This window comes from Aliishimia ponticola (genome assembly GCF_004803475.1).
GTDB classification, from domain to species: domain Bacteria; phylum Pseudomonadota; class Alphaproteobacteria; order Rhodobacterales; family Rhodobacteraceae; genus Aliishimia; species Aliishimia ponticola.
The window spans coordinates 1,245,861-1,303,531 of sequence record NZ_SRKY01000001.1 but is presented as its reverse complement, the minus strand read 5'-3'; the positions used below and the strand labels follow the sequence as shown (position 1 = coordinate 1,303,531).

Sequence of the window (57,671 nt, the reverse complement as noted above, 5' to 3'; positions counted from 1 at the left end):
CTCGAAGCTGACATCATGCAGCACGGCATATTGACCGATATCGGTCTTCATGTTGCGTACGCTCAGCAGGCTCATGCCGCGCCCTCCGTCGCGGTGCCCAGATAGACATCGCGGACGATGCGGCTGGACATGACCTCTGCCGGGTCGCCATCGGCGAGCAATTCGCCATTGTGCAGCACGATGATCCGGTCGGCGAGGGCGCGCACAACGTCCATCTTGTGTTCGACCAGCAGCACCGTCTTGGTCGGGTCGGCCTTGATTTTGGCGATCAGGTCCAGCACGTCCGGCGCGTGATCCAGGCTCATGCCTGCGGTGGGTTCATCGAACATGTAGATATCTGGCTCCATCGCCATCAGCAGGGCGACTTCCAGCTTGCGCTGGTCGCCATGCGGCAGGTTCGCCGCGGTCTGATGGGCGACGCCCGACAGGCGCGTGGCCTCCAGGTAATGCTCTGCCTTTTGGGTCAGCGCGCGCATCCGCGCGACGGGGCGAAACATGCGCCAGCCATCGCCGGAGCGGGCCTGCACAGCAAGGCGGATATTCTCCAGCACAGTCAGTTGCGGGAAAAGGTTTGTCAGTTGGAAGGCGCGTCCCAACCCGTGATGGGCACGGGCAGAGGGCGACATGCGCGTGATGTCGGTGCCGTCCTTGAGAACGCTGCCGGATGACGCGGTAAGCTGGCCTGAGATCAGGTTGAAATAGGTCGTCTTGCCCGCACCATTGGGGCCGACGATGACAGTCAACTCGCCCGGATGGAACGCGCAAGAGACGTTGTTGACCGCGACATGGCCGCCGAAGCGGATCGTCAGGTCCTTGGTCACGAGAGAAGGGGATGGCATCGGGGGAATCCGGTGGTCAGGGAAATTCTTGGCACGCGCGGCATCAGGGACCGGGCAGGGGCGCAGCGCAGGTGGCGCCGATCTTTTGGACCCTCTCCCACCGGGGCGGGAGAGGGGGGATCGCGATACGGGATCAGCCCTGATTGTCGCGGCCGATGGGGATGTTCATCTCTTCGGCGGGAATGATGCGCACCTTTTCCGGGATCGCCCAGTCGACGGCATCATCGACCTTGATCTTGAAGTGCAGCATATCCTGCAGCGCCTGATGATCTTCGGGGCGGAAGGTCATCTTGCCCTTGGGGGTGTCCCAGGACATCCCTTCCATCGTCTCGATCAGGGTGTCGGTCTCGTAGTCCGGGGCCTCTTTCAGCGCCTTGACCACGGCCAGCGCGGCGGACATGCCCCCGGCGGTGAAGAAGTCGGGCGGGCTGTCAAAGCGCTTGGTATGCTCTTCCACCAGCCACGCGTTCACCTCGTTGTCGAAGGCCTCGAAGTAGTAATAGACCGCGCCCTCCATGCCGGGGAAGCGCTTGTAGGTCGGCAATACGGGCAGGATATGCCCCCCCATGGAGATTTCGATGCCATAGCGGGACGGCTCCATCGCCTGAATTTTGCCGGGCGCATCGCCGCCGCCCGCGATATAGATCAGGATGACCTTGCGGCCTTCCTTGTCCTTGAGCGCGTTGAACATGCGTTCGGCATAGGCCGTGAAATCGGTGGTGCCTTGGGGCACGTATTCTTCGGTCACGATCTTCGCGCCCGATCCGTCCAGCGCGGATTTGAACGCGGCAATGCCGTCACGGCCAAAGGCGTAATCCTCTGCCAGCGTCGCCACATGCAGGTTCGCATCGGGATTGAGCGCCAGCGCCTGCGCCTGCATGTCCATGGACGAGTTGCGCGAGGTCTTGAAGATATAGCGGTTGCTGTCCGGCCCGGTGAGACTGTCGGCCACCGCGGGTTCCACGATCAGGATTTTCTCGTATTCCTCGGCAATGGGCAGCATCCCCACCGTCACCCCCGAAGAGGTCGCCCCCACGGCCAGCAGCACTTCGTCATCGCCATAGGCTTCGGCCAGAACGGCGCGGGCCACGTCGGGTTTGAACTGCGTGTCCTTGATGATCAACTCGATCGGGCGGCCGTTGATCTCGTTCGTGCCGCCTGTGCCGTATTCGATCCCCAGCTCGAACCCGGTCTGGGCCTGCTTGGAAAAGGCTTCAAAGCTCGACCCGCTCAGCCCGTGAACCAGCGCGATCTTGATCGGGTCCTCCGCCTGAGCCGCCGTCGTGACGGCCATGCCTAAAACGGCGCTCGCAATGAGACGCTTGAGTAGTTGCATAATATCCTCCCATTCTGGCAGGCGTGACGCGTTGCATCTGCTATGCCGGTCGACCTACCTTGTAACCATGATCACGCGATAGGGATGCTGAGGCAATATTGTGAAAACACGTATAGACGAGATCTTCGAAAGCGGTGACTTCGCCGGTCTTGCCTATGAGTTCGCGCCCGTGGGTCTTGTCATCACGGAAAACCGGGTGATCCGCGACTGCAACCGGGCCTTCGCCGAGATGTTCGAGTACACCGAGGACGAGCTGAGAAATCAAGTTTTTGCAATGCTTTACCCATCGGATGAAGAGTTCGTCAACATCCGGGACCGGGGCGTCAAACAACTGCGCGAAACCAACAGCTATTGGGACGAGCGGATCATGGCAAAGAAGAGCGGCACGCTGTTCTGGTGCCGGGTGCGGGGCCATTCTTTCACCCCCGCTGAGCCGCTGATGCGCGCCGTCTGGAGCTTTGCGGACCTGTCGGAGACACGCCCCTATGTGCCGCTGACGCGGCGCGAGCGGGAAATCATATCCTATCTGTCGGATGGTCTGACCAGCAAGGAAATCGCCAACCAGTTGGAACTGTCACATCGCACGGTCGAAGTGTATCGCGCCAAGCTGCTCAAGAAATTCGGGGTCAGCAATTCGAGCGGGCTGTTCCAGTCGCTGGGAGGGATTGGCAGCGATCACGTGGTGTCGCGCTCCGGCGATTAGGCGGGGGCGCACCGCGTCGAAAGCGGGGTGCCGGGCCGCCTGCGGCCCGCCTTTCGGGCGGATGCTGAATTAAAGGTTGTTTTTGCGCCTCAGGACCACAACAATACCGCGAAACTTTCCGCTATTGCGCCCCGGTGTCCACAGAGGTCCATCCCGTCCTCGCAGACCGACAGGTGCTGGACACTCTCGCAAGGAGCGTTTCTGGATTTGAACCGACTGGACTGCAGATGCGGCTCGCGCGCGCGAGTAGGTACACGGGGCATGTGCCGCAACTGGTTTGTCGCGGCGGCGGTGATCGTCCTGTACGGTTTGTTGTCTGCTCTCGGGCCCGGCGCGCGGGCGCAACAAACACCTGACACGCTGGTTGCGGGGATGGTCAACGGGATGGATAACCACCTGTCGCGGGTGGATACCGACGGCACGCGCTCCGGCTTTGTTTACGATCTGTCGACCGAGATTGCCGCCGAGATCGGGGCCAAGGTGACATTCCGCGACTATAGCGACGTCAAGGAATTGATCGCCGGGCTGCAAAACGGCGAAATCGACCTTATTGCGGGGATCGTGGCGTTCCCGGCGCTTCAGCCGGGCGGTGTTTTGTCGACGCCCGTGGCGCGATCCGGCTTTGCCTATGCGACGCGTGTCGAGAATTTCGACCAGATATCAAACGGCCCAACCCCGGATATGCGCGTTGCCGTTCCGCAGGTGCATTATGAGCGTGTTTCCCAGGCCCTGCGCGATCAGGTCCAACTGATCCCGGTGGCCAATGGCCCCCTGGCCTTGACGAGCGTTCTGTTCGGCAGCGCGGATGCGGCGATCATGCCGGAAACGGTGGCGTTTTCCTATGCCAAGACAGCGGGCGTGGCGCATCGTCTGCAATTGGCGCCATCCTCCATGCCTGCAACGACCCGTCATGTCGTCCTTAGCCAGGCGCGCGCGGATCTCTTGCCGCAGGTCAACGCGGCGATTGAACGGCTGCGCGCGGATGGTCGGCTGGGCCATATGCTGCGCCGTAATTTCGTGGAAATCCCACCGCCCCCGCCAGAGGTGCTGACCGTGGGTGTCCGGCATTTCCCGCCGTTTCAGATCGTCGGCGAAGATGGGAGCTTTTCGGGGTTCGGCGTGGATACGTTCCGGGACATCGCCGAATTGGCGGGCCTGAATATCGTATTCCGCGAGATCAGCGTGGACGAGTGGCTTGAAGGGCCGCATGCGGGGTCTTACGACATCCACACGCAGATCGGCATCGAAGAACGCCGCCGCGAGGTCATGGATTTCACGCTGGCGATAGAACGTGTCGCGCTGTCGATCTTTGTCCGCAAGGGCGACGAAGAGGGGATTTCCGGGCTGGAGGATCTGGCGGGCATGAAGGTCGCCTCCACCAATGCCAGTATCGCGGCCAAGACGTTGCACAAGTACAAGGCGATCGAACCGCTTCTCGTCGAATCCGCGCCGGAACTTTTTGATCGCTTGCTCTCTGGGGATGTGGATGCCGTCTTCTTTTCGCGCGACGGGTCTTTGGAAGTTATCAAACAAAGGGGACTTGGCACGCAGATCGTCGAGATCACCCCACCTTCCGTCATCGCGGAGCGTGCGCCCGCCCTGCGCTTCGGGCTTGATAGCGTGCGCGAAGCGCTGAACGCAGTGATTCCGGGATACCTCATCTCGGATCGGTATCAGACGCTATGGAACAAGTATTTCGCCGAGCCGCCCTTCTGGACTGCGACGCGCATCCGCATCGCAATCGCCACGGCGGTTGGTCTGGCTCTCCTGTCGGCGGCGCTGGGCCTTGCCTATATCCAGTCGCTGCGCGCGCGCGAACGGCTTTCCGTCGCGGAGGAAACCGCCCGGCGCACAAGCGAGGCGGCCATCGAAATCGCCGATCAGCTGCGGCTGAGCGAACAGCGCCTGCGCCGCGCACAGCTCATCGCGAAAATCGGCGATTGGGAGGTGGACGAAGCCGGGCGTTCTGTCTGGTCCGAACAGATGCGCAATCTCAGCGGTCTGCCGACGCCCGAATGGCCGGAGGGCTATGATTCCTATCTGGCCCATGTGCATCCGGACGACCGTGAGCATGTGAACCGGGTGCGTCAGGTAGCGTTGGAACGCAAAACGACGGGCGAGGTTTCGCACCGGTATATCCGCCCCGACGGCGAAGAGCGGATCTTCAATTCCATCGTCGAATTCCAATGGGGCGCGGAAGATCAGCTGTTGCGGACGACGGGCACCGTTCAGGACATCACCTCGCAGGCGGAGATCGAAGCCAAGCTGCGGCAATCCCAGAAGATGGAGGCCATCGGCAATCTGACGGGCGGCGTGGCGCATGATTTCAACAACCTGCTGGCGGTGATCCTTGGTAATCTCGAACTGATTGGCGACAGCACCTCCCCGGACGATATCCGCCGCTATAGCGAAGCCGCCATCGAAGCGACGACGCGCGGCGCTGGATTGACGAAAAACCTGCTGAGCTTTGCGCGGCAATCGCGGCTGGAACCCGTCTTGCTGAACCTCAACGAGCTGGCCGACGCGAATGAGGCGTGGTGGATCAGCGTGTTGCCAGAGGATATCGAGGTCAATGTGGCGCTGGCGCAGGATCTGTGGCCCATTCTAGCCGATGTCGACCTGACCCATAACGCGGTGCTGAACCTTGTGCTGAATGCCCGCGACGCGATGCCCAACGGGGGCAAGCTGACAATCGAGACGCAGAATATCCTGTTTGACGCCGACCAGCAGGATCTGGACGGTCAGATCATCCCGAAAGGCCAATATGTGCTGCTGGCGATCAGCGACACCGGCTGCGGCATTTCCAAAGAGGACAAGGCGCGCATCTTCGAACCCTTCTTTTCGACCAAGCCGGTCGGGCGCGGCTCTGGCATGGGGTTGTCGATGGTGCAGGGCTTCATGGATCAGTCGGGCGGGATGGTGAAGGTCTATTCCGAGCTTGGCGCAGGCACGAGCATCAAGCTGTACTTCCCGGCCATCAAGTCGCCCGGTGACGCGACCGACCCCGGCCCGGACGCCGTCCCGATAGAGACGCAGGGCGGCGCGCGCATTCTCTTGGTCGAGGATGATGCAAACGTGTTGAGCGTTCTGACGGAAATCCTGTCGCAAGCGGGCTACCAGTTGCAATCGGCGCGGTCCGGGGATGTGGCCTTTGCCCTGATGCAGCGGGACAATGCCTTTGATCTGCTTGTGACCGATATCAAGATGCCCGGTCAGTTGCAGGGCACGCAACTGGCTCGGCAAGTGCGCAAGACCAATCCCGATATGCCGGTGATCTTCATGTCCGGCTATGCGAGCGAGGCGACAGTGCACGGAAACGGTCTGCGCCCCGAGGATATTCGCCTGATGAAGCCGGTGCCCAGAACCGCTTTGCTGAATGCCGTGGCGGAAGCCTTGGCGCGGCGCAAACGCGGCACGACCTGAAGAGGCGGTTGGCGGCGGCAACTTGCGCGCGGCCCCGTGCCAGTGGCCAAGGCCGCGCAGGAACGTTTCGTGCGCCCGGGCGTCTGTGCGACCGGTCAGCGCGGCTCAAAGTAATTGAGCGGCACTTTCAGGTAAGAGCGACCATTCTCTTCCGGCTCCGGCAGGCGGCCCCCGCGGATATTCACCTGAAGCGCGGCGAGCATCAGCTTGGGCAGCGGCAGCGTCGCATCGCGGGCATCGCGCACCGCCCGGTATTCGGCCTCTGACGGGGCGTCTTTCAGGTGGATGTTGCTGGCCTTGTGTTCGGCCACCGTCGCTTCGCAGCGCGCGTCGCGGCCCTTGGGCGCGTAATCATGGCCGACGAATACGCGGGTGTCGTCTGGCAGGGCCAGAATGCGCTGGATGCTGTCATACAACTCCTTCGACGAACCGCCGGGGAAATCGGCGCGCGATGTGCCGCTGTCTGGCATCATCAACGTGTCATGCACAAAGGCGGCGTCCCCCGCGACATAGGTGATCGACGCCAGGGTATGCCCGGGCGAGAAGATCACCCGCACGTCAACGGTGCCCACGCGAAATGTGTCGCCATCGGCAAAGAGCCGGTCCCATTGGCGTCCATCCGTCGGCAGAACGCCCGGCAGGTTGTAAATCCCGCTCCAGAGCTTCTGGACGCCGGTAACTTTCTCACCGATCGCGGTCGGTGCGCCGGTCTGCTCCTTGAGCCACTGCGCGGCGGAGAAATGGTCCGCATGGGGGTGCGTATCCAGAATCCATTCCAGTTCGATCCCGGCATCGGCCACGTAATCCAGCAATGTCTGCGCGTTCTTCGTGCCGGTCGCGCCCGAAAGCGGATCGTATTCCATCACCGGATCGACAATGGCACCTTTCATGGTCTGGGGATCATGGAAAACGTATTGCCAGCTTCCGGTGGGTTCATCCCAAAAGGATTTGACGATGGGGTTGGTCATGTTTCTGCTCCTGTCTTTCAAAGGTTGCGCCGCTTATCGGGTGCTGGCGCGCATCATCCAAATTTCCTTTTCGTGCCACGCAAGGCGGTCTGTCAGCAGACCTGCGCTGACATCATCGCCCGCGTCGGTCACCGTGGAAATCGCCTCGCGCAGCGTTGTGGCAATGGCCTCGTGTTCGGCGATGGCTTTGGTGACCATTTCGGCTGCGGAGTGTGCCGGATCGGCCTCGGGCGCGGCATGTGACATAAGGTCAGCAACCGACGCAGGGGCATAGGCGCCTTGCACGCGAATCCGTTCCGCAATCTCATCGAGTGCGCCCCAAAGGTTCTGGTACTGCGCCTCGAACATCTTGTGCAGCTGGCGGAACTGCGGGCCTTCGACGTTCCAGTGATAGCCGTGGCTTTGCACATAAAGGCGGAACGTCTGACCCAAGACAGTGGTCAGCGTGGTGACGACGGGTTGATTGGTCATGGGAGGTTTCCTTTTCGGTTTGGGGGGCAGGGCGGCCCCACCGGGGGGCGGGACCGCAGCATGTCAGAGCTGCCGGGTGGAGAAATACCAATCCACGGTCTCATAGCCTTCGCCTTTGCGGGCTTCGGCCTCTTCCGGTGTCTTCGGTGTGGGCACGATGACCGGATCGCCGGGTTTCCAGTTTTCCGGCATGGAGCAGGCGTTTTCATCCGCAGTCTGAAGCGCGATCAGCAGGCGGTAAATCTCGTCCACGGAGCGGCCCGCATTCATCGGGTAGTAGACCATAGCGCGCAGCACACCTTCGGGATCGATGATGAAAGTCGCGCGCACCGCAGCCGTGTCAGAGGCACCCGGCTGGATCATGCCATAGGCCTGGGCCACGGCCATGTTCAGGTCCGCGATGATGGGAAATCCGATCTGCGTGCCGAATTTTTCCTTGATGTTCAGCACCCAGGCGATGTGGCTGTAATGGCTGTCGATCGACAGGCCCAGCAGCGCGGTATTGGCGGCAGCGAAATCGTCCTGACGTTTGGCAAAGCCAATGAATTCGGTGGTGCAAACGGGCGTGAAATCTGCCGGGTGCGAGAACAGCACAAGCCACTGTCCCTTGTAGTCGTCCAGTGTTTTCTGCCCATGCGTGGTCGGTGCGTCAAAGGCCGGTGCGGGCTCATTCAGACGCGGTCCGGTGGGCCGGGTGATCGGGGTTTGGTCTGTCATTTGTCTGGTCTCCTGCGAACAGCGTTGTCTTGCGCGATGACCCTTATTTGGGGGATTGCGATATATAAGTGAAATTGAATATAACTCTGTCTGTTATAGGGAGTCTCTATATGTTCACGCTTCGGCAGCTTCGCTTTCTGGTCGCGGTCGCGGACCATTTGAATTTTTCGCGCGCGGCAGAGCTGTGCTTTGTCACGCAGCCAACGCTGTCGGCGGCGATCAAGGAGCTGGAGGCCAGTCTGGGCGTGACCGTGTTCGAGCGGACCAAGCGCAGTGTGTTGCTGACCCCGGTCGGCGAAGAAATCGCAGCGCGCGCGCGGCGGCTTTTGGTGGATGCTGAAGACATCTCGGAACTGGCAAAGGCGCATCGCAACCCGTTCGAGGGGGAATTGCGGCTTGGGGCCATCCCGACGATCGGTCCCTATCTGATCCCTCACACATTGCCCGCGATCCGCGCCGCGTTGCCGCAAATCAAGCTGTTCCTGCGCGAAGAGATGACAGAAAGCCTGATCGCCGGGTTGAATGACGGACGGCTGGATCTGATCCTGATCGCGTTGCCGTTCGAGACCAAGGGCCTGCATATCGCGCCGCTGTTCGAGGATGGGTATCAGCTGGCCTCACCGCCTGACTGGCCCGCTCCGCGCGGGGTGGGGGCGCAGGCGCTGGCGCAGGAAGAAGCCAAGGGGCAACTCATGCTGTTGGAAAAAGGCCATTGCCTGCAACGCCACGCGCTGGCGGCCTATCCGGGCAAGCTGGATGACGAGTTGGAGGATTTCGCCGCAACCAGCCTGCCGACCCTGATCGCCATGGTCTCTGAAGGGTTGGGGATTACGCTGTTGCCGGATTTGGCGGTAAAGGCCGGGGTCGCGGGGCAGGGCGCGGTGCGGTTGACGCCCTTGCCCGATGCCTGCCCACGGCAAGTGGTGCTGGCATGGCGGCCCGGCTCTGCGCGCAGTCAGGTGTTCGAGAAACTCGCCGATCTGCTGCGCCCACAGTAACGCCCACGCGGTGACGGGTAGGCATACGGGACTGTACTGATTAGCTGCCTGAAAGCACCCACGCGGCGGCCTTTTCCGCGATCATGATCGTTGGTGAATTCGTGTTGCCGCTGGTGATCTGCGGCATGACAGAGGCATCGACCACGCGCAGTCCGGCAACGCCCTTCACCCTCAGATGCGGGTCCAACACCGCAGTGGGATCATCCGTGCGCCCCATTTTCACGGTGCCGACCGGGTGAAAGATCGTGCTGGCGATATCACCTGCCAGCCGCGCGAGATCGGCATCGCTTTGATACTGAACGCCGGGTTTGAACTCTTCGGGCGCATAGGCCTGCATCGCCGGTTGGGCCATGATCTGGCGCACCTGCCGCAAGCTGTCTGCGGCGACCTTCCGGTCTTCCTCTGTGTCGAGGTAGTTGGGCGCGATCTCTGGCGGCGTGCGGAAATCGGGGCCGGCAAGCCGGATATGCCCCCGGCTGGTCGGGTTGAGGTTGCACACGCTGACGGTCATGGCCGGAAAGTCATGCAGGTCTTCGCCAAAGGCCTCAAGGCTGAGCGGCTGCACATGGTATTCCAGATTGGCATGAGGGAGGGCGGGGTCGGACCGGGTGAAGGCGCCAAGCTGGCTGGGCGACATGCTCATCGGGCCGCTGCGTTTGAGCGCGTATTCCAACCCGATCCGCGCCTTGCCGACCAGCGAGTTGGCAAGTGTGTTGAGCGTGCGCGTGCCCTTGACCTTGTAGACCGCGCGGATTTGCAGATGGTCTTGCAGGTTCTCGCCCACATAGGGGGCGTCCAGTACCACATCGATGCCGTGTTGCGTCAGCAGCCCCGCCGGGCCGATCCCGGACAGGTGCAGGATGTGGGGGGAGTTCACGGCCCCCGCCGACAGGATCACCTCGCGCGCCGCGCGCAGATCGACCCGTTGGCCTTGGCGGTGAACGATGGCCCCGTCGCAATGTGGCCGACCATCCGCGCCGCTATGAAAGCGCAGTTTTTCCACATGCGCTTCGGTCCAGATGGTCAGGTTGGGCCGTGACCGGGCAGGGCGCAGAAAGGCTTTGGACGTGTTCCACCGCCAGCCCGACCGCTGGTTCACATCGAAATAGCCGACGCCCGCATTGTCGCCGGTGTTGAAATCCTCGGTCCGTTCGATACCCGTTTCGACCGCCGCCTCGGCAAAACTGTCGAGAATGTCCCAGCGCAGGCGTTGCTTTTCGATTCGCCACTCGCCGCCATGGCCATGCAGATCGGAAAAGCGGCTGTTGTCGCCGGTGGCGGGATCGGCCCCGTTATCCAGCTTGTAGTGATCTTCATGCGCTTTGAAATCGGTCAGGCAGTTGTCCCAGTTCCATGCGGGCTCGCCGGTTGCCTCTGCCCATGCGTCATAATCGCGGGCCTGTCCGCGCATGTAGATCATGCCGTTGATCGATGAACAGCCGCCCAGCGTCTTGCCACGCGGATAAAGCAAGCTGCGCCCGTTCAGGCCTTTGGCGGGCTGGGTTTTGAACATCCAATCCGCGCGCGGGTTACCGATGCAATAGAGATAGCCAACGGGGATGTGTATCCACGGATAGGTGTCGGCTTTCCCGGCCTCCAGCAACAGGACGCGGTTGTTGGGATCGGCGCTAAGCCGGTTGGCCATGAGGCACCCGGCAGAGCCCGCGCCGACCACGATGAAATCGAACTCATGCGCGGCGTCAGGCATTGGCGGCGTCAGCTATCTGGTATGTTGGCATGTGATCTGGCTCTCCCCCGACGATCACCCTACAGGCGGGGCGGGCGGAAGCTCAAGAGCGGGCCGCCCTCCCACGTGGGCACGCGGAAGGGCGAGGATCGTCACCTTCGGGCATGGCCGGATCAGGTCAGGATCACATCGGACGCATCGAAATCGGCTTTCAGGAAATCTTCGATAAAGAGCACATCGCCGCTACCGAAATCGATCCGCAGCCCACCGGTCCGGTCAGAAGCCAGCGCCAGCACATCGGCTGCGAAATCGGTGAAGCCGAAGGCGCTCAGGTCCAATGCGTCGATGCCGTCCTCCCAGTCCTTGATCCGGTCGAACCCGCCGCTGCCATCGCTGCTGGAGGCATAGATGAAGGTATCGCTTGCGCCGTCGAACACGCCAGAGCCCATGCCGCCGGTCAGGCTGTCATTGCCCGCGCCGCCGTGCAGGCTGTCTGCGCCATTCTCACCGAAGAGGAAGTCATTATCCGCGCCGCCATCCAGCGTATCGTTGCCGCCACCGCCGCGCAGATCGTCGCTGCCCGCCTCGCCAGAGATATCGTCCGCGCCCAGATTGCCGCGCACTTCGTCATCGCCATCGCCGCCAAGAACGGTATCGGCATCTCGCCCGCCGTAAAGGAAGTCGCGATCCGCGCCACCATCCAGCACATCGGCCCCGGCCAGCGCGAACATGATGTCCGACCCGTCGCCGCCCTGCATCATGTCGTCGCCCGCACCGCCACGGATCACATCATCGCCCGCGCCGCCGTCAAAGCTGTCATTGCCGCCATTGCCCTTGATGATATCCGCGCCGTCGCCGCCGACGAGGTGGTTGTCGCCGCTGTCGCCGATCAGCCGGTCGTCATGGGCCGAACCGGTCAGATTCTCGATCTCGGTGAGGGTGTCATACCCGTCTGCGCCGCGGCTCTTGCCAGCATTGAGATAGACTTCAACCCCGGCGGAGGCTGTCTCGTAGGATGCCGTATCGACACCATCACCGCCGTTGAGCTTATCGTTGCCCAAGCCGCCGATCAGGATGTCATCGCCGCCGAATGCGTTGATCGTTTCGTTGGCGGCAGTGCCTTCCAGACGGTTGGCATCATCGGTGCCGGACAGGGTCGGCGATTGCGAAAGCGTGTCGAAGACCGTGACCACGATCGGGGCGATAGGCGTGCCGTCGAAGGCCCCCGCGCCGGACACATCCACCGAGGCCAGAACCACCTCTGTCAGTTCGACAAGGTTGTCGAGCGGGGCGGATACCAGGACCGTCTGGGTCAGCGCCGCACCGGGCGAGAAGACCAGCACATGTTCGGCCCCCGGACCGGAGCCAAGGTCGATATCCGCCGTGCCCGGTGTCAGCACGACTTTGACCTCTTGCGTCAGGCCCGCGATCCCGGTCAGGGAAACCTCTGTCTCGACCTTGTCGCCGCCTTCAGCCACGCGCAGCACGCGCTTGGAGATTTCCACGGCAGGGAAGGGCGGTTCTTCCTTGGGGTTGACCGGCAGGTCGATCACGCCGCGATCGTCGCCGTCCTCCAGCGCGATGGACCCGCCCTGGATGAGAACCGCACTGTCCATCAGCCCGTCGCGGATATCTTCGATTTCGATCACCAACTCGTTGGTGCCGTATTGCGTGGCCCCGATGAAGGTGAGCGGCGCGGTATAGGCGTCCGCACGGGTGTGATCCTTGGCCGGGCCGTCCGCGACGGGGTTGAGGATCAGATCAGGATGCGGCGCGGCAAAGGGTGCGGGCAGAAGCTGGCTGACCGTCAGCGCAGAGCCGTCGGAAAGCTCCGCCAATTGCACACCGTTGAGGAAGATCCGCAGCGCATCGTTGAATTCGCTTCCGGCAAACTCGCGCAGCTCTTCCGTCAGGAACGAGAAGTCGAATTTCAGCATCTTGCCCGCGTCCTCGAACAAGTTGAACTCGTAAGTAAGGCGCGTCAGATCGCCCTCGGACCCGGCGGCGCCGAAATCGGTCGACAGGTCTGCCGGGGCGGCAAGGCGTGTGTCGGACGCCGCGATAGAGGCTTCGAGTTCCTCATTGGCCGCGCCTTCCGCGACATACAGATAGAGCGGGCCATCCGTGCTGACACTTTGCGTCAGATCGAACCCGACCGTGCCGCCATCACCAAGCGTGAAAGAGCCGCCCGGTCCCGCGCCAAAGTCGAACGCATCAAGGCGGGCATAGGTCAGATCGATCAGCCCGTTCTGCGTGCCATTCAGATCGGCCACCGCCGGTCCGCTGCTGGCGCGGATGTCGCCCGGTGTGTACTGGCTGTAGGCCGAAGCATAATTGAACACGTCCAGCGTCTCGAACTGGGCGGAGTCATTGAAATCGAAGCCGTTGTCGATGTCGTCCTGCGTCACAAGCTGGCGGCTAAGCACCAGCGCATCCAGATCAAGACCGGAGAACGCCTGAACTCCGCCGCCAATCGCATCGCCATCATCGGCAATCGTAAGAGAGTTCAGTTCGGTCCCGAGGAAGCTCAGATCGGCGCGGAAAATGCCGGAGCCTCCGAATTCGCCGATGTTGTCGAATGTCAGTTCCGGCGCATAGGGGCCATAGATGCCGCCGTCTTCCTCGTTCGGCTCGTCGATGTCTTCGACGATGCCGGTGGACAATACGATACCGTATCCAAGGTCGAAGGGATCGCCCTGGAAGACGCCAAAGGCGCGGGCGTCCCCTTCCAGTGTGAGCGTACCCGATTGCAGCAGGTCATTGCTGACGCCTTCAAAGAGGTAATTCGCCAGTATGTTCGTGTTGTTGGTCTGGGCAATCCACGGTTTGCCTGTGGCGGCCGTTGTGTCGGCGGAAACCTGTGGCAAGTCGATTTGCGGCGCGCCCAGATCAGACAGGTCCAGCAGCGATCCCGGATCGAGCAAACTCGGATCGGCAGAGATTTCGCCCAGCCCCTCTGCCGGCGAGAGTGCTTCGGTCATCAAGGCGGATGTGACCATGCTGGACAAGGGAAGGGTCGCGGGGCCTGTTTGCACTTGGCCCAGAACCGGCGTCACCGTGCCAAGACCAAGTCCCGGCAGCGTGGGTATGGTGGGCAGGGTCGGCAGCGTCGGTGTGAAGCTGTCGGAGAAGGAGAAATCGATCGGCGTGTTCACGGGGTTTGTCAGGAACGGTGTGAACGGCAGATCGGGGAGAACCGGGATCAGCGGGAAGTCGGGCACGAAGAACCCGGTGCGGAAGATCGCCGTACCGGAATTGAGCGCGAGACTGCTTACCCCTTCGAGATGGGCGATGATGTTGCGGTCGGGCTGGTCGAGAAGGATATTCACCCCGTCCGCCACGGTTTCGACAACGTAATCGCCCGAGGAGCCGGCCAGAACCAGACGGTCACCTTCTGTAGCGTCGAAATCGGTGATGATCGCGCGGCTGTCAGTCGCGTCCTCGTTCGCGTTGGTGCGGCCCAGATAGAAGCTGAGCGGGGTGTTATCCTCGTCCAGCGCGCCCAGCACGAAGCGGTCGGCGCCATTGCCGCCGGTCAGCGTGTCGATCTCGAACGTGTCGCCGGGCGCGCCCACGCCGAAATTCTCGGTCATGTCATCCGCGCCGGTGCCATACAGCATGTCGTCGCCATTGCCGCCGATCAGCGTATCCGACCCGGTCAGACCCAGAAGCGTGTCATCGCCCGCGCCGCCAACCAGTCGGTCATTGCCCCGGTCGGTCGCAATCGCAAACGGTGCGGAGGTAACGCCATTCACCGTGATTGCAAATTCCAGCCCGTGCCACGTCCCGGCAAGCTGATCGTCGCCAGAGCCGCCGGTGATATCCACGGCTTCGATACCGAAGAAATCGGTGCGGTCATTGCCATCCGCGGTCTCGTAGAAGCCGCCTTGGGTGTAGAACGGATAGCTGACCGCGGTGGTGTCATTGGCTTGCAGATAGGCTTGCCCGGACAGGTAACGGCTGACCTGCGAAGAAATATCGCTGCTGACCGTGCTCCAATCGAGCCGCAGAACATCGGCAGTCACGAAATCCAGCAGTTGTTCGGCCTCGGTCACGAGGTAGATCGGCCGGTCCCCGACATCGTAGGAGGGGGCGGTGGTCACGATCTCTGAGCCGCCATTCACATAGTCGATGCCGCGCCCCGGGTCGATCAGGTCCGCATTGCCGCCGCCATAAAGTTCGTTGTCGCTGATCCCGGTCTGTTCGATCAGGTCCGCGCCCTCGCCGGTGCGGATCAGGTCGAGGTTCTCGAAATTCACAACCGATGCACCGGTGGACAGGATCAGGTTGATTGCCGTGTCGCCGCCCGCGCGGACCTGCATATCCTCGGTCACGTCCCGAAGAAGCAGGGAGATCCCATCGGTGTCGCGCCCACCATCCAGCAGGAAAAGCGGCGTATCGTCGTCGCTTTCATAGCGGACGGTGTCATTGCCCTCTTGGGCCAGCACGGTATCGGTGCCGGAACCGGAATCCACCGTATCGTCGCCGCCACCCAGATAAAGCCGGTCATCGCCGTCGCCTGTCTCGATATCATCGTCGCGCATCGTGCCGGTGATTTCGAAGTTTTCGATCCGGGCAAAGGCCACGCCGTCCAGCAGGGTGCTGCCGTCAAAGGCAAAACGTTCGAACCGGCCCAGAGTGAGGCCGCCCACGACGCCAAGCCCCCAGTCATTGCGGGAGTAATCAAGTTGCAGCGTGTCCTCGTCATCGGTGCCAAGCCCATCGACCGCATCCAGCGATCCGCCCGACAGCATCGGTGCAAGGATGTTGTCGCCGTCATCGCCGCCAAGGAAGTCGGTCCCGTCGGAGCCGCGCAGGTTCTCCACTTCTGTCAACGTGTCGCCATCTGCCGTCGATCCCGTGCCGGGGCCGCCGGTCAGGAACACGGCAACGCCGTCGCCATCGGTGTAGTCGGCCCAGTCTGTGCCCGCGCCGCCGGTGATCGCATCCGCGCCAAGGCCACCGATCAGAATGTCATTGCCCGCGCCCCCATCGATCGTGTCACTGCCAGACAATCCGCGAATGGTGTTGCCCTGCGCATCGCCAGTCAGCGTGTCGTCGAAATGGCTGCCATCAAGGTCTTCGAAGGAAGAATAGATGCTGTCCTCGAACCCACCATTGCCGTCATCCACTTGCCGGAAGCCGATGGTATCGGTGCCGCTGCGCTGACCGGTGCCTGCCTCCAGATCGACGGTCACGGCGCCGCCCGCGCGTTCATAGCTGAGCAGATCGTGCCCTTCGCCGCCATCCAGCAGGACCGCGCCCGCGCCACGGCCATAGACGATGTCATCGCCCTGGCCGCCGGAGACCTCATCCGCGCCAAGGCGGCCATCAAGAATGTCTTCGCCGATCCAGCCGGCCAGCGCGTTGTCGCCATTATCGCCCAGGAGCACATCGTAGAAGGCCGATCCCATGACGGATTCGATGCTGGACAGGATATCGCCTTCGGCATCACCGCCGCTCGCCGTTCCGGCGGCAAGGTCGACGATCACCGCATCATTTGAGGTGACGTAGCTGGTCCCATCCGTGCCCGCGCCGCCCAGCAGCATATCGGCCCCCGCATCGCCCAGCAGGAAGTCGTCATCATTGCCGCCGATCAGAACGTCGTCGCCGGCATTGCCCTGCAAGGTGTTGCTTTCGATGGGGTTTCCGGTCAACACGTCGTCATGCGCGGATCCGACGATATATTCGATAGAGGTCAGCACATCGCCTTCCGCCTCACCGCCGCTACCGATCACGGCGGACCCGTTCCAGAGAAGGGTGACACCCACAGCGCTGCTTTCATAGCTGACGCGGTCGCGGCCATCGCCGCCGCTCAGCGTATCGGCACCAAGCCCCCCTTCGAGGTAATCATCGCCATCGCCGCCGGTCAGGATATCATTGCCCGCGCGTCCAAACAGGCGGTCATTGCCTGCGCCGCCGTCCAATTCGTCATTCAGCGCCGCGCCTTCCAGAATATCCAGCCCGTCGCCGCCCGACACATCCACCGTCACGTTAAGGTCGGCGGAAATCACAATCGCGTCGTCACCATCACCGAAATCGGCAGTAATCTCGGTCGGGGCGGCTTCGCCGTCGTCTACGCCGAAATTCTGGAATGTTCCGGCATATTCAACCCGCAGCGCGCCGGGCACATCCAGACCGTCCTCATCGACGCCCTGACTGACGCGGTAGGTTTCGTTGATCTGCGTATCTGCGATGCCCTCGATGATGCGATTGCCGATCTCTGGCCCCACATGGAACAGGATGGTCGAGGTGCTGGCATAACGGCCCAGCCCATCGATTTCCTCGGTTGCGGGCGGGCAGCCAAATTCGAAATTGGCCAGCGTGATGTCGGCAATGGTGATGTCATAGTCGAAGCTGAAAATGCCAAAGCCGATCTTGATGGAGGCAATGACCTCTGCGCCGATGCGGCCAAGGATCGGGTCCAGAAAGCAGCCGGAGCCGAAATCGCTCAGCCGTAGTACCCCGTTGGGAATTTCGCCCATCTCGGTATCGACCTCGCCGCCGGGCAGGAAGGCCGCGACAAAGCCGGTGATGCCGCCCGCCACGCCAACGCGCACAACGACAGCATCCACGGCAACCCCGGCAAAGACGCCGGAGGTCGCATAGGCGATGGGACGATATTCGAACTGCAAGTCGTCCGGCTGGCGTTCGATTTGCTCACCCGGCGCCATTTCCTGCGTCGTCAGGAACAGCCCGTCGGCGAATGTGCCATCCTCGACCGTCAGCGCGTAGGTGTCATAGCCGACAATGAAATCGACCGTCGCCTCGGTAAAGCCATCCAGCGTCAAGCCGAAGGGGCCAAAGACGGGGAAGAAGAACTCGCCGAACCGGGCCTCGCCCGAGATCGCGGGAATATCGTATTGGATGATCGGCACGGGGGTGCCACCGGTCAGCTCCGGCAGCAGCACGTTCAGGATCATCTCTGGGTTTTCAAACAGCGGGAAGCTTAGCCCGCTTTCGTCACTGGGCGAGGACACGCCAAGGCTGCCCGAGGTCAAATCCGACAAGCCGGGGACAGAATCCAGAACGGTCTGGAACAGGTTCGCGTCGATGGCCAGTTGATTGAGGAATTCCAGTGGCGTCTGCCCGCCGATATCGGCAATGGTGAAGCTGGCCGCCGGGATCGGATCGACATCCGCGTCAAAGCCGGGGATGCTGAACTCGCCCAGCGGGATGATACCGTCATTTTCCGCAAAATCGTTGAGCTGCTTGAGGATCGCGAGCGCCTCGGCGAAGTTCGACAGGATTTGCACGCCCTGGGTATTGCCCTTGCCTTGCAGATAAAGCCCGATCCCGTCGAGCAGGTTGAAAATGCTGTCGCCACTTGTGGGGATGGTATCAAACAGATCAATCGCATTTACCGCGTTCAAACCATCGCTGATGATCGGCAAGGGTTCGGTCATGATGTTCACGATCTTGCCGATGATGCCTTCGAACAGGATATCGGCAATCGGGTCCAGCATTTCGGCAATGGCTTCGACCAGTTCCCCGACCGAGATACCCACATCGCCAAAGGTGATTTCAGGGGCCCGCGCCGGATCGAGAGGATCCCAATCGATCCCGATCGTGGCGGTGATGCCGGGCAGCAGGCCATTGGCGACCACGGTCGCCAGGTCGAATTCCAGCCGGGAGGTGCCGCCATAGGTCACCGTGATGTCATTCGGATCGAGGCTGGCAAAGTTGAACCCGGCAGAGATCGCAAGTTCCGGGGCCGCCATGGCATCGGTCAGTTCCACGGCGATGACGCCGCCCGCAATCGTCGCATCGGCCGACACATCCGCTGAAATCGCGGTGGACAAGGATACCTCGTCCTGCGGCGTATCGATAAGGGTCAGCGTATCCGTGCTGGTGTCGTAAGAGAAGTTCACATCGACGGCGACGGCGATAGAGCCGGAGAAATCCGCCTGCGCTTCAAGGCTGAAGGCCGCGCCGCCCAGCCCGATATCGCCATCCAGAATATCGACGACAGCGTCGGTGCCTGCGGTCAACGCCACGGTGACTTCGCTGCCGGTGGCAGACGCGGTGATCCCGTCCAGATCGTCCAATGCCTCTGCCAGTGCGGCGGCGCGCGCCTCGTCATCCACAAGGGATTCCGCAGCAGCCAGCGCGTCGTCGATCAGTGTATCGAGATCATCAAGATCAAGGCTGTCGATCAGGCCGGTCAGATCATCCGCGATCATTGGCAGGCTCGAAAGGGCCTCTGTAATGCCGTTGTCTTCAAGGGCGCTCAGTACCGGACGCAGTTGGTTGATCAGGGACATGATGACCCCTCCCTTTTGAAAAATGGATAGCAAAATGAAACGCACGAAATACCCGGCGAGTATTACCTATGCGGGAAATCGGGCAAGTATGCTTTTCCTTACCTTGTGCGGAAACACGCTCATGGCAGGGGCGGGCGCGTAAAATGCACCCGGTATCAGGTCTGTAAAATTAGGGGGAAGGCGGCGATGCCGGGGCAGGGCCCGGCACCAGGAAGGGCGGATCAGCCGTTCAGATACGCGGTCAGCGCGGCTTCGGTGCCGTCGGACCAGATCAGGTTCAGCCAATGGGAAAAGGCCGCGACGAAGGTCGCGTTTTCCGCCAGGTCGCCATAAAGATCGCGTTGGGCAAGCCATGCGGCAGGGTCGGTTTTGGCGGCTTTCGCAGCGCTGTTCAGGCTGTCCCAGATCGGATCGTTCGGCGCAATGATCGTGCCATCCTCGCGGGTGCCTTCACACATGCGCGCCCAAAGCGCTTCGGCCAGGGCCAGACCGTCAATCGGGGTGCCGGCGTTCAGCGCGTCGCGCAGGGTCGGCAGCAAAAAGCCGGTATGCCGGGACGACCCGTCAAAGGCCACGCGGCGCACGGTATCGACGATCTCCGGGTTGGAGAAACGGCGGTCGATCAGATCGACGTAATCCGCAGGGGCCATGCCGGGCACGGGGTTCACATGGGGCGTGATCTCCTCAGTGGCGAGCTTGCGGAAGAACGGCCCGATCAGCGGGTTCGCCATGCAGCCAGAGATGAACTCGACGCCCAGAATTTCGCCCGGATTGGAGATCACCTGATGCCCGCCATTCAGGATGCGGATCTTCATCGATTCATAGGCGTGGACATTGTCCGAGAAAGTCGCGCCGACCTTGTCCCAGTCCGGGCGGCCCGCGCAGAATTCGTCCTCGATCACCCATTGGCGGAAGTTTTCGTGAGTGACGGGCGCGGCGTCGTCGATCCCCATCATACGCACGATGTCGAGTTCTTTCGGCCCGGTCGCCGGGACAATGCAATCGACCATCGAGTTGGGGAAGGTGCAGTTGGCGTCGATCCAATCGGCGAGGGCCGGGTCGCTCATCCGGGCCAGAGACACGACGGTCTGCCGCAGGATCGCGCCATTGCCTTGCAGGTTGTCACAGCTCAGCCCGGTGAAGGGGCCGGTTCCGGCATCGCGGCGCTGCTTGAGTGCGGCAATCATCGCGCCGAACGCGGTGTGGGGGCTGTCCGGGTTGGCGGCGTCGTGCTGGATATCGGGATGGTCCGCGTCAAAGCCATTGGTCACCGGGTCGATATAGTACCCGCCTTCGGTGACGGTCAGCGCCACGATGCGGATGGCAGGGTCGGCCATCTGCGCGATGAGGGGGGCGTTGCCTTCCTGCACCGGCACGAAATCGATCATGGAGCCGATAACTTCGGCAGAGCGGCCCGCCGGATCCAGTTCGATCAGCGTTGTCAGGTAGTCCTGCGCCGCCAGCCGGTTACGCTGCGCCTCGTCGCCCGCGCGCACACCTGCGCCCACAATCGCCCAATCATGGGCCAGCCCGTCCTGCATCAACCGGTGCAGATACCAGGCCTGATGGCCACGGTGAAAGTTGCCAAGCCCGATATGCACGATGCCCGGCGTAAGCACCGACCTGTCATAGGTCGGCCCGGAAATCCCTTGGGGCAGTTGGTCCAGCGTCGCGTTACCGAGTTTCATCGGGGCGTCTCCCTGCGCGCGATCCATGATCAGCTCATCCATTGGCCGCCATCCACATTGTAGGTCTGGGCGACGATGTAATCGGCCTCGTCCGAGGCGAGGAACACGGCCATGCCGGTCAAATCCTCAGCCCGGCCCATGCGGCCATAAGGCACGGCTGCGCCGACCTCTTTCTTCTTCTGTCCGGGGGCTTTGCCCTCGTATTTCGCAAAGAACGCGTCCACGCCGTCCCAATGTTCGCCGTCGACGACACCCGGCGCGATGGCATTCACGTTGATGCCATGCGTGATCAGGTTCAGCCCCGCCGATTGGGTAAGCGAGATGACAGCCGCCTTGGTCGCGCAATAAACGGCGACAAGCGGTTCTCCGCGACGTCCGGCCTGACTGGCCATGTTGATGATCTTGCCCTTGATGCCACGGTCGATCATGTGCTGCGCCACCGCTTGCAGGGTGAACAGCGTCCCCTTCACGTTGACGTCGAAGGTGCGGTCGAAATCGGCTTCGGAGATCTCGACGATAGGGGCGGCGGTGAACAGCGCGGCGTTGTTGATCAGGATGTCGATCTGCGCAAAGCCGTGGCTTTCTGCCGACGCGATAGCGGCCTTGATGCTGGCCGTATCGGTTACATCCATCTGAACGGGCAGGCATTTGTCGGGGTCGATCTCGGCAGCCGTTTGGGCCGCGCGCGCGTGATCGATATCCGCAATGATCACCCGCGCGCCTTCGCGTACATAGGCGGCCGCAAAGGCCCGTCCGATGCCACGCGCGGCGCCGGTGATCAGTGCAGTTTTCCCCTCAAGCCGGGTCATTCAACGCGCAGTCCTTGCGCGTCGAACTTGTGCAGATGTTCCATTTGCGGGCTCAGGAAGACCGTGTCGCCATGATGCATGTCGACTTCGCCGCCGACGCGCACGGTGAGCGGATCACAGCCTTCGACCCCGTGGATATACAGGAACGTATCCGAGCCCAGGTGTTCTGCCACGCCAACGGTGCCCTGCCACAGACCTTCGGTCTTGGAGATGTCGATATGCTCCGGCCGAATCCCGATCGTGTGGACACCATGTTGCGCGGCTGCCGACCCTTCGATCAGGTTCATCTTGGGCGATCCGATGAAGCCCGCAACGAACTTGTTGCGCGGTGTGCGGTACAGCTCAAGCGGGGTGCCGACCTGTTCGATGACGCCTGCCTGCAGCACCACGATCTTGTCCGCCATGGTCATGGCTTCGACCTGGTCATGGGTCACGTAGATCATCGTTGTGTCGAGCTTCTTGTGCAGCTCGGAGATTTCCATCCGCATCCCCACGCGCAGCGCAGCGTCGAGGTTGGAGAGCGGCTCGTCAAAGAGGAAGGCGGCAGGCTCGCGCACAATGGCGCGGCCAATCGCGACCCGCTGGCGCTGACCGCCGGACAGTTGGCCGGGGCGACGATCCAGGTAATCGGTCAGGTTCAACGCGGCTGCGGCCGCATCGATGCGCCGGTTCTGTTCTGCTTGATCCACGCCCGCCATCTTCATGGGGAAGGCGATGTTCTTGCGCACGGACATGTGCGGATACAGCGCATAGGACTGGAACACCATCGCCAGACCGCGCTTGGCGGGGGGCACCGATGTGGCGTCCTGCCCGTCGATTTCGATGGTGCCGGAGGTCGTGTCCTCCAACCCGGCGATCAGGCGCAGCAGGGTGGACTTGCCGCAGCCCGACGGGCCGACGAAAACAACGAACTCACCTTCCTTGATGTCCAGATCGAGCGGCGGGATGACAACCACGTCGCCGAAGGCTTTTTTGACCTGCTTGAGCTGAATGCGTCCCATTTTTGAATTCCTTACTTCACGGCGCCGAAGGTCAGACCCCGGACGAGTTGTTTCTGGCTGAACCAGCCCATGATCAGGATCGGCGCGATGGCCATGATCGAAGCGGCGCTGAGCTTGGCGTAGAACAGGCCCTCTGGGGCGGAGAAGCTGGCGATGAATTTGGTCAGCGGCGCGGCGTCCACTGTCGTCAGCAGAATGGTCCAGAAGGCTTCGTTCCAGGCCAGAATGATGTTGAGCAGAATGGTCGAGGCGATCCCCGGCACGGCCATCGGTGTCAGGACATAAAGGATTTCATCCTTGAGCGAGGCCCCATCCATCCGTGCGGCTTCCAGGATCTCGCCCGGAATTTCGCGGAAATAGGTGTAGAGCATCCATACGATGATCGGCAGGTTGATCAGCATCAGGATGACGATCAACAGCAGGCGGCTGTCCATCAGGCCAAGCCATTTTGCCAGCAGCACCAGCGGATACAGAACGCCAACCGCCGGAAGCATCTTGGTGGACAGCATCCACAGCAGAACGTCCTTGGTCCGATCGCCCGGCACGAAGGCCATGGCCCATGCCGCGGGCACAGCGATGACGATACCCAGCAAGGTCGAACCCACGGCAATGGCGATGGAGTTGGACAGCGCCAGCGGGTAGTTCGACCGTTCCAGCACGGCCTGATAGTTTTCCGTGGTCCAGTCGAAGAAGAACCAGACCGGCGGATCGGAGATCGCGGTTGCCTCGGATTTGAAGCTGGTCAGGAAGGTCCACAGGATCGGGAAGAAGATCAGCAGTCCCAGCCCCCAGGCGAGGACAGTCCACATAAGCTTTTTGCGAGGTGTGATGGCGCGGGCCATAGTCCGATCCTCCCTTATTTGTCGAGGTTCTTGCCAACGATCCGCATCAGGAAGATGGCGATGATGTTGGCGAGAATGACTGCGATGATACCACCTGCGGAGCCAAGGCCGATATTCTGGCTCTCAAGGACGCGCTGGTAGACGAGGTAGGTAAGTGTGCGGGTGCCGAAGGCGCCGTTCGTGGTGACGAAAATCTCGGCAAAGATCGACAGCAGGAAGATGGTCTGGATCAGGATGACCACGGTGATGGCGCGGCTTAGATGCGGCAGGATGATGTACCAGAACCGCTTGAGCGCCGGGGCGCCGTCCATTTCGGCCGCTTCCAACTGCTCGCTGGACAGTGACTGAACGGCTGTCAGCAGGATCAGCGTGGCGAAGGGCAACCATTGCCAGGCCACGATCACGATGATCGAAAAGAGCGGCGATTGGCTTAGGAAATCATAAGGTTGTAGCCCGAGGAACTGGTAAAGATACGAGAACAGGCCGTTATCCACATTGAAGAACATGTTCTTCCAGACCAGCGCAGACACGGTGGGCATGACGAAGAAGGGCGCAATCACAAGGATACGCACGATGCCTTGCCCGAACATCGGCTGGTCCAGCAGCAGCGCAAAGAGGATGCCGCCGATAATGGTGATCGACAGAATGCCGGCGACCATCCAAAGCGTGGTTCCCACCGCCTTGAGGAAAGACGACGACGAGAGGAAAGATTCGTAGTTCTTGAAGCCGACCCAAGCTTCGAACACGCCGCGCAGGGGGCGGTAGTCGGCGAATGAGAAATACAGCGTCATGCAAAGTGGGATCAACATCCACACCAACAGGACGAAGACTGCGGGCGCGATCATCAGACGTGCGGCGGATCTCGATTGCTGGGTAGCCATGATTTACCTCCGGGCGGACGGTGGAAATACAGTCCTGTACTTTCGAAAACCCATGGCAGGGCTTTCGGAAGGGCAGGCACAGAAAAAAGGGGAAAATGGGAGAAATCGAAGGGCAGCCCGAAGACTGCCCTTCTAGGTACTCGTTAACTTAGTAACCTGCCGCTTCCATCTCTTCGGTGGTCAGCTCTTGCGCGTTGGCAAGGGCTTCTTCCGCGGTCTGCTGACCTGCCAGTGCAGCGGAGAACTGCTGGCCGACCTGTGTAGCAATACCGGAGAATTCAGGGATAGCGACGAACTGAACGCCAGTGTAGGGGACCGGATCAACGGTCGGGTTCTGCGGATCCGCAGCAAGGATGCTGTCCAGCGTCATTTGTGCGAACGGCGCAGCTTCGAGATACTTCTCGTTCTCGTAAAGCGAGGTGCGCGTGCCGGGAGGAACGTTCGCCCAACCTTCTTTGGATGCGACCAGCTCAGCATAACCTTGGCTTGTGGCCCAGCTGATGAAGGTTTTCGCTGCATCCTGGTTGTCCGAGGAGGCCGGGATTGCCAGCGACCAAGCCCAGAGCCAGTTGCCGCGCTTGCCAAGACCGTTATCGGGGGCCAGCGCGAAGCCGACTTTGTCCGCCACGGTGGAATCGTCGCCAGTCACGAAGGAGGCCGCAACCGTCGCGTCGATCCACATGCCGCACTTGCCTTGTTGGAACAGCGTCAGGTTTTCGTTGAACCCGTTATTCGCCGCGCCGTTCGGGCCGGACTCTTCCATCATGCCAAGGTAGAAGTCCAGCGTGTTCGCCCAGGCTTCGCTGTCGAACTGTGCATTCCAGTCTTCGTCGAACCACTTGGCGCCGAAGGAGTTGGACATCGCCGTCAGGAAGGCCATGTTCTCGCCCCAGCCAGCTTTACCGCGGGCGCAGATGCCGTTGATGCCTGCGTCGCGATCGGTCATCGCAGCCGCGGCTTCGCGGATGAATTCCCATGTCGGCGCTTTGGGCATTTCCATGCCAGCCGCTTCCATCAGGTCGGTGCGATACATGACCATGGAGGATTCGCCATAGAAGGGCGCGGCATACAACTTGTCGTCGATCGTCAGGCCACCGGCAATCGCGGGCAGCAGGTCATCGGCGTTCCAGTCGTCGGACATGCCTTCGTCCAGCGATACCAGCCAGCCATTCGCGCCCCAGATCGGTACTTCGTAGGTGCCGATGGTCAGAATGTCATATGCACCGCCGCCGGTGGAGATGTCGGTGGTCACGTTTTGACGCAGGACGTTCTCTTCCAGCGTGACCCACTCCACGGTGATGTCGGGGTGCTTTGCGTTGAAATCGTCCATCAGACCCTGCATGCGGATCATGTCGCCGTTGTTCACGGTTGCCACGGTGATGGTCGTTTCGGCGAGGGCGCCGGTCGCTGCCACGCCTACGAGTGCAGAGGCCGCAAGAAGTGCGCTCTTAAGTGTCATCCAGGTCTCCTCCCAAGGTTAACGGATGTGATACCTTGGGATAGGCGACGGAGTGCCTGCCAGTCAAACAAAAACTTTACCCGCGTAAACTTTTGTCACCCCAAAGCGGGTCAGGCCGGCCCGCAGTCAGGCGGAGGCGCGCAGGATAAGCTTACCGTCGAACAGGATTTCCGGCCTGTCTCCCTTGGGTTTTTCGCCCCGGATCAGGTCAAACAGGATTTCCACGCTGCGTTCGGTGATAGAGGTGTAATCCTGCGAAACCGTGGTCAGCGGCGGGCAGGTGAAACGCGACCACGGGTGGTCATCATGGCCCGCGATTCGCAGCGCGCAGCCCGGCGCATGTCCGATTCGCAGCCCCTTCTGGCAGGCGGCGGCGATCAGGCCGACGGCCAGTCGGTCGTTGCTGCACAGCACCGTGTCAGAGGGCAGGGCGCGCTCCGAAATCAGGTGCATGCCGCCTTCCAACCCGATCTGTTCGAACTCCCATCCGCTGCCCGCGACCTGCACCACCTTGGGTTCGTGGCCCAAACGCTCCATCGACTGGATATAGGCCTCGCGGCGCTTGTTGGCGTTTGGATTGACGGGGGGCATTTCGAAGAAGCAGGGCGGTTCTCCCGACCGGCACAGGTAATCGACCATCAGATCGACGCTTTGAAAGTTGTTCGATCCGACAAAGGCTTCGCCCACATTGACGTTGCTGTCGAAGACCACCGTTGGCACCTCTTCGGCAAAGTGCCGAACCGCATCGAGATCGGAGCCACGGCCAAGCGGGGCCAACAGCGCGCCCGCCGGGCGCAGCGAACGCAGCGTCGCCAGCGCGTTGTTCTCTGCGCTTTGGCTGCCATGGGCGCTGAACACGATCGGCCAGAACCCGGCCTTGATGCAGCTTTGTTCGATGTTTCGCACGATTTCCGCAAAGAACGGATCGGCCAGAAACGGAACCAGGATGCCGATGGTCTTGGTCAACTTCCGGTTTTGGTTGATCGCGAAGATATTTGGTTGATAATCGTACTTCTCCAGCGCCGCTTCGATCTTGCTACGGGTCGTTGCGCGGACGCTGGCTGGATCGTGAAAATACTTGGAAACCGTTGGGCGAGAGATTCCGCTGGCCTCGGCGAATTCCTCCATCGTCCGGATCTTGCGCGTCGCGCCGAGCTTGCCCTCGTTGCCGTGTGATCCGTCCATCCTGCGCTCCGGTTTTGCGCGCAGTTTGATAAAATTTGCGCGCGTAAAGATTTAATTTACATTAGGGGTGTCGGGCCGCGATGGTCAAGGATATCCCTGTGTCACGAAGCGGTCTTGTGAAAAATTACGCGATTTTCGTGGCTTATCCGCCAGATGCGCGCGCTATCCTGCGCTGCGGGGGATGTGCCCGTTAACGGCGGTCGGTTCGGTGCGGCGCGTCACAGGCCTGCGCACTATCTGGCCCCGTATGCGGCGTTCCATCTGGTTTCGCCCCCGGTTGCAGGATATTCGTGCCGCATGACCTTACCTGTTGGCATCTTGCTCGATCTCGCGGGCACCTTCGTTTTCGGAATTTCCGGGGCCATGCTGGCCGTGCGCCGGGGGCTCGATGTGTTTGGCATCGCCGCCCTTGCTGTCGCCGCGGCCCTGGCCGGGGGGATGATCCGCGACATGCTGCTGGGGGCCGAACCGGTCGCCGCCTTCGCGCAGCCGCTTTACCTCTGGGCCGCGCTGGCTGCGGCGGGGCTGGTCTTTTTCGCGCATCGCGCCTTGGAACGGCTCGCCAACCCGGTCATGCTGCTGGATGCGCTCGGATTGGGGCTTTTCGCGGTGGCGGGGTGCCGCAAGGCACTGCAATTCGGGCTGGACCCGTTACCGGCGATCCTGCTGGGCGTACTGACTGCGGTGGGCGGCGGGGCTGTGCGCGACCTTCTGGTGACAGAGGTGCCGCGCGTTCTGCGCGAAGAGGTCTATGCGCTGGCTGCCCTTGTCGGCGCGGCGATTGTCGTGATCGGGGATCGTCTGAGCCTGCCGGAAATCTGGGTCTTGCCCGTTGGCGTCTTGTCCGCGTTCCTCCTGCGGGTGCTGAGTGTCCGGCGCGGCTGGCAAGCGCCCAAAGCGCCGGGCAGCGGATCGCCTGACTAACGGGCCTTTCGCAGGGCACGACTTTTTTCACCTTTTTTGTCACCCGGATGTCGATTGGGCCGACACCGGTTCGTCATGTTGGTGAGGGCAGAGTGCTCTCGTCATCAATGAAGGACAGAAAAATGACGACTTTCCAAATAATTGCCGTATCCCTTGGTGCTGTGGCCCTGCTGGCGGCGGGAACGATGTTGCTGCCGCGCCATGTAGAGGTCGAGCGCCGCGCACTCATCGATGCCGATGCCCAGACGGTTTTGGCGCTGGCAGCTTCGGGCGAAGGCTATCAGCATTTCAACCCCTATAAGGTCAGCGATCCGGACCTCTCCATCAACCTGTTCGGCCCGCAAAGCGGTGTCGGCTCCGGGTTTCATTTCAAAGGGCGGGAAGGCAAAGGCAGTCAGACCGTGGCGCAAGTGACGCCGGATGCCGTGCATTACAGTATCGACCTTGGACCAATGGGCCGCCCGACACAGGCCATCCATGCGGTGCCACAACCGGGTGGGGCCGAAGTCACCTGGACGATGCAGGCGGATATGGGGTTCAACCCGATTGGCCGTATCATGGGGCTGTTCATGGATCGCATGATGGGCCCGGTTTTCGAACGCGGGCTTTCCCGACTTGAAATCGCAGCATAACCTGAGCCGAAGGAGGCAATTCGATGCGTTACACTTTTCTACTATACAGCGACCCGGCCGATTTTGCGGAGATGACGCAAGAGGATTGGGGCGAGATGCAAGAGGTCTACGGCGCGTATATCGGCGCGTTGCAGGAGGCAGGCGTTTTCGTGGATACCGACTGGTTGCAGCCCGTCGATACGGCGACGACGGTCACGCTGAAAGGTGGCAGCAAGACGGTGCAGGACGGTCCCTTTGCCGAGACGAAAGAGAAGCTTGGCGGGTATTTCGTGATTGATGTGCCCGATCTTGATGCGGCAATGGCCTGGGCCGAAAAATGCCCGGCGGCAAAGATGGGCAAGGTCGAAATCCGCGCCAGCCAGATGGGCGACGGCGCGTGAGCGATCCCGCCCGCGCGGCCGAAGCGGCGGCGCGGGCATCCTATGGCAAGCTGGTCGCGGTGCTGGCACGGCGCAGCGGCAACATCGCGCAGGCCGAAGATGCGCTGGCAGAGGCGTTTGCACAGGCGCTGACGGTCTGGCCCAGGCGGGGCATCCCCGATGCCCCCGAGGCGTGGCTGCTGACCACCGCGCGAAACCGGCTGACTGACGCGCATCGGCGCGAGGCCAAGTATGGCGAGGCAGACATTCTCCCCGACGACCTTCCAACCAGCACGCCGGACACCGACGATGCCGACGCCCGCCTGCCGCTCATGCTGGTGTGCGCGCATCCGGCCTTGCCCGCCGATATTCACGCGCCGCTGATGCTTCAGACCGTGCTGGGCGTCGAGGCGGCGCAGATCGCGCGGGCCTTCGTCACTGCCCCTTCGGCAATGGCGCAGCGGTTGGTCCGGGCCAAGCGCAAAATCCGAGAGGCCCGCATCCCCTTTCGCATCCCCGATACCGATGTGCTGCCAGAGCGGATGAATGCCGTGCGCGAGGCGGTCTATGCAGCCCATGCGCTGGATTGGTTGGCGCCGCAGGATGCGCTGGGCCATGAGGCGCTGTTCCTTGCCGATTTGCTGTGCCAGCTCTCCCCGAACGATGCCGAGGCATATGGGCTGGCGGCGCTGATTGCCTTCGGGCAGGCGCGCGGTCCGGCGCGGCTCCGCGATGGGGTATTCGTGCCGCTGGATGCGCAAGACCACCAGCTTTGGCGCGCGCCGCTCATCACCTATGGGCAACGGGCGCTGGCGGCGGGGCAGGCATTGGGCGCGCCGGGGCGGTTTCAGATCGAAGCTGCGATTCAGGGTATCCATCTGGACCGGGCCAAGACCGGGCAGGTCGATTGGCTGACATTGGACAAGCTCCATTTCGCGCTGGAGCAACTCTCCCCCTCGCTTGGGGCGACCGTTGCGCGCAGTGTCGTCACCGCAGAGCGGCACGGCCCGCAGGCAGGGCTGGATGCACTGGCCCGGCTTGAGGGCGACACGGTACGTCAATTCCAGCCCTATTGGGCCGCGCGGGGGCGGTTCCTTGCGCAGGCCGGGCAGGTGGAGGCCGCGGGCGCGGCCTATGACAAGGCGATTTCCCTGACGCCAGAGCCGCCCTTGCGGCGTTACTTGGAGGCGGAGCGCGCCAAGCTGGCTGCGGACATCACGCCGCCGCGCCCCTGACATTGCGCAGGATCGCGCCCATCTGCATCAGTTGATCTGCCAGAGGCGTCGTCTTGCGCCAGACCATACCAATGGTGCGCGCGGGGCTTGGGGCCTGAAAGCGCGCGACCGACACATCGGCAGACCGGGTCTCAAGGTTCAGGGCCATATCGGGAATCAGCGTCACGCCCATGCCTGCGCCAACCATCTGCACCAGTGTCGACAGCGAACTGCCTTCCATGACCTGCCGCGCGGGCGTCGCCTCCATGCTGCAATAGGCGAGGGCCTGATCGCGAAAGCAGTGGCCTTCCTCCAGCAGGAGCAGCCGCATCTCTGCCAGCGTCTCCGGGTTTGGCACCGGCTTGGCGGCATCTTCGGACGGGCGCACCAGCACGAAATCTTCGGTGAAAAGCGCAAATTCACGCAGCCGGGGTTCAGAGATCGGCAGGGCCAGTACCGCCACGTCGAGCCGCGAGTCGAGAAGGTCGTCGATCAGCGATTTTGTCACTGCCTCGCGCAGTTCCAGCTCTACGTCTGGGAAGTGATTTGACAGGGCAGTGATGATCTGAGGCAGCAGATAAGGCGCCACGGTCGGGATGATGCCCATGCGCAACCGCCCGGCAAGCGGCCCACCGGATGCGCGGGCAAGTTCTCCGATCTCGTCCACCGCCAGCAAAATGGCGCGCGCACGTTCGGCGAAATCGGTACCAAGTGGCGTCAGGCGGATCTGCCGCGAGGCCCGTTCGACCAGCGGCGCGCCGAGCATCCCCTCAAGTTCCTTGATCTGCTGAGACAGCGCGGGCTGCGAGATCGCGCAGGCTTCGGCGGCGCGTCCGAAATGGCCATATTGGGCCAAAGCCGCGAAATATCGCATGTGTTTCAGGGTCAAACCAATCATAAGGTGCGCTTATCACAATCTTAAGAATAATCAATTGGAAATTATGGATTTGCGCTGTTAGAACGATTCCAGTGTCACTGTCCCAGACACATTGCAAACGCTTTGGAGGCTCTCAATGGATGGAAACAATATCGGTCGCGAAGGCGGCTGTCCGGTCATGCATGGTGGCAACACCGGCAATGACAAGGCGGTTACGAAATGGTGGCCGAACGCACTGAATCTGGACATCCTGCAACAGCATGGTGCACGCGCGAACCCGATGGATCCGGACTACAACCACCGCGAAGCGGTCAAGGGTCTGGATTTCGAAGCTGTCAAAGCAGACGTCAAAGCGCTGCTGACCGAAAGCCAGGAGTGGTGGCCCGCAGATTGGGGACATTACGGCGGCCTGATGATCCGTCTGGCGTGGCACTCTGCCGGGTCTTACCGGATGGGCGATGGCCGTGGTGGCGCAGGGTCCGGCAATATTCGCTTTGCACCGTTGAATTCCTGGCCCGACAACGCCAGCCTTGATAAAGCGCGCCGCCTGCTGTGGCCGATCAAGAAGAAATACGGCAACGCATTGTCCTGGGCCGACCTGATCGTTCTGTCCGGCAGCATGGCCTATGAATCCATGGGGCTGAAAACCTTTGGCTTCGGCTTTGGCCGTGAAGACATCTGGGGCCCGGAAAAGGACGTCTACTGGGGCGCCGAGCAAGAGTGGCTCGCTCCGAGTGAGAACCGGTATGGCGATCTGGGCGATGTCTCCACGCTGGAGAACCCGCTGGCCGCGACCCATATGGGCCTGATCTATGTGAACCCCGAAGGTGTGAACGGCCAGCCCGATCCGGCAAAGACCGCGCTGCATGTGCGTGAAACCTTTGCCCGGATGGCCATGAACGACGAAGAAACCGCGGCGCTGACCTGTGGTGGTCACACGGTCGGTAAAGCGCACGGTATGGGCGCTGTCGACGCGATCGGCGCTGAACCCGAAGGCTGCCCGGTGCAGGCGCAGGGTCTTGGCTGGGCGAATGCCGGTCATCAGGGCAAGGCGGCGAATGCCTTCACCTCCGGGATCGAGGGCGCGTGGACACAGCACCCGACGCAGTGGGACATGGGCTATTTCGACTACCTGTTCAACTACGAGTGGGAGCTCAAGAAATCCCCCGCCGGCGCATGGCAGTGGGAACCGGTGGATATGCCGGACGACAAGAAGCCGGTCGATGCCTCGGACCCCTCCGTTCGTCGCAGCCCGATGATGACCGACGCCGACATGGCGATGAAGGTCGACCCGATCTACAACGAAATCTGCCAGAAATTCATGGCAGACCCGGAGTATTTCGCAGACACCTTCGCGCGGGCGTGGTTCAAGCTGACGCACCGCGACATGGGTCCGCGCGCCAACTATATCGGTCCCGATGTGCCGAACGAAGACCTGATCTGGCAAGATCCGGTTCCGGCAGGCGCGACGAATTACGATGTCGCTGCCGTCAAGGCGAAGATCGCCGATAGCGGCCTTTCCGCTGCCGAGATGATCACGACCGCATGGGACAGCGCACGCACGTTCCGTGGCTCTGACAAGCGGGGCGGGGCCAATGGCGCGCGCATCCGTCTTGCACCGCAGAAGGACTGGGTCGGCAACGAGCCGGAGCGTCTGGCCAAAGTGCTGGGCATTCTGGAACCGATCGCGGCTGAAACCGGTGCGTCGGTTGCCGATGTGATCGTTCTGGCGGGCAATGTCGGCCTGGAACAATCGCTGAAGGCTGCCGGCCATGACGTCGAGGTTCCCTTCACGCCGGGCCGGGGTGACGCGACCGACGAGATGACCGATGCGGCCTCCTTCGAGCCGCTGGAGCCGCTGTGCGACGGGTTCCGCAACTTCGAGAAAGAGCGCTATGCGGTCAGCCCCGAAGAAATGCTGCTGGACCGGGCGCAACTGATGGGTCTCAACACTGGCGAACTGACTGTCCTGCTGGGCGGCATGCGCGTGCTGGGCACCAACTATGGCGGGTCCAAGCACGGGGTGTTCACCGATCGTGTAGGCCAGCTGACGAATGACTTCTTCGTCAACCTGACCGACATGGCCAACACATGGCACCCGGTGGAAGAAGACGGCACCTACGAAATCCGCGACCGGGCGACCGGTGCGGTCAAGTGGACGGCGACCTCTGCCGATCTGGTGTTCGGCTCCAACTCCATCCTGCGGGCCTATGCCGAGGTCTATGCGCAGGACGACAATGCCGGGAAGTTCGCACGCGACTTCGTGGCGGCGTGGACGAAGGTGATGAACGCGGACCGCTTCGACCTTCTGGCCTGATGATCCTAGCCCGGGCGGCGCTGTGCTGCCCGGGCTTTCTTGTGCCTTGCCTTGCGGGGGCAGGGGCCGGGCTTACTGTCCGGCGAGCGGCAGCCGACGTTCCGCCATGCGCGCCATGATCGACGCGCCGACCGGCAAAATCCCCTTATCCAGTACAAAGCCCGGATTGTGCAGCGGCATCGTCCCGGCATGGCCGACCACGCAATAGGCGCCCGGCACGATCTTCAGCATATCCGCGAAATCCTCGGAGCCGGTGACCGGCGGCAGATCGTCCCGCACATTGGCAGCCCCGACCACATCGGCGGCGGCTTCCAGATAGGCGTCCGACAATTCGGCGTCATTCACCAGCACGTCAAAGACATTGCGCAGGTCCAGCCGGATTTCGACGCCATAGGCCAGCGCCAGCCCGTCGCAAAGTTCCTTCATCCGGGTTTCGGCCAGCTTGCAGACGGCATCGTCGAAATAGCGGATCGTGCCGCACAAGGTCGCGGTGTCGGGCACCACGTTATAGGCAGAGCCGGAGTGGATCTGCGTGATCGACACCACGCAGGTATCCTCGGGCGAGACATTGCGCGACAGGATGGTCTGGATTTGCCCGACCAATGCAGAGGCGACGACCAGCGGATCACGCGATTCCTGCGGGCGGGCGGCATGGCTGCCCTTGCCCTGAATGTGGATGTCGAAAAAGCTCGACCCGGCCATGGCGGGCCCTTTGCAGATCGCGACCTGCCCCGGCTCGCCGCTGGGGCGGTTGTGCATTCCATAGATTTCATCGCAGGGGAACTGCTCGAAAAGGCCTTCGGCCAACATGCCCCGCGCGCCGCCAAGCCCTTCTTCGGCAGGCTGGAAGATCAGAACCACAGTGCCATCGAAATCGCGGGTTTCGGCAAGGTGCTTGGCCGCGCCCAGCAGCATCGTGGTATGGCCGTCATGGCCGCAGGCATGCATGGCGCCGGGCGTGGTCGAGGCATAGGCCAGACCGGTCGTTTCATCGATGGGCAGCGCGTCCATATCCGCGCGCAGGCCGATGCGACGATTGCCGCCCCCTTTGCCGCGGATCAGCCCGACAACGCCGGTTTTCGCGATCCCGGTATGCACCTCGTCGACGCCAAAGGCGCGCAGCTTTTCGGCCACGATCTGTGCCGTGCGGGTTTCGGTGAACCCGATTTCCGGGTGAGCGTGCAGATCTTCGAAGATCGTTTCAAGCTCATTGGTGCTGTCGGAGATGATCGGCAAGATTTCCATGTCGCCTGTTCCTTCCTGTTGGGCATCAAGGCCCCGTTGCGTTCGGTGATGTGTTCAGACTGCGCGGCCTGCGCCAAAGGTTACATCGCGGCCCGGCGCGGCTTCCAGCAGCAATTTGGTGTATTCATTGGCAGGGTCGCGAAAGACCTGCCCTGTGGGGCCATGTTCGACGACAACGCCTTTCTGCATCACCATCAGCCGGTCGCAAATCTGGGCGGCGACGCGCAGATCGTGGGTGATGAACAGCATCGCCAGATTGTAGCGCGCGCGTATGTCGTCAAGCAGTTCAAGAACCTGCGCCTGCACCGAAACATCAAGGGCGGACACCGCTTCGTCGGCGATCAGCACATCAGGTTCCACGGCCAGCGCGCGGGCGATGCAGATGCGCTGCCGTTGCCCGCCGGAGAACTGGTGCGGGTAGCGGTCCAGCGCATCGGCAGAAAGGCCGACAAGCTCCATCAGGCTGCGGGCAGAGGCGAGCGCCTGATCCTTGGGAATGCCGAAATTCACCGGCGCTTCGATCAGGGACAGGCCGATGGTGCGGCGCGGATTGAGCGAGCGATAGGGATCCTGAAACACGATCTGCACCTTGCGGCGATGCGGGCGCAGCCGCGCTTCGGGCAGGGTGGCGATTTCGGTGCCGTGCAGGCTGATGGACCCGGCCGTGGGCGCGATCAGCCGCGCGATGCAGCGCGCTACGGTGGATTTGCCGGACCCGCTTTCGCCGACAATGCCCAAAGTCTCGCCCTTGTTCACATGCAAGGTCACGTCATCGGCCGCCAGCACCACACGGCCATCCCCGAAAAGGCCCGTTTTGCCATATTGCTTGGACAGCCCGGTGACATCGATGGCCCGCGCGCCCACCACGGGTGTCCGGGCTGGCGGCGTCATCGACGGAACCGAGGCCATGAGCATCTGCGTATAGGGGGCCTGCGGGCGCATCAGCACTTCGTCCCGCGTGCCTTGTTCGACGATCTTGCCATGCTGCATGACCACGACGCGATCCGCGATCTCGGCCACGACGCCGAAATCATGGGTGATGAACAACACGCCGGTGCCGCGCCGTTCCTGCATCTCTTTGATGAGCGTCAGGATCTGCGCCTGTGTGGTCACATCCAGCGCGGTCGTCGGCTCATCCGCGATCAGCAGGGCAGGGTCCAGCACAAGGGCAATGGCGATCATGATGCGTTGGCGCTGCCCGCCCGACAATTGGTGCGGATAGGCATCGATCATCTTTTCAGGGTCGGGCAGATGCACCATCTGCATGATCTCGATTGCGCGGGCGCGACGCTCGCTGGCGCTCATGCCGGTGTGGATTTCCAGCATTTCCGCGATCTGTTCGCCCACACGCGCGACCGGGTTGAGCGCGGTCATCGGCTCTTGGAAGATCATCGCCATGCGGGTGCCGCGCAGCGCGCGCAGGCGGGTCTTGTTGGCGGCAAGGGTGTTCTCGCCCTCCAGCAGAGCTTCGCCCGCCACGGGTTTTAGTGCGGCGGGAAGCAATCCCATCACTGCCGAGGCCGTCACCGATTTGCCCGAGCCGCTTTCACCTACGACGCAGACGATCTCTCCCGGTGCGACGGTGAGAGAGATATCCTCCACCGCATTGGCGCGATCCCCGTCGCTGGGCAAGGCGACGGTCAGGCCACGGACGTCAAGAACGGGTTCCACCATGGTGCTCTCCTAAACCCGCTTGGCGAAACGCGGATCAAGCGTATCGCGCAGCCCGTCGCCCAGCATGTTGATGGACAGCACGGTCAGCGCCAGCACCAAGCCGGGGTACAGGATATTGTGCGGGAAAATCTGAAAGACCGACCGGCCTTCCGCCATGATGTTCCCCCATGTGGGCACCTCGGGCGGGATGCCGATACCCAGAAAGCTCAAGATCGCCTCGACGATGATGGCAGAGGCGACGATAAATGTGCCTTGAACGATAAGCGGCGCGATGGTGTTGGGCAGCACATGCCGCACCAGCAAGAGCGGCGTGCGGGTGCCTGCGGTGATCGCGGCCTCCACATAGGGTTCTTCGCGGATCGACAGCACGATGGACCGGACCAACCGCACCACGCGCGGCACTTCGGGCACGGTGATCGCGATGATCACACTCGCCAGTCCGGCGTTGAACAGCGATACGACGGCAATCGCCAGCAGGATCGCCGGGATCGCCATCAGCCCGTCCATGATGCGCATGATGATCCCGTCCAGCCACCGGAAATACCCGGCGATCACCCCGATCACCGTCCCGATGGAAATCGAAATCGCCGCAACCGCAATCCCCACGATCAGCGAAATCCGCGCGCCATAGATGATGCGGCTATAGACGTCGCGGCCCAGCGTGTCAGAGCCGAGGCGATAGACCACCGGCACCTTGTTGCCGTCATAGTCGCGTACCGTCGTCTCGTATCCCGGGGGCTTGTTGCGGTCCTTGGGCGAGATGTCCGACGGATCCCGCGTGCCCAGCAAGGGCGCGAACAGACCCATCAGAACGATGACCAGAACCAAGGTGCCGCCGATCAGCACGGACGGGTTGCGGAAGATGCGGCGCAGGGTCTGGCGCCCGGGGGAAAGTGTCGCGGTGGCCATCAGTAGCGTATCCTCGGGTCCAGCAGCGTATAGCTGACATCGATCATCAGGTTGATCAAAACGTAGATGAAGGAAAACAGCAGGATCACGGCCTGAATGGTGGGAAAGTCCCTTGCCAGCACCGCTTCGACGGTCAGCAGGCCAAGGCCGGGCAGGGTGAAAACGGATTCCGTGACCACCACGCCACCGATCAGAATGGCAAAGGCCAGCCCGATCACGGTGACAATCGGCACGGCGGCATTGCGCAGCGCGTGGCGCAACAGAACGCGGGTTTCGGTCTGGCCCTTGGCGCGGGCGGTGCGGATGTAATCCTCTCCCAGCACTTCCAGAACGCTGGTGCGGGTCATGCGCGCGATGAAGGCGACGAAGATCACCGCCAGCGCAAGCGAAGGCAGCAGCAACCGCAGCAGCCACCCGCCGACCCCGTCGGAGATGCGTTGATAGCCCTGCACCGGCAGCCAGCCCAGCTTGATCGAAAAGAGATAGATCAGCGCATAGCCGATCACGAAGACGGGCAGCGAAAAGCCCAGAACGGAAAAGCCCATGATGCCGCGATCCAGCCAGCTTCCCTGCTTGTAAGCGGCCAGCGTGCCCATCGGCACCGCGATCGTGACCGTCAGCACGATGGTCAGCAGCGACAGTGACAGCGTCGGTTCGATGCGCGACGCGATAAGATCGCTGACCTGTTTCTTGTAGAAAAAGCTCTCGCCGAAATCGCCCTGCACCATGTTGCCGATCCAGACAAAGAACTGGGTGACCATTGGTTCGTCCAATCCCAGTTTTTCGCGGATTTCAGCGACTTGCGTTTCATTGGCGAAGTCCCCGGCGATGATCGTCGCCGGATCGCCCGGCGTCAGGCGCAGCAGCAAAAAGATGAACACGGCCACGAACAGCATGACCGGGATGGTCGCCAGAATGCGCCGCAACAGGTAGGAAACCATGGTTCAGAGCCTTGTCGAGAAGGGGGGTCGCCCGGCGCAGCCAGTGCGCCCGCCGGGCCAAGGGCGCATCACTCTTTGGCGATGTTCCAGAACACGGCCGCGCCGGTGTCCAGCACGCCAGAGACATTGCTGCGCACGGCTGTCGGTGCTTTCCATTGACCCAGATGGATATGCGTGGGGTATTCCACGAACCGGGCCTGAACCGCTTCGACGATCTTCATCTGATCATCGGGGCTGGTCGCACGCGCGAAATCGTCGCGTAGCTTTTCGATCTGGTCATCGCAGGGCCAGCCGAACAGTGCGGTTTCGCAGCTTGAGTTCAGGAAGGCCATCGCCACCGGGTTGAACAGGTCGCCCGCCGTCCATGATGTCAGGAAGGCATTCCAGCCGCCATCCTCCGGCTTGTCCTGCTTGGACCGCCGCGCCACGAGGGTCTGCCAATCCATCGACTGCATGTCGACGTTCAGGCCGACCGCTTCCATCAGGTCCTTGGCGACCGGGGCAAGGTTGGTCAGCACCTGCAAATCGGTCGAATGCATCAGCACGATGGGTGTGCCGTCATAGCCGGATTCGGCAATCAACTCGCGCGCCTTGGCGAAGTTTGAATCCAGCAGCCCATCCATATGCGCGACGGTTTCGAACGGCATACCGCAGCCGAACATCGCCTTGCAGGTCTGGTAGTAATCGGGATCGCCGATCACCGCTTGCAGGAAATCCTCTTGGTTGAAGGCATAGAGCAGCGCCTGACGCATCTTCGGATCGTCGAAGGGCGGATGCAGGATGTTGAACCGGAACGTATATTGGTTCCCGGCCGAGTTGATGTCCACAAGGTCGATATTCTCGTCCCCGGTCAACAGCGGCAACAGGTCATGGGGCGCGGATTCGATATAGTCGATCTCGCCCGCCTTAAGCGCATTGACGGCCTGCTGGTGATCGCGGATCGGTATCCATTCGACCCGGTCCACCTTGGCGATCTTGCCACCGGCCAGCGCCGATGCCGGTTCGGACCGCGGCACATAGGCATCGAATTTCTCATAGACCACCTTGGCGCCCGGTTCCCATTCGGCGTCGTTGAAAACGAAGGGGCCGGAGCCGATGAACTCGGAAATCTGTTCCGAAGAGGGCGTCATCGCGACCCGCTCGGGCATCATGAAGGGCACGTTGGAACTGGGCTTGGCCAGCGCCAGCGTGACAAGACCCGTCGGAGCGTTCAACTTGAAGGTAATGGTCTTGTCATCGGTCGCCTCAAGCGTGTCGACGAAGCTCATCATCTTTTGCCCCATCGCGTCTTTCGATCCCCAGCGGTTGATCGAAGCAACGCAATCGGTCGCGGTGACGGGCGCGCCATCATGCCAGGACAGGCCATCGCGCAGGGTCATCGTCACGGTCAGCCCATCGTCAGAGGTCGTCACCGTGTCGACCATTTGTGGCTGCACATTGCCATCCGCATCCAGTGCGAAAAGCGTGTCATACACCATATACCCGTGATTGCGCGAGATATAGGCGGTGGTCCAGATCGGGTCGAGGATCTTCAGCCCGGAATGGGGAACGGCCCGCAACGTGGTTTCTGCGTGGGCAGACCCGGCCACGGTCTGAAAACCCAGCCCGAGAACCAAGGCTGAAACCGCACCGGCGAGGAAGCGGCGGCGAACGAAATGCAACATTCTATAGTCTCCCTGTTATAATTTTATTGCGGACAAGTCCGACGTGAAAACTATTGAAGCCCGTAATGGTTGAGTCAACAATTTGTTCGTATACAGTATACACGAAGGCAGGGGCTGCCTGCCTTTCCAGCTATGATAGCATAGTTGCGGGCGCAGCCGCCGCGCGTGCGTGCCTTGGGGGCTAAATTGCGGTGGTTTCGCCGATGGTGCGCGCCAGAATGTCGACGCCCTGCTGGTTCCAAAAATGCAGCAGATCGATGAACACCCAGTTTTCCGCCAGCTTGTCGCCCGCGCGGCGATACAGATCGATCACGCGGAACTCTCCCGCCTTGTCGGTGCCGGGCATCCCCATGAAACCACCAGTCGGGCGGGTGGTGAAATTGGGCCAGCCAAAGAAGCCGCCGTAATTTCCTTCGGCCATGCGGCATTGGTGCCGTGTGGGGGAGCGGTCGGCGAAGCCTGCGCGGAAGGGGGCGGAGTGTTGCTCTGCATAGCGGTCGATCGTGTAGGTCGATCCGATCCCCGCAGGCCCCCACCAGATCATGTCATCATTCCAGGTCCGCGCCAGTTCTTCGGTCAGGGGCAGGCCCAGCTTCCACTGTCCAAGGTCCATGATCATTGCGTTGATCGTGGCCAGGGTATGTTCCCCTTCGCCGGCGGGATGTGCGTCGAACAGCAACCCGTCATGGGTCAGGGGACCGGGCTGCACGAGATGCGCGCCGGTTTGCGGCGGGAAGGGCTGAAGCCCGGCCTGAACCATCAGATGCGGCAGGTCGAAATACATCGCGGTGCGGGTGATCTTGCCATCCTCCACCCGGTGAAACGCGCAATAGCGCAAAAACGCCATGCGCCGCGTCGCCGGGATGCCGAGCCATGGCGCATCGAACAGGCCCATGAGATGCCCCATCGACGCGACCCAGATACCGCCGGTGTCCTCCAGCATGTTGCGCCCGGCAAAAAAGATGTCGAGCCGTCGTTGAATCCGGGTCACGCTGGTGCGCAAGGGCTGCCAGAATCGGGTGGCGACGGCGTCGATTCCGTGCAGCTCATTGAAGGGGTGATACCCCTGCCACAGCAGGTCTTCGGCGCAATAACGGGTCATCACCGCCGGGATGTGCCGCGGGTCGGCGGCGTCCAGCGCCTGGTAAAACTCACGGACGACCATTTTTTCAGCTTGGAAATTCGTCATTTTTTTCAGCGCCTTGATTTGGTTTTAGCGGTTGGTTTCACGCAGGTTGGGGCGGATTCGTTTCCCGATTTGCATACGTATTCAGAAATATCTTGCCCGAGGATGCAACCAGTGATTAGGCTGCATTGCAAGCGTATGCAAAGTCCGGGGCGAAAAGCGAATGGCGCAGATCGAATTGCGAAATGTTGGAAAGCGGTGGGGCGACTTTGTCGGGGTCCACGATTTCAATCTGACGATCCCGGACAAAGAGTTTCTGGTCCTCTTGGGTCCGTCGGGCTGCGGCAAGACCACGACGATGCGCATGATCGCGGGGCTGGAGGATGCCAGCAATGGCGACATCCTGATTGACGGCACCGTGGTCAACGGGATGGAGCCGAAGGACCGCGATGTGGCCATGGTGTTCCAGAGCTATGCGCTTTATCCGAACATGAATGTCTACGAGAACATCCGCTTTCCGCTGAAAGTACGCGGGATCGACCCCAAGCTGCATGACGAGAAAGTGCGCCGGGCGTCTGCCATGGTGGAACTGGACGACTTCCTGCACCGCAAGCCGGCGGAATTGTCGGGCGGCCAGCGCCAGCGCGTCGCCCTTGCGCGCGCCATCGTGCGCGAGCCGAATGTCTTTCTGATGGATGAGCCGCTGTCGAACCTCGATGCCAAGCTGCGGGTATCGACGCGGGCGCAGATCAAGAACCTCAGCCACGAATTGGCGGTCACGACGATCTATGTGACCCATGACCAGATCGAGGCGATGACCCTCGCGGATCGCGTGGTGGTCATGGAAAAGGGCGTGGTGCAACAGGTCGGCAACCCGACCGAGATTTATGACCGTCCGGCCAATACCTTCGTGGCGGGTTTTATCGGCAATCCGGCAATGAACCTGATCGAAGGGCAGGTGCGGGCGGGGGTCTTTACCGCGCCGGGCGTAGAGATTTCCGGCCTGAGCGCGCCCGACGGCGCGGCCACGCTGGGCTACCGCGCGGAAGATGCCAGCGTGGTGGAGTTCGGCGGCCATATCAACGCGCCGATCTATTCGCTCGAACTGCTGGGTGACGCGACGATGGTCACGGTTCGGATCGGACAAACCTTGGTCAATGTGCGCGCAGACAAAAGCTTCAGGGCCGAGATTGGGGATGCGGTCTCCATCTCTGTGCCCGCCGGGATTTGCCACATGTTCGACGGCCAGACCGGTGCACGAATTGAGGCGCAAGACGCCTCATGAAACCCGCGGGGCCTTGGCCCGGCGCAATAAAGGGATGCGTGATTGCAAGGCGCATCCGAACCAACGGAAACACAGGGAGATACACATGTTTCTGAAGAAATTTGCCCTCGCCGGCGCGACGGCGGCTTTGTTGGGATCGGCGGCCTATGCTGCCGATTGCGGCCCGAACGGCCAATCCATCCGTGTCCTTGGAAGTGACTTCCCGGCCATTCAGGCCCTGTCCGGCACCGCGCAGGACAACTGCGCCGCATCGGCCAGCGAGTTCGTCATCAGCCTCAAGGACAATACGCGCGACTTCATGAACCAGGCGCTGACACCCAACCCGGCGGAATATTCCAGCGTGATCGTGGCCAATGCGACGCTGACGCAGTTGATGAATGACGGGCTGGTGCGTCCGCTGAACGATCTGGTGGAAAAATACGGCGCCAATATCAAGCCGAACCAATTGATCACCATCGACGGCAATGTAATGGCGGTGGCCTTCATGGCGAATTCGCAGCACCTGTTCGTGCGCGAGGATATTCTGGCCGAAGCCGGTGTCGAAGGAATCCCTGCCACGGTCGATGAGGTCGTCGCCGCCGCCGAGAAAATCCGCGCCGCCGGGATCATGGAATACCCGCTGGTGATGAACATGCAGGTCGGCTGGAATGTGGGCGAGGTGTTCAACCTCTTCTATCTGGCGCATGGCGGTGAATTCTTCGCGCCCGGCTCTGCCGAACCGGCGATCAACAATGACAAGGCCCGCGCGGCGCTGGCCGACATCAAGCGGCTGGCTGAATATGCCAACCCCGACTACCTGACCATGGCCTCGAACGAGACTCAGGCGGCATGGGAAGCGGGGCAGGCGGCCCTGGGCATCATGTGGGGGTCGCGCGGCGGCGCAATCCTTGATGACGAGGGCGCGACCGACGCGGTACGCGGCGGAACCGTTCTGGCGGCAGCACCGACAGCGGGCGACGGCTCTACCCCGGCGGCAACGCTGTGGTGGGACGGTATCACCATCGCGGCCAATATCAGCGATGAAGAGGCCGAAGCGACCTTTGCCGCGCTGGTCAGCGCCATGACATCCGACATGGTCGCCGAACATAACGACGACGCGATCTGGCTGCTTGAAGGCTACAAGCCCGGCCCGGCGGCGGCGGGTGTGTCCGCCACGGCGGCAGGCGGCGCAAAGCCCTATCCGATGATCCCCTACATCAACCAGATGCATAACGCGCTGGGCGCGGAGCTGGTCGATTACTTCAAGGGCGACGAAAGCGCGGATCAGGCGCTGGCGGATGTCGAGGCGGCCTATATGACCGCCGCGAAGGAAGCGGGCTTCCTCAAGTGACGACCTTCGGGGGCCTGCTGGCCGGGCCCCCGAACCCACCTTCAACCCGAGGCGCAGAGCCATGAAAAACCGCACATTCTTCTGGTTTATCCTGCCGACGCTCAGCGCCATGCTGCTGTTCATCGCGCTTCCCATCGCTTCGGTCTTTGTGCAATCGCTGCATATCGAACATGAGCAGGTTCTGGTGGTGTCCGAAAGCTGCGGACCGTTCGGGTGCCGCGAAACGACGTCGGTGGATACCGAGGCGACAGAGGCGCTGCGCGAGGAACGGCCCCTTGGGCGGTTCAACGGGCTGAGCACCTATACCAACCGCGCGCATCTGGCCTTTGCCGAAGTGGGCGAGGCGTGGCGCACGACCGAGAGTTTCGGCGACTTCTTCGACCGCATCTACAACCTGCGCTTCTACCGCGCGCTGATTTTCACGCTGACCTATACCGCCGTGGTCACGCCGCTGGTCATCGCACTGGGGCTGGCCATCGCGATTGGCGTCAACAACCTGCCGCGCATGATCAAGGGACCGGCGATCTTCGTGTCGCTGCTGCCCTTCCTTGTGACTCCGCTGGTCGGCTCTTTGATCCTGTTCTGGATGGTCGATAGCGATGGCATCCTTGGGGCGACGCTGCAATGGCTGACGGGCGATCCGACGCTCAGCCTCAAGGCGTCGGCCACGCTGACCTGGATCATGCTGATGGTCTACGGAATCTGGCACACGCTGCCGTTCAGCTTCATCACCTTCTATGCCGGGCTGCAAACCGTGCCCGAAGACACGCTTGAGGCCGCGATGATCGATGGGGCCACACGGTGGCAGCGGGTCCGCCACGTGGTCGTGCCGCATCTGATGCCGCTGATGGCCTTCGTCACGCTGATGCTGCTGATGGACAATTTCCGCGTCTTCGAGCCGATCATCAGCTTTCAGGCACAGGCACATGCGACCTCGCTCTCGATCATTATCTACAATGACCTGCGCGAAAGCGGGAACCCGCTTTATGGCTCTGCCGCCGCGACGTCGATGATGACCATCGCAGGGGTCGTCGTCCTGCTGACGCCGGTGCTGATCCGCACATGGCGCGATTTCAGCCGCAAAGCGCATTGAAAAGGAGACGGCAGGCATGACAACGCTGGCAGATAACCGCATCACCACGCTCAAGATCGTGTCCTTCGCGCTGGTGGCGCTATGGCTGATCATCGCGGCGTTCCCGTTCCTTTGGACGCTGTGGGGCAGCTTCAAGGTGCAGGCGGATTTCTTTTCCAAGGCCAACTGGCAGAACGCGCTCAGCGGAACCAACACCATCCGCGAAACCGGCAGTGCCTTTACCGGACAGGGCTATTACGGCGCATGGGTGCAAGAGGAATTCTGGCGCGCGGCGCTCAATACCTGCATCGTGGTTTTCTTCACTGTTGTCATCTCGCTGACCTTCGGGACGCTGGGCGGCTATGCGCTGGCGCGATCCGGCAAACGCTATGCGTTCTGGTTGCTGATGGCGGCGCTGGTGTTCCGGGCGATGCCGCATATCACGCTGGTCTCCGGCTATTTGCTGCCCTTCTTCGAATGGAATGTCTGGGGCATCCTGCCGACCACGATCATCGTGCTGGTGGCGATCAACCAGCCCTTCACGCTGTGGATGCTGCATTCGTTCTTCCTGAATATTCCCAAGGACATGGACGAAAGCGCCATGGTCGATGGCTGTACCCGCTTTCAGGCGTTCCGGCACGTGATCATCCCGGTGATGTGGCCCGGCGTGATCACCACGGGGCTGTTCAGCTTTCTGCTTGCCTATAACGATTTTGCCGTGACGGCGATGCTGCTCTCGACCCAGAACGAGACGATCATCCCCGCGATCAACAGCTTCCTTGGCTCGACGCAGGTCGAAGGCAACGTGATGTTCGCCGTGGCGGCGGTGGTGTCCGCCACGGCGCCGCTTTTCGTGCTGATCCTGTTCTTCCAGCGCCAGATCGTCAGCGGCCTGACCGCCGGGGCGGTGAAGGGATGAGCAGCGCCGCCCGGCATAACGCCGTTGCACGCCATCCGGCCCTGAACCGGATGCCTCGGGATTTTCTGGAGGCACGGGCTTTCCGCCCCTGTTTCAGAAAACGCCCAACCTGAAGGAATACGCCATGAAAGGCTCTCGACCCGAACAAGCTGTCCTGTCCCGCGACACGGATATGAGTAAAACAGACGAAACCCGCGCCGTGATCGAAGGCATGGTGGATGGGCTGAACGACCACCGCATCGACGATATCGGCCAGTTCTTCGCCCAGTCCTTCCGCTGGATGGGCAACCAAGGCTGCGGCACCAAGAACGGCCTGAAGGAATTTCAGGACAATTGGCAGCGCCCGTTTCAGGCGGCGTTCAGCGACAAGACCTGCATCGATGAGGCACGTCTTTACATGGGGGAATGGGCGGCGGCGTTCGGCCGGCAAGAGGCAACCCATTCGGGCAGTTTCATGGGCGTTGCACCCACCGGCAAGCGTGTCGAAATCCGGTACATGGATTTCTGGAAAGTCGAAGACGGCAAGATCACCGACAATTGGGTGATGGTCGATTTTCCGCATGTTCTGGCGCAGCTGGGCGTCGACGTGTTCGGTGGCGAGGGCTGGGAAGCATATGACCGGGGTGAACGTGAGGCGCCCCGCCCGGAGGGAGGATAAAGATAATGGCAATCGCGTATCTCAAGACGAGCCGCTCTGAAACGGAGCGCGCTCAGGATGATGCCAAGGTCCGCAGCGTGGTAGAGACGACGCTGAAGGATATCGAGGCGCGCGGCGACGTGGCTGTGCGCGAGCTGAGCGAGAAATTCGACGGCTATGCGCGGGACAGCTACCGGCTGACCGAGGATGAAATCGCCCAGATCATCGCCAAGGTCGCGCCGCAGGACATGGCCGATATCCGCTTTGCCCATGAGCAGGTGGTGAACTTCGCGCGCGCGCAACGTGCAAGCATGACCGATATCGAGGTCGAAACGCTGCCCGGCGTCATTTTGGGGCACAAGAATATCCCCGTGCAATCAGTGGGTTGTTACGTGCCCGGCGGCAAGTTCCCGATGGTTGCCTCGGCGCATATGTCCGTGGCCACGGCGAAGGTGGCGGGGGTGCCCCGTATCATCGCCGCCACGCCGCCCTTCAAGGGGGAGCCGAACCCGGCGGTGATCGCTGCCATGCATATTGGCGGGGCGGATGAAATCTATGTGCTGGGCGGCATTCAGGCCGTTGGCGCGATGGCGATCGGAACCGAAAGCATCGACCCTGTGCATCTGCTGGTGGGGCCGGGCAACGCCTTTGTGGCCGAGGCCAAGCGCCAGCTTTACGGGCGCGTGGGGATCGACCTCTTTGCCGGGCCGACAGAGACGATGGTGATCGCCGATGACACGGTGGATGCCGAGATGTGCGCGACCGACCTTCTGGGGCAGGCCGAACATGGCTATAACTCGCCCGCCGTGCTGGTTACGAACTCGCGCAAGCTGGCAACGCAGACGCTGGAAGAAATCGACCGTATGCTCACCATTCTGCCAACTGCGGAAACCGCAGGTGCCAGTTGGCGCGATTACGGCGAGGTGATCCTGTGCGACAGCTATGACGAGATGCTGGACGTCGCCAATGAGATCGCGTCCGAACATGTGCAGGTCATGACGGATCGCGATGATTGGTTCCTTGATCACATGCGCAGCTATGGCGCGCTGTTCCTTGTGCCACGCACCAATGTGGCCAATGGGGACAAGGTGATCGGCACCAATCACACGCTGCCGACGAAAAAGGCGGGGCGCTATACCGGCGGGCTCTGGGTGGGCAAGTTCCTCAAGACCCACAGCTATCAGCGGGTGCTGACGGATGAGGCCGCGACGCAGATCGGTGCCTATGGCTCGCGCCTATGCATGCTTGAAGGGTTCGTGGGCCATGCAGAACAGTGCAATCTGCGGGTCCGGCGGTATGGCGGGGTCAATGTGCCCTACGGCGCGGCGGCACCACTTCTGGGAGAGGACGCATGAGCGATATTCACAGTGAAAACAAGGCGCTGATCGCGCCTCTTCGCGCAGCGCTTTACGATTTCGACATGGCCGAGTTGCGCCGGGTCATGGGCGAGATCTGCGCCCAGGATGCCCTGTTCCACCATTGCCATCCTTTTGGCGATGTGACCGGGCCAGAGGCGTTCATCGACCGCGTTTTCGTGCCGTTGCAAGCGGCTTGGCCGGACCTTGAGCGACGCGATTACATCGTGATGGCGGGGCCGGACGAGTTCGGCAATGATTGGGTCGGCTGCGGCGGGTACTATACCGGCGTTTTTGTCGGCCCGTGGCTGGATATTCCGCCCAGCGGCCATCAGGTCACGATGCGCTTTCACGAATTCTACCGCGTGGTGGATGGGAAAATCGTTGAGTTTCAAGCGCTTTGGGACATCCCCGAGGTGATGATGCAGGCTGGCGCATGGCCGATGGCCCCGTCGCTTGGGCGCGAATGGCATGTGCCGGGGCCCGCCACGCAAGACGGGATCATGACCGGGCCGCGCGATGCGGCGCGCTCGGACGCGACCTGCCGTCATATCATCGACATGCTGGACCATCTCAAGAAGCACCCCAGCCAGGGTGGGCCGGAAGTGATGGAGATGCCGCGTTTCTGGCACGAAAAGATGAACTGGTATGGCCCCTCGGGCATCGGCACCGGGCGCGGCATGGCGGGCTTCCGTCACTGGCACCAGATCCCGTTCCTGAACGGGATGCCTGATCGCGGCCAATATGTGGACGACATAACCTATCACTTCTTCGGCGACGGGGATTATGCCGCGGTTACCGGTTGGCCGAACATGATCCAGACCGTCACGCATGATGGCTGGATGGGCATCGCGCCGGCGGGCAAGAAAATCACCATGCGCAGCCTTGATTTCTGGCGGCTGGAGAACGGCAAGATCCGTGAAAACTGGGTGCTGGTCGATCTGCTGGATGCGTATCGGCAACTGGGCGTCGATGTCTTCGCGCGGCTGCGGGAATTCAACAAGGCGCGGGTGCCGGGGCGGGTCGATTGGCCGGGGCAGGACGAATGATGTCACTGCCGCGCACCCCGTCCTTTTCGCTTCAGGGCCGCACCGCTCTGGTCACGGGCGCGTCGTCCGGCATCGGGCAGGGCTGTGCCGTGGCCTTGGCCGAAGCCGGGGCGCATGTGGTGTGCGCAGCCCGCGGCGCCGAGAGTTTGGCCCAGACCGTCGACGCGATGCAGGCCGAGGGCTGGTCCGTCGAAGCCCTCGTTCTGGACCAGACCGATCTGGCAGCGCTCGACACTGCGATGCAGCGCCCCTTTGACGTGATCGTCAACTCTGCCGGGTTGGCACGTCACACCCCGGCGGTGGAAACGACGCCGGAAGACTATGACGCGGTCATGAGCGTCAATCTGCGCGCGGCCTACTTCCTGTCGGCATGGGGGGCGCGGGCGATGCAGGCGGCGGGCAAGTCCGGCTCCATCGTGCATATCTCGTCGCAGATGGGCCATGTGGGCGGGCCGGAACGCGCGGTCTACTGCGCCTCGAAACACGGGCTGGAAGGCATGGTCAAGGCGATGGCCGTGGAATGGGGGCCGCTGGGCATCCGCATCAACACGCTGGGGCCGACCTTCATCCGCACGCCGCTGGGCGCGCTCACGCTGAGCGATCCCGAAAAGCGGGCTTGGGTCGAATCCAAGATCAAGCTGGGCCGGGTGGGCGAGGTCGAGGATATCATGGGCGCGGTGCTCTACCTTGCCAGCGATGCCAGCGCACTTGTCACCGGCACGTCGCTGCTGGTCGACGGCGGTTGGACGGCGGAATGAACGGCAGGTGAGAATGGGGGCGCAATGGCGGAAAAGGTAACTTCCCTTCAGGTGGCCGAACGCGCGGGCGTCAGCCAGTCGGCGGTCAGCCGTGTGTTTACACCCGGCGCGTCCGCCTCCAAGGCGACGGCGGCAAAGGTGCGCAAGGCAGCGGCGGAACTGGGCTATCGGCCCAATGCGCTGGCGCGTGCGATGACCTCTGGCAAAAGCCGGATGATCGGGCTGGTGGTCGCTTATCTGGAGAATTACTTCTACCCCGAAGCGCTTGAAAAGCTGTCTAATGCGTTGCAGGCCGAAGGCTATCACGTGCTGATGTTCATGGCCTCGCAGACGGCTGGAAATATCGACGCTGTGATGGAAGAAATTCTTGATTACCAGGTGGATGGCATCGTCATGGCGTCGGTCGCAATGTCCTCGGACATCGCCCGTCGGTGCCAGCAGGCAGGTGTGCCAGTGGTGCTGTTCAACCGCACCCAGGACATAGAGGGGATTACCTCTGTCACCTCCGACAACCGGGCGGGTGGGCGCGCGGTGGCGGAGTTCCTCGTCGCCGGGGGGCATAGGCGCATCGCCCATATCGCAGGCTGGGAAGGCGCATCGACACAGCGCGACCGCGAGGCCGGGTTTCTGGACGGGTTGGCCGCGCATGGGCAGGCGCTTTACGCACGTGCCGTCGGCAATTTCGAATCCGAGACCGCCCGCGCGGCGGCCCGCGCCTTGTGCAGCGGGGCAGAGCGGCCCGACGCGATCTTTGTCGCCAATGACCACATGGCGATCATGGTGATCGACGTGCTGCGCTACGAACTCGGCATCGATGTGCCCGGCGAGGTTTCCGTCGTCGGCTATGATGATGTGCCGCCCGCGTCCTGGCCCGCCTACAATCTGACGACCGTGCGCCAGCGCGCCAACCTGATGGTCCGCCACACGGTCGATGCGCTGCTTGAGCAGATCGAAAACCCCGGCGCGCAGCCTCCGCGTGCCGCCATCGTTGACGCACCGCTGATCCTGCGCGGATCGGCGCGCATCCCGGATCACTGGCCTGCCACTGGGCCCGAAGGAGAAAGCACCTCATGAGCATGCAAGGGTTCGACCCCAAATTTGCCGATTTCCCTGATTACATCATCGGAATCACCAAGGAGATTTGGGAAGATCGCGGCATTGCCACGCTGCACGACTATTACGCGCCGCAGATCGTCGTGCGGTCGCCCGCCTCGGTGGTGGTCGGCAATGAAAAGGTGATCGGCGCCACGATGGCGACGCTGGCGGAATTTCCCGATCGCGAACTGCTGGGCGAGGATGTGATCTGGTCCGGCACGCCAGAGGCGGGGATGCTGTCTTCGCACCGGATCCTGTCGACCGCGACCCATGCCGCCGATGGTGTCTATGGCAAGGCCAGCGGCAAGAAGTTGCGGTATCGCATCCTTGCCGACTGCCACGCCAAGGACAACATGATCGACGATGAATGGCTGATCCGCGACCAGACCGCGATCGTGCGCCAATTGGGCTGGCAGGCAAAGGACTATGCCGCCAATCTGATCGAGGCAGAGGGCGGCCCGGATACTTGTGTGCGCCCGCTGACCCGGGCGACGGACCTTGACGGGCCGTATAAGGGGCGCGGCAATGACAATGAATGGGGCGCGCGCTATGCTGCAATCCTGACCCGCGTGATGGGGGCCGATATGGCAGCGATCCCCGGCGAATATGACCGCGCGGTGCAATCCGAATATCCGGGCGGCGAAACCGGCCATGGCTGGGGGCCGGTGGACCGGTTCTGGATGGGGCTGCGCGCGGCGATGCCGGACGCGGCCTTTACGATCCACCACCAGATTGGCCGCGACGATCCCTTGATGCCGCCCCGCGCCGCGCTGCGCTGGTCGCTGCATGGCACGCATTCGGGCTGGGGCATGTTCGGCGCGCCGACGGGGGCAGAGATTTACGTGCTGGGCATCTGCCACGCCGAATTCGGCAGCCTTGGCGTCGCCGCTCCGCGCATCCGGCGCGAGTATTGCCTGTTTGATGAAACCGCCGTGTGGAAGCAGATCTTGCTGGCACAGGCGGCGGGCTGAGTATGCGCCCCTTGCGGTGTGCCGGGGGCCTCTGGAAAGGAACTGAACATGAGCTCTTCTGACCTGCAATCGCGCATCGTGCGCTATGGTGATCTGAGGCCCTGCAAGACGGCCTTCATCGACGCGCATACACCCGGATCCGACCAGAAGGAGAACTTCACCATCATCGGTGGCGGCGTCTCTGAGAGCCCCGACCAGCATGTGCATATCCGTGACACGCCCGGTTTCAATATCGGCGCGGCAGGGCAGCCGCCAAAGTGCCGCAACTCGCTGCATAGTCATACCACGGCAGAGGTGTTCTTCGTCCTCAAGGGACGCTGGCGCTTCTTCTGGGGGCGGTGGGGCAGCGCGGGCGAGGTCGTGCTGGAAGAGGGCGATATCATCAACATTCCCACCGGCATTTTTCGCGGGTTCGAGAATGTCGGCACCGATTACGGTATGATCATGGCGGTTCTGGGCGGCGACGATGCCGGGGGCGGTGTCACATGGGCACCGCAGGTGATCGAAGAGGCGCAAGCTCATGGGCTGGTGCTGGGCGAAAACGGTGTGCTGTACGACACCAAGGCGGGACAGGCGCTGCCCGATGGCGTGGCCCCGATGCCGGTGCTAAGCGATGCGGAGCTGAGCGCGTTCCCCGAATTGCCCGTGCAGGACGTGGTGCGCGGCTATGTGGCGCGCTATCAGGATTTGATGGCCCTGTCGCGCGACATGCCCGCCAAGGTGATCGGGCCGGACGCGCTGCTGAAGGACCGTCCGGGGTTCGAGGTGTCGTTTTTGTCGCGCAACTCGCTCGACGCGGGGCCGATCACGCCGGACAAGCCCGTGGTGCTGATGCCGATGCGGGGCCACTGGCACCTGAAGACCGACGCGCTGGAAACCGTTCTCAACCCCGGCGATACCTGCCTGCTGAAACCGGGAGAAACGCATGTGCTGACCCCGTCCATGACAGGCGAGGCCAGCCTTTATCGCGTGACATCGACCGATGACCCCGCCGGGGCCACGTGGTCGCAAGGCTGAAACCGCAGGTGGCAGATCACTTTCCAGACCTCGCCGCGAAAACTCAGGCCATCTATGAGGCCGAGGCGGAGCGTTTCGATCAGGATCGCAGCCGGCGTCTGTTCGAAGCGCGCTGGCTGGTTCGGTTCAGCGATGGTCTGCCGCGCGGCGGGCAGGTGCTTGACCTGGGCTGCGGCTCGGGGGAGCCGATCTCGGCCTGGCTGATCGCTGAAGGGTTCGCGCTGACCGGCATGGATTTCGCCCCGGCCATGCTGGAGATCGCCCGGGCGCGATGGCCGCAGGCCGAATGGCTGCCGGGCGATATGCGCACGCTGGATCTGGCCAGCCGCTATGATGGGATCGTCGCGTGGAACAGCTTTTTCCATCTGACCCGCGATGAACAGCGCGCCTGCCTGCCGCGCCTTGCCCGTCACCTTGCGCCGGGCGGGCATCTGCTGGTCACAGTGGGCGACAGCGATGGGGAAACCACGGGCCGGGTGGGCGAGTTCGAGGTCTATCACGCCAGCCTCTCGCTGGCCGAATATGCCAGCATACTCGAAGCCAATGGCCTGCGTGTGACCGGGTTCATGGCGCGCGATCCGGACTGTACCGGCCATTCGGTTCTGCTGGCCCGCAAACTGGAGGAGACAACGCAATGACGATCAAGACAACACATGTGGGCAGTCTGCCCCGATCGCAGGAGGTCGTGGATTACATCTTTGCCCGCGAGCGGGGCGAACCCTTTGACCAGGGCGCCTTCGATGCCTGCATGGCCGCAGCTGTGCTGGAGACCGTGCGCAAGCAATGCGATGCCGGGATTGATATTGTCAGCGATGGCGAGACATCCAAGATTTCCTATGCCACCTATGTCAAGGATCGCTACACCGGCTTTGACGGCGACAGCCCACGCAACGCGCCTGCCGATCTGAAGATGTTTCCCAGCTTTCTCGAACGGCTGGCCAATGATGGTGGCACGCCGAAATATGCGCGCCCCAAATGCGTGGGGGAGGTCCGCTCCAAGGGGCAGGACGAGCTGGGCAAGGATATCGCCAATCTCAAGGCGGCGATGGATGCGTGCGGGGTGACACGTGGCTTCATGAATGCCGCCTCGCCGGGGGTGATCTCCTTGTTTTTGCAAAACGATTACTACCCGACCCGCGCGGCCTATCTGGCGGCTTTGGCGGATGCGATGAAGGCGGAATATGAGACGATCGTCGCCGCCGGGCTGGACCTGCAGCTTGACTGCCCCGATCTTGCGCTGTCGCGGCATATGCTGTTTGCGGACCTGTCCGATACGGAGTTTGTCAACATCGCCAACGCCCATGTAGAGGCGTTGAACCACGCGCTGTCCGATATCCCGCGCGAGAAAGTGCGCGTGCATATCTGCTGGGGCAATTACGAAGGGCCGCATTGCTGCGATATCGCCATGGACAAGGTATTCGCCACGCTGATGTCGGTCGATGCGCAGTATCTGCTGTTTGAAACCTCGAACCCGCGCCATGCCCATGAGTGGACCGTGTTCCGTGATCGCAAGGCCGAAATCCCACAGGACCGCGTGCTGGTGCCCGGCGTTGTCGATACGACCACCAATTTCATCGAACACCCTCAGCTTGTCGCGCAGAGGATCGAACGGTTTACCGACATCGTGGGGCAGGACCGCGTTATCGCGGGCAGCGATTGCGGGTTTGGCACCTTCGCGGGATTCGGGGCGGTGGACCCGGCGATTGCCTATGCCAAGCTGGCGGCGCTGGCCGAGGGCGCGGCGCTGGTGCGCGGCTAGGTGAACTTGCGGAACAGCTTGGTCCGGTCGAAGGCGGCTTCCAGACGGTCATTGCGCGCCTTCACCTCGTCCCACAGATGTTCCTGTACTGCCGCGACCATACATTCCACCAGCAGCATCAGGGACATCGACGAATCCCACGCCGACGGAACGGCGATGCGCCCGGCAAAACAATGTTGCGCGATCCGATGAATGGGGGAGCGCCAGGGATCGGTGAAAAGTGCGATCTGCGCGCCCTGTTCATGGGCCATCTGCGCCATCAGCAGCGTGTTGTTTTCATAGCGCCGAACATCGAAGGCAATCAGCAAATCACCTTCGGCAAGGTCCAGCATATGATGTGACCAAGACGCATCCAGCGGCACCAGCGTCACGCCGGGACGGATCATTTGCAGGTGCAGATACAGGTGCCGCGCCAAGGTGCCGGTGATCCGCCCGCCCGCGATATGTATCCGCCGCGCCGGGTCCGCGATCAGGGCGCAGACGGCGTCGAAATCCTCGGCCTCGATCTGGTCGATGGTGCCGCGCAGATTGTCCATCGCCGCCAGCGCATAGCGGGTCAGCACATGTTCCTGCGGCAGCCGCGTGCCGATCGTGTCATGCTTGGCCACGGGGCCAGAGATCATCTCCCCAAGCTCGGTGCGCAGTGCGGCCTGAAACGGCGCATAGCCGCTGAACCCAAGCTTTTGCACCATGCGCGCCACTGTCGGAGTGGAGACCTTCGCCTTTTCCGCCAGTTCCGTGATCGAACCCAGCCCGCTGACGGGGTAATTGTCGAGGATCACATCGGCCAGTTGCGTTTCAGCGCGAGTCATCTCGTCCCGCCGGGCCTGAATCTGCTCTGCAATGGTCATGTGCAATTCTTTACAGAAGGATCAAATCTGTTCAAGGATTTTCATAAATCGTCTTGACAGGGGGCGGGTGGCTGCCTCTAGGGTCGGGGCATGACGAAACTCGGGTGGGAAATCGAACCGGTCCATGTGGTGCCGGGCAAGGACGGGGCGGGCGTGCTGGTCGTGTGCGAACATGCAGCCAATGACATTCCGTCTGCATTGGGCGATCTGGGGCTGCCAGCGGAATTGCGCGATAGCCATATCGCCTGGGATCCGGGCGCGCTGGGCGTGGCCAAGGCGCTGGCGGGGCAGCTGGGCGCACCGCTGGTGCATGGCGGGATCTCGCGCTTGGTCTATGACTGCAATCGCCCACCGCAGGCGCGCGACGCGGTGCCAGAGAAAAGCGAAACCTTTGATATTCCGGGCAATCGCGAGCTGACCGAGGCCGCACGGCAAGACAGGGTCGACCGTGTCTACACGCCATTCCGCACCCGCCTTGCCGCGCAGATCGCGGATCAGCGCCCGCACTGCCTTATCACCATCCACAGCTTCACGCCGGTCTTTCGCGGCGTGGCCCGTCAGGTCGAAATCGGCCTTCTGCATGGTCGCGACGATCGGATCGCCCGCGCCATGATGGACACAGCGCCGCTGGGGCATGACATCCGCCTGAACGAACCCTACAGCGCTGCCGATGGTGTCGCGCATACGCTTGATCTGCACGGGGCAGAGAACGGCATCCCCAGCGTCATGATTGAAATCCGCAACGACCTGCTGACCGGCCCGGCGTCCGAAGCGGCGATGGCCGAGATGCTGGGCAAGTGGTTCGCGCGCGTGGAAGAGGTGACCGCATGATCGGGGTGATGCTGTCCTATGTTCGTGTGGTCGATGCGGTAAACCGGCGGGTCGGGCGGATCATGATGTATGGCCTGTTCGTCATGATGGCGATCTTGCTGTGGTCATCGATCTCGAAGACGTTCTTTCTGCCCTCTCTCTGGACGCTGGAAATGGCGCAGTTCGCAATGGTCGCCTATTACATGATCGGCGGGCCTTATGCGATCCAGATGGGGTCCAACGTTCGGATGGACCTGTTCTATAGCGGTTGGAGCGTGCGGCGCAAAGCGGCCATCGACGCCTTCACCGTGTTCTTCCTGATCTTCTATCTCGGCGTGCTGTTCTATGGCGGTCTGGGGTCCACGGCCTATTCGCTGGGCTATTGGGGCACAGAGCCGTTTTCCTTCTTCGGGGGGCTGCTGACCGGCAGCGAAGAGATCGGCCGGCTGGAGCGGTCTTCGACCGCGTGGCGGCCCTTTATCTGGCCGGTCAAGGCGCTGATGATCCTGGGAATTTTCCTGATGCTGCTTCAGGCTGTGGCCGAGTTTTTCAAAGATATTGCAAGGCTCGCGGGCCATGACATCCCGGAGGCCGCAATATGAGCCAGGAAAATATCGCACTGTTCATGTTCGCCACGATGCTGCTGCTGTTGCTGACGGGGCAGCGCGTCTTTGGCGCGATTGGCGCCGTGGCCTGTATTGCCGCGCTGGCGCTCTATGGGACCGGCGGGCAGGACATTCCCTTTGCGGCGGCGATGAAGCTGATGAAGTGGTATCCGCTGCTGACGCTGCCGATGTTCATTTTCATGGGCTATGTCCTCAGCGAAAGCGGTCTGGCGGACGATCTTTATGCCATGTTCCATGTCTGGTTCGGGCAGATGAATGGCGGCTTGGCGATCGGGACAATCGGGCTGATGGTGCTGATCTCTGCCATGAACGGGCTCAGCGTTGCGGGTATGGCCATCGGCGCGACCATTGCGCTGCCTGAATTGCTGCGGCGCGGGTATGACAAGCGCATGGTGACGGGCGTCATCCAGGCGGGATCGAGCCTTGGGATTCTGGTGCCGCCCTCGGTGGTGCTGGTGCTTTACGCGATGATCGCGCGCCAACCGGTGGGGCAATTGTGGCTGGCCGGGATCGTGCCAGGGCTGATGATGGCGGCAATGTTCGTGGTCTATATCTGGCTGCGCTGCCGTATCCAGCCAGAGCTTGGCCCCGCCTTGCCCGATGCGGGTGACGTGCCGCGCGCCGAGAAAATCCGCCTTCTTGGGGCGGGCGTGCTGCCGTTGCTGATTTTCGCTGCCATGATGGTGCCTTTCGTGAACGGGTGGACCTCGCTTGTCGAAAGCTCGGCCATCGGGGCGCTTACCGCCTTTTTCGCCGCCGTGGCGAAGGGGCGCATGTCGTGGAAGGTCTTTGAAACCTCGACCCGGCAGACCTTGGGGATTTCCTGCATGTTCATGTGGATCATCCTTGCGGCGCTGGGCTTTGGCGCGATTTTCGACGGGCTGGGCGCGGTGCGGGCGATTGACAGCCTCTTTACCGAACAGCTGGGCCTGAGCCCGTGGATGATCCTGATCCTGATGCAGCTGAGCTTCATCATCATGGGCA

47 protein-coding genes (2 of these 47 cut by a window edge) are annotated in these 57,671 nt (G+C 62.1%); 24 read left to right on the top strand and 23 right to left on the bottom strand.

Going from position 1 to position 57,671, the window contains the following annotated elements; translation table 11 throughout:
- The 3 genes from E4Z66_RS06155 to E4Z66_RS06145 all read right to left on the bottom strand — a co-directional run.
- Positions 1–75 carry the beginning of an ABC transporter ATP-binding protein gene (locus tag E4Z66_RS06155; RefSeq protein WP_136462047.1) on the bottom strand. Its footprint begins 630 nt before the window's first position, so the window shows 75 of its 705 coding nt (coding positions 1–75); it begins with the start codon at positions 73–75; the stop codon falls past the left edge of the window.
- Positions 72–839 carry an ABC transporter ATP-binding protein gene (locus tag E4Z66_RS06150; protein WP_136462046.1) on the bottom strand — a complete coding sequence of 256 codons (768 nt, stop codon included), beginning with the start codon at positions 837–839 and terminating at the stop codon, positions 72–74. Before E4Z66_RS06150 ends, E4Z66_RS06155 begins: the two co-directional genes overlap by 4 nt.
- 133 nt (positions 840–972) lie before the next feature.
- Positions 973–2,175, bottom strand: a complete 1,203-nt coding sequence (locus tag E4Z66_RS06145; RefSeq protein ID WP_136462045.1) for a substrate-binding domain-containing protein — start codon at positions 2,173–2,175, stop codon at positions 973–975.
- Between the two features lie 100 nt (positions 2,176–2,275).
- Here E4Z66_RS06145 and E4Z66_RS06140 point away from each other — a divergent pair, with 100 nt between their 5' ends.
- Both E4Z66_RS06140 and E4Z66_RS06135 read left to right on the top strand, forming a co-directional pair.
- Positions 2,276–2,878 carry a helix-turn-helix domain-containing protein gene (locus tag E4Z66_RS06140; protein ID WP_136462044.1) on the top strand — a complete coding sequence of 201 codons (603 nt, stop codon included), beginning with the start codon at positions 2,276–2,278 and terminating at the stop codon, positions 2,876–2,878.
- Positions 2,879–3,139: 261 nt separating this feature from the next.
- Positions 3,140–6,301 (top strand): transporter substrate-binding domain-containing protein, encoded by a 3,162-nt coding sequence (locus E4Z66_RS06135; protein WP_136462043.1) that lies wholly within the window; start codon positions 3,140–3,142, stop codon positions 6,299–6,301.
- A gap of 95 nt (positions 6,302–6,396) precedes the next feature.
- Here E4Z66_RS06135 and E4Z66_RS06130 read toward each other — a convergent pair whose 3' ends face one another.
- The 3 genes from E4Z66_RS06130 to E4Z66_RS06120 form a co-directional block, all read right to left on the bottom strand.
- A complete protein-coding gene (locus tag E4Z66_RS06130; protein ID WP_136462042.1) occupies positions 6,397–7,269 on the bottom strand; it encodes an MBL fold metallo-hydrolase in 873 nt (290 codons plus the stop codon).
- 33 nt (positions 7,270–7,302) lie between these two features.
- Complete coding sequence (locus E4Z66_RS06125) at positions 7,303–7,740, bottom strand: Dps family protein (protein ID WP_136462041.1); 438 nt, start codon at positions 7,738–7,740, stop codon at positions 7,303–7,305.
- Positions 7,741–7,803: 63 nt separating this feature from the next.
- Positions 7,804–8,457, bottom strand: a complete 654-nt coding sequence (locus E4Z66_RS06120) for a peroxiredoxin (protein ID WP_136462040.1) — start codon at positions 8,455–8,457, stop codon at positions 7,804–7,806.
- 110 nt (positions 8,458–8,567) lie between these two features.
- On the opposite strand from E4Z66_RS06120, the gene E4Z66_RS06115 reads away from it, so the two are divergent.
- Positions 8,568–9,455, top strand: coding sequence for a hydrogen peroxide-inducible genes activator (locus E4Z66_RS06115; protein WP_136462039.1), 888 nt, complete (start codon positions 8,568–8,570; stop codon positions 9,453–9,455).
- A gap of 40 nt (positions 9,456–9,495) precedes the next feature.
- Here the strand turns inward: E4Z66_RS06115 and E4Z66_RS06110 are convergent, their stop codons facing one another.
- From E4Z66_RS06110 to E4Z66_RS06035, 9 genes are all read right to left on the bottom strand, one after another.
- Positions 9,496–11,163 (bottom strand): GMC family oxidoreductase, encoded by a 1,668-nt coding sequence (locus tag E4Z66_RS06110; protein WP_136462038.1) that lies wholly within the window; start codon positions 11,161–11,163, stop codon positions 9,496–9,498.
- Positions 11,164–11,315: 152 nt separating this feature from the next.
- Positions 11,316–19,406, bottom strand: coding sequence for a choice-of-anchor L domain-containing protein (locus tag E4Z66_RS19925; RefSeq protein WP_281276203.1), 8,091 nt, complete (start codon positions 19,404–19,406; stop codon positions 11,316–11,318).
- A 221-nt stretch (positions 19,407–19,627) separates the two neighbouring features.
- Positions 19,628–21,136, bottom strand: a complete 1,509-nt coding sequence (locus E4Z66_RS06065; RefSeq protein WP_246035892.1) for a mannitol dehydrogenase family protein — start codon at positions 21,134–21,136, stop codon at positions 19,628–19,630.
- Positions 21,124–21,903: an L-iditol 2-dehydrogenase gene (locus E4Z66_RS06060; protein ID WP_136462037.1), complete on the bottom strand. Its 780-nt coding sequence runs from the start codon at positions 21,901–21,903 to the stop codon at positions 21,124–21,126. Before E4Z66_RS06060 ends, E4Z66_RS06065 begins: the two co-directional genes overlap by 13 nt.
- Positions 21,900–22,904 carry an ABC transporter ATP-binding protein gene (locus tag E4Z66_RS06055; RefSeq protein WP_136462036.1) on the bottom strand — a complete coding sequence of 335 codons (1,005 nt, stop codon included), beginning with the start codon at positions 22,902–22,904 and terminating at the stop codon, positions 21,900–21,902. Before E4Z66_RS06055 ends, E4Z66_RS06060 begins: the two co-directional genes overlap by 4 nt.
- Positions 22,905–22,915: 11 nt before the next feature.
- Positions 22,916–23,746: a carbohydrate ABC transporter permease gene (locus tag E4Z66_RS06050; RefSeq protein ID WP_136462035.1), complete on the bottom strand. Its 831-nt coding sequence runs from the start codon at positions 23,744–23,746 to the stop codon at positions 22,916–22,918.
- A 14-nt stretch (positions 23,747–23,760) separates the two neighbouring features.
- The gene (locus E4Z66_RS06045; RefSeq protein ID WP_136462034.1) at positions 23,761–24,627 is read right to left on the bottom strand and encodes a carbohydrate ABC transporter permease; all 867 of its coding nucleotides are present in this window, start codon (positions 24,625–24,627) and stop codon (positions 23,761–23,763) included.
- A gap of 148 nt (positions 24,628–24,775) precedes the next feature.
- Positions 24,776–26,086, bottom strand: a complete 1,311-nt coding sequence (locus tag E4Z66_RS06040; RefSeq protein ID WP_136462033.1) for an ABC transporter substrate-binding protein — start codon at positions 26,084–26,086, stop codon at positions 24,776–24,778.
- A gap of 126 nt (positions 26,087–26,212) precedes the next feature.
- Complete coding sequence (locus E4Z66_RS06035; RefSeq protein ID WP_246035890.1) at positions 26,213–27,271, bottom strand: LacI family DNA-binding transcriptional regulator; 1,059 nt, start codon at positions 27,269–27,271, stop codon at positions 26,213–26,215.
- Positions 27,272–27,568: 297 nt separating this feature from the next.
- On the opposite strand from E4Z66_RS06035, the gene E4Z66_RS06030 reads away from it, so the two are divergent.
- The 4 genes from E4Z66_RS06030 (at position 27,569) to E4Z66_RS06015 (ending at position 30,421) form a co-directional block, all read left to right on the top strand.
- Positions 27,569–28,195 carry a trimeric intracellular cation channel family protein gene (locus E4Z66_RS06030; protein WP_136462032.1) on the top strand — a complete coding sequence of 209 codons (627 nt, stop codon included), beginning with the start codon at positions 27,569–27,571 and terminating at the stop codon, positions 28,193–28,195.
- 122 nt (positions 28,196–28,317) lie between these two features.
- A complete protein-coding gene (locus E4Z66_RS06025; RefSeq protein WP_136462031.1) occupies positions 28,318–28,827 on the top strand; it encodes an SRPBCC family protein in 510 nt (169 codons plus the stop codon).
- Positions 28,828–28,850: 23 nt separating this feature from the next.
- The gene (locus E4Z66_RS06020; RefSeq protein ID WP_136462030.1) at positions 28,851–29,207 is read left to right on the top strand and encodes a YciI family protein; all 357 of its coding nucleotides are present in this window, start codon (positions 28,851–28,853) and stop codon (positions 29,205–29,207) included.
- On the top strand, positions 29,204–30,421 hold the full coding sequence (locus tag E4Z66_RS06015) for an RNA polymerase sigma factor (RefSeq protein WP_211097114.1): 1,218 nt from the start codon (positions 29,204–29,206) through the stop codon (positions 30,419–30,421). Before E4Z66_RS06020 ends, E4Z66_RS06015 begins: the two co-directional genes overlap by 4 nt.
- Here E4Z66_RS06015 and E4Z66_RS06010 read toward each other — a convergent pair.
- On the bottom strand, positions 30,402–31,298 hold the full coding sequence (locus E4Z66_RS06010) for a hydrogen peroxide-inducible genes activator (protein WP_136462028.1): 897 nt from the start codon (positions 31,296–31,298) through the stop codon (positions 30,402–30,404). The genes E4Z66_RS06015 and E4Z66_RS06010 overlap by 20 nt on opposite strands.
- 115 nt (positions 31,299–31,413) lie before the next feature.
- Between E4Z66_RS06010 and katG the strand changes: the two genes are divergently transcribed.
- On the top strand, positions 31,414–33,594 hold the full coding sequence (gene katG, locus E4Z66_RS06005) for a catalase/peroxidase HPI (RefSeq protein ID WP_136462027.1): 2,181 nt from the start codon (positions 31,414–31,416) through the stop codon (positions 33,592–33,594).
- Positions 33,595–33,666: 72 nt separating this feature from the next.
- Here katG and E4Z66_RS06000 read toward each other — a convergent pair whose 3' ends face one another.
- From E4Z66_RS06000 to E4Z66_RS05975, 6 genes are all read right to left on the bottom strand, one after another.
- Complete coding sequence (locus E4Z66_RS06000; RefSeq protein WP_136462026.1) at positions 33,667–34,839, bottom strand: M20 aminoacylase family protein; 1,173 nt, start codon at positions 34,837–34,839, stop codon at positions 33,667–33,669.
- Positions 34,840–34,893: 54 nt separating this feature from the next.
- Positions 34,894–36,513: an ABC transporter ATP-binding protein gene (locus E4Z66_RS05995; protein ID WP_136462025.1), complete on the bottom strand. Its 1,620-nt coding sequence runs from the start codon at positions 36,511–36,513 to the stop codon at positions 34,894–34,896.
- Positions 36,514–36,522: 9 nt separating this feature from the next.
- Positions 36,523–37,422 (bottom strand): ABC transporter permease, encoded by a 900-nt coding sequence (locus E4Z66_RS05990; protein ID WP_136462024.1) that lies wholly within the window; start codon positions 37,420–37,422, stop codon positions 36,523–36,525.
- Positions 37,422–38,363, bottom strand: a complete 942-nt coding sequence (locus tag E4Z66_RS05985) for an ABC transporter permease (protein ID WP_136462023.1) — start codon at positions 38,361–38,363, stop codon at positions 37,422–37,424. Before E4Z66_RS05985 ends, E4Z66_RS05990 begins: the two co-directional genes overlap by 1 nt.
- A 68-nt stretch (positions 38,364–38,431) precedes the next feature.
- Positions 38,432–40,027 carry an ABC transporter substrate-binding protein gene (locus E4Z66_RS05980; RefSeq protein WP_136462022.1) on the bottom strand — a complete coding sequence of 532 codons (1,596 nt, stop codon included), beginning with the start codon at positions 40,025–40,027 and terminating at the stop codon, positions 38,432–38,434.
- Positions 40,028–40,208: 181 nt separating this feature from the next.
- Positions 40,209–41,216: a nuclear transport factor 2 family protein gene (locus tag E4Z66_RS05975; RefSeq protein WP_136462021.1), complete on the bottom strand. Its 1,008-nt coding sequence runs from the start codon at positions 41,214–41,216 to the stop codon at positions 40,209–40,211.
- Between the two features lie 160 nt (positions 41,217–41,376).
- Here E4Z66_RS05975 and E4Z66_RS05970 point away from each other — a divergent pair, with 160 nt between their 5' ends.
- The 13 genes from E4Z66_RS05970 to E4Z66_RS05910 all read left to right on the top strand — a co-directional run bounded on the left by E4Z66_RS05970 (position 41,377) and on the right by E4Z66_RS05910 (position 54,400).
- Entirely contained in the window at positions 41,377–42,438 is a 1,062-nt protein-coding gene (locus E4Z66_RS05970) for an ABC transporter ATP-binding protein (RefSeq protein WP_136462020.1), read from the top strand.
- Positions 42,439–42,523: 85 nt separating this feature from the next.
- Complete coding sequence (locus tag E4Z66_RS05965; RefSeq protein ID WP_136462019.1) at positions 42,524–43,768, top strand: ABC transporter substrate-binding protein; 1,245 nt, start codon at positions 42,524–42,526, stop codon at positions 43,766–43,768.
- A gap of 61 nt (positions 43,769–43,829) precedes the next feature.
- Entirely contained in the window at positions 43,830–44,861 is a 1,032-nt protein-coding gene (locus tag E4Z66_RS05960) for a carbohydrate ABC transporter permease (protein ID WP_136462018.1), read from the top strand.
- Positions 44,862–44,877: 16 nt separating this feature from the next.
- Positions 44,878–45,759 carry a carbohydrate ABC transporter permease gene (locus tag E4Z66_RS05955; protein WP_136462017.1) on the top strand — a complete coding sequence of 294 codons (882 nt, stop codon included), beginning with the start codon at positions 44,878–44,880 and terminating at the stop codon, positions 45,757–45,759.
- A 124-nt stretch (positions 45,760–45,883) separates the two neighbouring features.
- On the top strand, positions 45,884–46,417 hold the full coding sequence (locus E4Z66_RS05950) for an ester cyclase (protein WP_136462016.1): 534 nt from the start codon (positions 45,884–45,886) through the stop codon (positions 46,415–46,417).
- A gap of 5 nt (positions 46,418–46,422) precedes the next feature.
- Entirely contained in the window at positions 46,423–47,751 is a 1,329-nt protein-coding gene (gene hisD, locus E4Z66_RS05945; RefSeq protein ID WP_136462015.1) for a histidinol dehydrogenase, read from the top strand.
- Positions 47,748–48,800, top strand: a complete 1,053-nt coding sequence (locus E4Z66_RS05940; protein WP_136462014.1) for an ester cyclase — start codon at positions 47,748–47,750, stop codon at positions 48,798–48,800. Before hisD ends, E4Z66_RS05940 begins: the two co-directional genes overlap by 4 nt.
- The gene (locus tag E4Z66_RS05935; RefSeq protein ID WP_136462013.1) at positions 48,800–49,558 is read left to right on the top strand and encodes an SDR family NAD(P)-dependent oxidoreductase; all 759 of its coding nucleotides are present in this window, start codon (positions 48,800–48,802) and stop codon (positions 49,556–49,558) included. The genes E4Z66_RS05940 and E4Z66_RS05935 overlap by 1 nt, the downstream gene beginning before the upstream one ends.
- 24 nt (positions 49,559–49,582) lie before the next feature.
- Positions 49,583–50,632, top strand: coding sequence for a LacI family DNA-binding transcriptional regulator (locus E4Z66_RS05930; RefSeq protein ID WP_136462012.1), 1,050 nt, complete (start codon positions 49,583–49,585; stop codon positions 50,630–50,632).
- Positions 50,633–50,634: 2 nt separating this feature from the next.
- The gene (locus E4Z66_RS05925; RefSeq protein WP_136462146.1) at positions 50,635–51,624 is read left to right on the top strand and encodes a nuclear transport factor 2 family protein; all 990 of its coding nucleotides are present in this window, start codon (positions 50,635–50,637) and stop codon (positions 51,622–51,624) included.
- A 48-nt stretch (positions 51,625–51,672) separates the two neighbouring features.
- On the top strand, positions 51,673–52,641 hold the full coding sequence (locus E4Z66_RS05920) for a cupin domain-containing protein (protein ID WP_136462011.1): 969 nt from the start codon (positions 51,673–51,675) through the stop codon (positions 52,639–52,641).
- Between the two features lie 8 nt (positions 52,642–52,649).
- Positions 52,650–53,279, top strand: coding sequence for a class I SAM-dependent methyltransferase (locus E4Z66_RS05915; protein ID WP_136462010.1), 630 nt, complete (start codon positions 52,650–52,652; stop codon positions 53,277–53,279).
- Positions 53,276–54,400 (top strand): cobalamin-independent methionine synthase II family protein, encoded by a 1,125-nt coding sequence (locus E4Z66_RS05910; protein WP_136462009.1) that lies wholly within the window; start codon positions 53,276–53,278, stop codon positions 54,398–54,400. The genes E4Z66_RS05915 and E4Z66_RS05910 overlap by 4 nt, the downstream gene beginning before the upstream one ends.
- Here E4Z66_RS05910 and E4Z66_RS05905 read toward each other — a convergent pair.
- Positions 54,397–55,251 carry a MurR/RpiR family transcriptional regulator gene (locus E4Z66_RS05905; protein ID WP_136462008.1) on the bottom strand — a complete coding sequence of 285 codons (855 nt, stop codon included), beginning with the start codon at positions 55,249–55,251 and terminating at the stop codon, positions 54,397–54,399. The two genes, E4Z66_RS05910 and E4Z66_RS05905, sit on opposite strands and share 4 nt — an antisense overlap.
- Positions 55,252–55,341: 90 nt before the next feature.
- Here E4Z66_RS05905 and E4Z66_RS05900 point away from each other — a divergent pair, with 90 nt between their 5' ends.
- The 3 genes in view from E4Z66_RS05900 to E4Z66_RS05890 are tightly spaced (each overlapping or abutting the next) and all read left to right on the top strand, a layout consistent with a single transcriptional unit that may run on beyond the window.
- Positions 55,342–56,082, top strand: coding sequence for an N-formylglutamate amidohydrolase (locus E4Z66_RS05900; protein WP_136462007.1), 741 nt, complete (start codon positions 55,342–55,344; stop codon positions 56,080–56,082).
- On the top strand, positions 56,079–56,663 hold the full coding sequence (locus E4Z66_RS05895; RefSeq protein ID WP_136462006.1) for a TRAP transporter small permease subunit: 585 nt from the start codon (positions 56,079–56,081) through the stop codon (positions 56,661–56,663). Before E4Z66_RS05900 ends, E4Z66_RS05895 begins: the two co-directional genes overlap by 4 nt.
- A protein-coding gene (locus tag E4Z66_RS05890) for a TRAP transporter large permease (protein WP_136462005.1) crosses the window boundary here: on the top strand, positions 56,660–57,671 show its 5' portion. It continues 308 nt past the right edge of the window; the window shows 1,012 of its 1,320 coding nt (coding positions 1–1,012); its start codon is at positions 56,660–56,662; its stop codon lies beyond the right edge, outside the window. The genes E4Z66_RS05895 and E4Z66_RS05890 overlap by 4 nt, the downstream gene beginning before the upstream one ends.

Bases quoted from the DNA above. Each gene is read 5' to 3' on its own strand.
- E4Z66_RS06150 (WP_136462046.1), bottom strand. From the start codon at position 839: ATGCCATCCCCTTCTCTCGTGACCAAGGACCTGACGATCCGCTTCGGC.
- E4Z66_RS06145 (WP_136462045.1), bottom strand. From the start codon at position 2,175: ATGCAACTACTCAAGCGTCTCATTGCGAGCGCCGTTTTAGGCATGGCC.
- E4Z66_RS06135 (WP_136462043.1), top strand. From the start codon at position 3,140: ATGTGCCGCAACTGGTTTGTCGCGGCGGCGGTGATCGTCCTGTACGGT.
- E4Z66_RS06130 (WP_136462042.1), bottom strand. From the start codon at position 7,269: ATGACCAACCCCATCGTCAAATCCTTTTGGGATGAACCCACCGGAAGC.
- E4Z66_RS06125 (WP_136462041.1), bottom strand. From the start codon at position 7,740: ATGACCAATCAACCCGTCGTCACCACGCTGACCACTGTCTTGGGTCAG.
- E4Z66_RS06120 (WP_136462040.1), bottom strand. From the start codon at position 8,457: ATGACAGACCAAACCCCGATCACCCGGCCCACCGGACCGCGTCTGAAT.
- E4Z66_RS06115 (WP_136462039.1), top strand. From the start codon at position 8,568: ATGTTCACGCTTCGGCAGCTTCGCTTTCTGGTCGCGGTCGCGGACCAT.
- E4Z66_RS06110 (WP_136462038.1), bottom strand. From the start codon at position 11,163: ATGCCTGACGCCGCGCATGAGTTCGATTTCATCGTGGTCGGCGCGGGC.
- E4Z66_RS19925 (WP_281276203.1), bottom strand. From the start codon at position 19,406: ATGTCCCTGATCAACCAACTGCGTCCGGTACTGAGCGCCCTTGAAGAC.
- E4Z66_RS06065 (WP_246035892.1), bottom strand. From the start codon at position 21,136: ATGGATGAGCTGATCATGGATCGCGCGCAGGGAGACGCCCCGATGAAA.
- E4Z66_RS06060 (WP_136462037.1), bottom strand. From the start codon at position 21,903: ATGACCCGGCTTGAGGGGAAAACTGCACTGATCACCGGCGCCGCGCGT.
- E4Z66_RS06055 (WP_136462036.1), bottom strand. From the start codon at position 22,904: ATGGGACGCATTCAGCTCAAGCAGGTCAAAAAAGCCTTCGGCGACGTG.
- E4Z66_RS06050 (WP_136462035.1), bottom strand. From the start codon at position 23,746: ATGGCCCGCGCCATCACACCTCGCAAAAAGCTTATGTGGACTGTCCTC.
- E4Z66_RS06045 (WP_136462034.1), bottom strand. From the start codon at position 24,627: ATGGCTACCCAGCAATCGAGATCCGCCGCACGTCTGATGATCGCGCCC.
- E4Z66_RS06040 (WP_136462033.1), bottom strand. From the start codon at position 26,086: ATGACACTTAAGAGCGCACTTCTTGCGGCCTCTGCACTCGTAGGCGTG.
- E4Z66_RS06035 (WP_246035890.1), bottom strand. From the start codon at position 27,271: ATGGACGGATCACACGGCAACGAGGGCAAGCTCGGCGCGACGCGCAAG.
- E4Z66_RS06030 (WP_136462032.1), top strand. From the start codon at position 27,569: ATGACCTTACCTGTTGGCATCTTGCTCGATCTCGCGGGCACCTTCGTT.
- E4Z66_RS06025 (WP_136462031.1), top strand. From the start codon at position 28,318: ATGACGACTTTCCAAATAATTGCCGTATCCCTTGGTGCTGTGGCCCTG.
- E4Z66_RS06020 (WP_136462030.1), top strand. From the start codon at position 28,851: ATGCGTTACACTTTTCTACTATACAGCGACCCGGCCGATTTTGCGGAG.
- E4Z66_RS06010 (WP_136462028.1), bottom strand. From the start codon at position 31,298: ATGATTGGTTTGACCCTGAAACACATGCGATATTTCGCGGCTTTGGCC.
- katG (WP_136462027.1), top strand. From the start codon at position 31,414: ATGGATGGAAACAATATCGGTCGCGAAGGCGGCTGTCCGGTCATGCAT.
- E4Z66_RS06000 (WP_136462026.1), bottom strand. From the start codon at position 34,839: ATGGAAATCTTGCCGATCATCTCCGACAGCACCAATGAGCTTGAAACG.
- E4Z66_RS05995 (WP_136462025.1), bottom strand. From the start codon at position 36,513: ATGGTGGAACCCGTTCTTGACGTCCGTGGCCTGACCGTCGCCTTGCCC.
- E4Z66_RS05990 (WP_136462024.1), bottom strand. From the start codon at position 37,422: ATGGCCACCGCGACACTTTCCCCCGGGCGCCAGACCCTGCGCCGCATC.
- E4Z66_RS05985 (WP_136462023.1), bottom strand. From the start codon at position 38,363: ATGGTTTCCTACCTGTTGCGGCGCATTCTGGCGACCATCCCGGTCATG.
- E4Z66_RS05980 (WP_136462022.1), bottom strand. From the start codon at position 40,027: ATGTTGCATTTCGTTCGCCGCCGCTTCCTCGCCGGTGCGGTTTCAGCC.
- E4Z66_RS05975 (WP_136462021.1), bottom strand. From the start codon at position 41,216: ATGACGAATTTCCAAGCTGAAAAAATGGTCGTCCGTGAGTTTTACCAG.
- E4Z66_RS05970 (WP_136462020.1), top strand. From the start codon at position 41,377: ATGGCGCAGATCGAATTGCGAAATGTTGGAAAGCGGTGGGGCGACTTT.
- E4Z66_RS05965 (WP_136462019.1), top strand. From the start codon at position 42,524: ATGTTTCTGAAGAAATTTGCCCTCGCCGGCGCGACGGCGGCTTTGTTG.
- E4Z66_RS05960 (WP_136462018.1), top strand. From the start codon at position 43,830: ATGAAAAACCGCACATTCTTCTGGTTTATCCTGCCGACGCTCAGCGCC.
- E4Z66_RS05955 (WP_136462017.1), top strand. From the start codon at position 44,878: ATGACAACGCTGGCAGATAACCGCATCACCACGCTCAAGATCGTGTCC.
- E4Z66_RS05950 (WP_136462016.1), top strand. From the start codon at position 45,884: ATGAAAGGCTCTCGACCCGAACAAGCTGTCCTGTCCCGCGACACGGAT.
- hisD (WP_136462015.1), top strand. From the start codon at position 46,423: ATGGCAATCGCGTATCTCAAGACGAGCCGCTCTGAAACGGAGCGCGCT.
- E4Z66_RS05940 (WP_136462014.1), top strand. From the start codon at position 47,748: ATGAGCGATATTCACAGTGAAAACAAGGCGCTGATCGCGCCTCTTCGC.
- E4Z66_RS05935 (WP_136462013.1), top strand. From the start codon at position 48,800: ATGTCACTGCCGCGCACCCCGTCCTTTTCGCTTCAGGGCCGCACCGCT.
- E4Z66_RS05930 (WP_136462012.1), top strand. From the start codon at position 49,583: ATGGCGGAAAAGGTAACTTCCCTTCAGGTGGCCGAACGCGCGGGCGTC.
- E4Z66_RS05925 (WP_136462146.1), top strand. From the start codon at position 50,635: ATGCAAGGGTTCGACCCCAAATTTGCCGATTTCCCTGATTACATCATC.
- E4Z66_RS05920 (WP_136462011.1), top strand. From the start codon at position 51,673: ATGAGCTCTTCTGACCTGCAATCGCGCATCGTGCGCTATGGTGATCTG.
- E4Z66_RS05910 (WP_136462009.1), top strand. From the start codon at position 53,276: ATGACGATCAAGACAACACATGTGGGCAGTCTGCCCCGATCGCAGGAG.
- E4Z66_RS05905 (WP_136462008.1), bottom strand. From the start codon at position 55,251: ATGACCATTGCAGAGCAGATTCAGGCCCGGCGGGACGAGATGACTCGC.
- E4Z66_RS05900 (WP_136462007.1), top strand. From the start codon at position 55,342: ATGACGAAACTCGGGTGGGAAATCGAACCGGTCCATGTGGTGCCGGGC.
- E4Z66_RS05895 (WP_136462006.1), top strand. From the start codon at position 56,079: ATGATCGGGGTGATGCTGTCCTATGTTCGTGTGGTCGATGCGGTAAAC.